This window comes from Streptomyces mutomycini (assembly GCF_001700505.1).
Classification (GTDB): Bacteria; Actinomycetota; Actinomycetes; order Streptomycetales; family Streptomycetaceae; genus Streptomyces; species Streptomyces mutomycini.
Map to the genome: position 1 here is coordinate 1 of NZ_MAPV01000155.1, position 42,988 is coordinate 42,988.

Genomic DNA, 42,988 nt, shown 5'->3' on the forward strand with positions numbered 1-42,988 from the left:
TGTGCCGGGGTGACATCCCCTGGGGGATGTCCTCGAAGTGCCGGCGTACGCCCGGAAGGCGTGGCCCGCGGCGTCTGGTGCGTGCAATCGCAAGGCGGAGTACCGGCCTCGTACTGGACGTACTCGGCTGATGCGACAACGCAGCGAGTGTGCGTGCCAGACGTCGAGGGCCAGGCGGGACTTCGCGGACATCCCCTAGGCCGCGCAGCAACATGATCGGCCGACCGCCGTCTTGTGCCTGGTGCTCATCTTCCTCTGCCTCTCGTCGGTGGCCCGAAACGGACCCGCGCCGTCATGATGGCCCACCCATATCGCCGACGCGACCACATTTACGGCGCACCGGCCGGCCGGTGGCCAGGACGGTGCCTCAGCGCGCACCGAAGAGTTCCAGCAGGTCGTCCTTGCCGAACATGCGTGCCGTGTCCACGGCGGAGGGTGTTCCGGCGGCCGGATCGGCCCCTGCGGCGAGCAGGGCGTCGATCACTTCGCGCTCGCCCTTGAAGACGGCACCCGCCAAGGGTGTCTGGCCCCGGTCGTTGGCCCGGTCCGGGTCGGCGCCACGGCCCGCGAGGGCGACGACGGCGGGGGCGTGCCCGTGGTAGGCGGCAAGCATGAGCAGGGAGTCGCCCCGGTCGTTGGTGAGGTTCGCGGGGACGCCCGCGTCGACGTAGGCGGCGAGCGCGTCGCTCTCGCCCCGGCGGGCCAGGTCGAAGACCTTGGTCGCCAGCTCGATCACCTCAGGATCAGGGGTTTCGCTCATCGGACGGACCGCCTTTCATTGCCTCTGTCGCCGTTGCCGACCTGGTGGGGAGTACGGCGGGGACCGTACGAATAAACCGACAGGGTACTGCTCCCGGACATTCGGCAGCCTGCCCCCGGAGCGGCAGAAGATCACGGTGCCGGCCTCATATTCCGGCGGAGGTCCGACTCGTGCGGCGCCCGCGGAGCGCCCGGGCAACCACTTTTCAGCCACCAGTCGAGTGAAATCAGTCGATATTCACTCATTTGCGCCTTTTATCGTATAGAAACATCTTGTGATCCTGGAAGTACTCATGGTGACTGTCCCCTCAACCAGGAGAACCGCTCATGATCCTCTCCATCTCGGGCGTGGTACTGCTCGGCATCATCGTCTTCCTGTTCTTCAAGAAGGACGGGCTCAAGGCGTCCCACGCCCTCATCTGCGCCCTGTTCGGCTTCTACCTGGCCGGCACGGCCATCGCCCCGAGCATCACCGCCGGCGGGGCGAGCCTCGCCAGCATGCTGGGCGGGATCAAGTTCTGACGCCCCGAAACCGCTCCCACCTCTTCAGGAGGCCGACGTGGCCAGGCGACCACTCCCCCGCATCCTTGAGCGCGGCAGCGCTTCGATCACACGCAGCCGCGAGATCGCGCGCACGGCCGCCGACGGCGCCACCGATGTCCTCCATCCGCTGATCACGGTCACCCGTGGGCTTCGGCTGCTGGCGGGAGCGGGGCGGCAGAAGTGGGCCGCGACGCCCAAGGACCGGCGCGGACACGTGCTGTTCCTCGTCGCGGCCTGCGTGCTGGTGGTGGCGCTCATCCCCTACGGGCCCCTGCTGGGCCTCATCTCGGTGATGGGCGCTGCCGCATGGCGGGGGCGCGACCGCACCCCCGCGAAGACCGGTCCCGACGAGGACGGAACCGCACGGCTCCAGGCGCTCTACGAGGCGCTGGTGCCGCACTTCTCCGCGGCCGACGACCCCGGTCCGCTGTTCTCCCACGGCGGCGACTGGGAGAAGGCCTTCGGCACGTCGTACGCGTTCGACGGCAACGGTCGGCTCACCCGGCTCCAGGTGCAGTACCCGGCGTACTTCACCGACGGCGACCCCGCGTCCCGCGCACGGGTCGAACAGGTGCTCCACGCCAAGTCGGGCCGGGGCCGCGAATACCACTTCACCTGGGACGAGGAGAACAACCACCTCCTCATGACAGTGCTCGCCGCACTCCCCACCACGATCGCCGCCCAGCGGTTCGTCACCGCCCCCGGTGAGACCGTTCTGGGCTTCACCGACACCGACGCGGTCCCGCGCACCATCCCGGTCGAGGACGGCGACGGGATGCGGGACGCCTCTCCGGTGATCTGGCGGACCGGCGCCCGCTCGACGGAACCCCACCTGCTGATCGCCGGGCACCCCGGCAGCGGCTGCACGACCCTGATGCGTTCTCTCGCCCTGCAGGCCCTCCAGTACGGCGACGTCCTCGTCGTCGAGGGCGGCGGCACCGGCGAGTACGGCTTCCTGACCGGCCGGGACGGCGTACTGGCGGTGGAGTGCGGCCTGGCAGGCGCCCTCGCGACACTCGAGTGGGCGGCGCACGAGACCGAGCGGCGGCTCATCGCCGCCAACCGGGCCCGCCAGGCCGGACACCCCGAGCCCGAGGACATCAAGCGCCCCCTCTGGATCCTGCTGGACCGTCCGAGCACGCTGGGGCACCTGGCGGCCGCCGACGGGAGGCAGGATCCGCAGGAGCTCCTGCGGATTCCCCTGCGGCACGGCCGTGCCGCAGGGGTGGCGGTGGTCGTCGCGGACCAGTTCGACAGCCTGGACTCGCTCACCGAGACCGTATGGACCCACACCAGGGCTCGCGCCGTCCTCGGCCCGGCGGACCGCGAACAGGTCGAGGCGGTCCTGGGCACCCAGCCGCACACCACGCCCACCCCGGACGTCCCACCGGGCCGCGGCTACGCCAGGCTGGGCACCGGGCCGGTCATGCGTCTCCAGGTACCGGCCACCCCGGACCCGTACGACGAAGCCACGACCGAGGCGCACCGGCTGGCGGTGCTCGGCCTGCTGCCCGGCGGAGCGCCGGTGGTGGAGCAGGCCGCTCCGGAGGCGGCCACTCCGGAGGCGGCCGCCGCGCCCGTCTCCGTACACACGGATCAGCTGATCGGGGCGCCGGCCGTCGCGGAGGGGTGATGCCTGAGGCGCTTGGGCCACCCAGGGCGCCTCAGGCCACGAAGGTCCGGGGCGCCTCTCCCGCGCCCGCACCGGATCCGACCAGTCCGGCGGCCGCGGCGAGCCGGAGAGCCGCCTCGTCGGCCAGTGGGCCACCCACGGTGAACGGCAGCCGCACATAGCCTTCGAAGGCCCCGTCGACCCCGAATCTGGGCCCCGACGGGACGCGGACGCCGACCCGCTCACCCGCCACGGCCAGCCTGGAGCCGGAGAGCCCGCCGGTGCGCACCCACAGGGTGAGCCCGCCGGCCGGCACCTCGAACTCCCACTCCGGGAGCTCCCGGCGCAGCGCCCGCACCAGGTCGTCCCTGTTCTCCCGCGCCTGTTCACGCCGGACGGCCACGGCCTGCTCCCAGCCGCCCGTCCGCAGCAGCCAGTTGATGGCGAGCTGTTCCAGCACCGGCGTGCCCATGTCCGCGTAGGCGCGCGCCGCGACCAGGCTGCGGATGACGTCCGGGGCCGCCCGTACCCAGCCGATCCGCATACCGGCCCAGAATGCCTTGCTGGCGGAGCCGACGGTCAGGACCGTGCTGCCCGCGGGGTCGAACGCGCAGACCCTGCGCGGCATCTCGACGTCCGCGTCCAGGCGCAGCTCGTGCATGGTCTCGTCGACCACCAGGACCGTGCCCGCCGAACGGGCGGCCTCGACCAGGGCGCGGCGCTGCTGCTCGTCGGCCAGGGCTCCGGTGGGGTTGTGGAAGTCGGCGACGACGTAGGCCAGCCTCGGTGCGGCATCCCTCAGGACCTGACGCCAGCGGTTCATGTCCCAGCCGCCGAGCCCCTCCTCCATCGCCACGGGCACCAGCCTGGCGCCCGCCTCCCGCATCAGCTGAAGGATGTTCGCGTAGCTCGGGGACTCCACGGCGATCCGCTCGCCGCGTCCCGCGAAGAGATGGCAGATGGCGTCGATGGCACCCATCGCCCCTGTGGTGACCATGATCTGTTCGGGCATCGTGGGGATGCCGCATCCGGTGTAGCGGTCCGCGATCATCTGCCGCAGTGCGGGAAGGCCGGCCGGGTAGTCGCCGTGCGTGTGTGCGTAGGGCGGCAGTTCCTCCAAGGCGCCCTGGACGGCCCGCGTCAGCCACGGCTCCGGGGCGGGCAGCGAGGCGCATCCCAGGTCGATCATCGAGCCGAGCGATTCCGGGGGCAGCGGTTCGAGGCCCCGGGCCGGCAGCGGGTTGCCGGCCGGTACGGCGGTCCAGCTGCCCGCTCCACGGCGCGACTCCAGGAAGCCCTCCGCCCGCAGCGCCTCGTAGGCGGCCGCGACGGTGGTCCTGCTGAGGGACAGGGCCAGCGCGAGTTCCCGCTCGGCGGGGAGCCGCGCGGCGACCGGGACCCGGCCCTCCAGGACGAGCAGACGCACGCCGTCGGCGAGGGCGCGGTAGGCGGGCGGCTTGCGGGCACCGGGCGCCAGGGGACGAGCCTGCTGGCCCTGGAGCTGGCGGGCGAGCTGTGCCGCACCGACGGTCGAAGTCCACTGCGCCATGGGAATCAGTCCACCTTCCTCGGATTGGCCATAGTTGGCGGCCAATCCCCTGCCACAGAGTGACATGCAGCAGTCCACCATCACCACACAGGGGGCACCACTTGTCTGATTCCACCGCCCGGAACGACATCCGGCTCATCCGGCGGCTGTCCCATCTGTACGTGGGCCTGGCGCTGTACGGGGCGAGTTCGGCACTCCTGGTCCGCGCCGGACTCGGACTCGAACCGTGGGGGGTGCTTCACCAGGGGCTCGCCGAACGGACCGGCATCTCGATCGGGGTCGTCTCGATCATCGTCGGAGCGGTCGTCCTCCTCCTGTGGATCCCGATCAGACAGCGCCCCGGGCTCGGGACCGTCTCCAACGTCTTCGCCGTCGGGATCGCCATGGACGGCACGCTCGCCCTGGTGCCGGACGTGCACGGTCTCGAAGCGCAGATCCCGGTGATGGCCGCGGGCATCGTACTCAACGGCGTCGCCACCGGCCTGTACATCTCCGCGCGCTTCGGCCCGGGGCCGCGCGACGGTCTGATGACGGGGCTGCACCGGCTCACGGGCCGGTCGATCAGGCTGGTGCGCACGGCTATCGAGGTGGCCGTGGTCGTGACCGGGTTCCTGCTCGGCGGGTCGCTCGGCGCGGGCACGGTGCTGTACGCCCTGGCCATCGGCCCGCTCGCCCAGCTCTTCCTGCGCCTGTTCGACCTCCCGGCGCCGGACGCACGCACCGCGGCCGTTGCGGGACGGACACCGGGAGAGGCGATACTTCCGCGGTGACCGCAGCGACTTCGGGGTGCCACCCCTACCTGGACCATCCTTCGACGATTCCCTTCGCCCACCGCGGCGGGGCGGCGGACGGCGTGGAGAACACCGCGGCCGCCTTCCGGCGCGCGGCCGGCGCCGGCTACCGCTACTTCGAGACCGATGTGCACGCCACGGCGGACGGCCGTCTGGTCGCCTTCCACGACGCGACCCTGGACCGGGTGACGGACTCCCGCGGGCGGATAGCCGGGCTGCCCTGGAGCGAGGTGCGGCGGGCGAGGGTTGCGGGCAGTGAGCCGCTGCCGCTCTTCGAGGAGCTGCTGGAGGAGTTCCCGGACGCACGCTGGAACGTGGACCTCAAGGCGGAGCCCGCTCTCGCCCCGCTCGTCGACCTGATCCGCAGGACCGACGCCTGGGACCGGGTCTGCGTGGGGTCGTTCTCCGAGGCGCGCGTGGCCAGGGCGCACCGCCTGGCGGGCCCCCGCCTGGCCACCTCGTACGGGGTGCGCGGCGTGCTCGGCCTGCGGTTGCGCTCGTACGGCATACCGGCGGCGCTCAGGGCGGGAGCGGTCTGCGCGCAGGTCCCGGAGAGCCAGAACGGCGTCCGCGTCGTCGACCGGCGCTTCGTCCGTACGGCGCACGCGCACGGACTGCAGGTCCATGTGTGGACGGTCAACGAACCGGAACGGATGGCGGCGCTCCTCGACCTCGGGGTGGATGGCATCATGACCGATCACATCGAGACGCTGCGCACGGTGCTGAGCGAGCGGGGAGCCTGGGCCTGACGCCGGGGCCCGCCGCGTCCGCACGGGACGAACGAGGGGGCGCGGCGTGAGCACCGGTACCGCAGGAACGACGGATCCGTCCGGACAGCCGGCCGAGGCCGCCGAACGCAGGCGAGAGCAACACGGCTGGTACTTCTACGACTTCGCCTGCTCCGTGTACTCCACCAGCGTCGTGACGGTTTTCCTCGGCCCCTATCTGACATCGATAGCCAAGGCCGCTGCCGACGCCGACGGGTACGTGCACCCGCTGGGCATACCCGTGCGGGCCGGTTCACTCTTCGCGTACACCGTGTCGGTGTCCATCGTCGTGGCCGTACTCGTGATGCCGGTCGTAGGTGCGGCGGCGGACCGCACGGGGCGCAAGAAGCCCCTGCTGGCGGCGGCCGCGTACACCGGCGCGACGGCGACGGCCTGCATGTTCTTCCTGGAGGGCCACCGCTATCTGCTGGGCGCCTTCCTGCTGATCGTGGCGAACGCTTCGATCTCCGTGTCGATGGCCCTGTACAACGCGTACCTGCCCCAGATCGCGACCCCCGAGGAGCGTGACGCGGTCTCTTCGCGGGGCTGGGCCTTCGGGTACACCTCGGGCGCACTCGTCCTCGTCCTGAACCTGGTCCTCTACACGGGGCACGACTCCTTCGGGCTGTCCGAGTCCGACGCGGTCCGGATCTGCATCGCCTCCGCCGGCGTGTGGTGGGGGGCCTTCGCCCTCGTGCCGCTGCGGCGGCTGCGCGACCGCCGGGTCGCGCCCGGCGGCGACGGAGCGGTCGGCTCGGGCTGGCGGCAACTGAGGGCGACGCTGCGCGACATGCGCCGCCACCCGCTCACCCTGTCCTTCCTGCTCGCCTATCTGGTCTACAACGACGGCGTCCAGACGGTGATCTCACAGGCGTCGCTGTACGGCTCCGAGGAGCTCGGCCTCGACCAGACGACCCTCATCACCGCCGTACTGCTCGTGCAGGTGCTCGCGGTCGCGGGAGCACTGGGGATGGCGCGACTCGCCCGGCTGTACGGCGCGAAGCGCACGATTCTCGCCTCGCTCGCGGTCTGGACGCTGATCCTCGCCTCGGCGTACGTGCTGCCCGCCGGCGCGCCGGTGTTCTTCTACACCCTGGCGGCGGCGATCGGCCTTGTGATGGGCGGCAGCCAGGCCCTTTCACGGTCGCTGTTCTCGCACCTCGTACCGCGCGGGAAGGAGGCGGAGTACTTCTCCGCCTACGAGATGAGCGACCGGGGACTCAGCTGGCTGGGGCCCCTGGTCTTCGGTATCGGCTACCAACTGACCGGCAGTTACCGGGATGCGATCCTGTCCCTGGTGCTCTTCTTCGCGCTCGGTGCGCTGCTGCTCGCGAGGGTGCCCGTACGGGCCGCCGTTGCCGCCGCGGGCAATCCCGTTCCGGAGCGGATTTAGACGTTGAACTCAAAGGCCGGTAGTATACGTCTTTGGCCTGCCCGGAGGAGCGTTACTGCGAGTGGAAGAAGTCAAACCCTCGGGTGACAACTTCGACCAGAGGTGACAAACCGGGCACCGGTGGGTAATCAACCCAGACCAAGCAGCGACACGACGGGCGACGCATGACCGGCAACGGGAATCTTTGCCGCCGACCGGACGTTGACCGGATGACGACGACAGCGACACCTGTCCTGTGGGCGACAAGCCCGGGAGGCACGATTCATGAGTGAGCGAGCTCTCCGCGGCACGCGACTCGTGGTTACCAGCTACGAGACGGACCGCGGCATCGATCTGGCCCCGCGCCAGGCGGTGGAGTACGCATGCCCGAACGGACATCGATTTGAGATGCCGTTCTCGGTAGAGGCGGAGATTCCGCCGGAGTGGGAGTGCAAGGCGTGCGGCGCCACGGCACTCCTGGTGGACGGGGATGGCCCCGAAGAGAAGAAGGGCAAGCCTGCGCGTACGCACTGGGACATGCTCATGGAGCGGCGCACCCGCGAGGAGCTGGAGGAAGTGCTGGCCGAGAGACTGGCGGTCCTGCGCTCCGGCGCCATGAACATCGCCGTGCACCCGCGTGACAGCAGGAAGTCTGCCTGACCGCAGATCACCGCATCGAACAAGAGCCGCGGGCCGCGACACATGTGTCGCGGCCCGCGGCTCTTCGTGCGTGCGTCCGGGAAGAGGAATCAGGGGATCAGCGGCGGACGGTCCGCGCCCGGACCGTCGTCGGGGCGGGGGCGTGCGGGCGCGCCGCCGTCCTCGCGGATCACCTCGCCCTGGACCACCTTGCCGTCCGGCCGGTGGATTCGGGCCTGCTGGAAGGCGTCCGAGATGCCTCCCGGCGCCGCCGCCCTCATCCGGCGGTCAAGGGAGCGTTCCGCGTAGCGTCCGAGCACGGAGCGGACCGGGGGCAGCAGGAGCAGGAGCCCCGCCGCGTCGGAGATCAGGCCGGGGATCATCAGCAGCAGCCCGCCCAGCATCAGGAGGCCGTTGCCCTTGCCCGCTGCCGGGGTCTCTGCCGGGTGGGTCGGAGCTCCGGGCTGTCCCGGCATCCGCTGGAGGGTCTCGGTGAGGTTGCGGAAGGCCCGCCGGCCCGCTCGCTTGATCACCGCGGCGCCGAGCACGGCGCCGGCGACCAGGATCAGCAGCACGGTGAAGCCGTTCGCCGCACCGGCCACCACGGTCAGCAGCCAGATCTCCAGCACCAGCCAGGCGGCGATGCCCAGCGGCAGGAGGGTACGGGCGCGTGAGCGCCGTGGACGGGTCGGAGGCGGTGTGCCGGTCGTCATGCCCCCAGTGTGCCTGTACCGGCGTGCAGGCGGCGTAAGGGGGTGATCATGAGGCCGCGGACGGGGCGGTCAGTGGTCCTTGCGTCCCAGCACCTTGTTGGCCCGGCCGGTGATGCCCCAGCCGGTGACGCGCCACAGCGCCTCGACGAGGATGTCACGGCTCATCTTGGAGTCGCCGATCTCCCGCTCCATGAAGGTGATCGGCACCTCGACCACGTGATAGCCCGCCTCTACGGCCCGCCGGGCGAGGTCGACCTGGAAGCAGTACCCCTGCGAAGCGACCCCGTCGAGACCGAGACCGTCCAGCGTCCCGGTACGGAAGGCCCGGTAACCGCCGGTGACGTCACGCACCGAGAGGCCCAGCAGCATCCGGGAGTAGAGGCTGCCGCCGCGCGAGATCATCTCGCGGTGCCTGGGCCAGTTGACCACCCGGCCGCCGGGGACCCAGCGCGAGCCCAGGACCAGGTCGGCGCCCTTCAGGGCGGTGAGGAGGCGGGGCAGCTCCTCGGGCTGGTGCGAGCCGTCCGCGTCCATCTCGACCAGGACGCCGTAGCCGTGTTCGGAGCCCCAGCGGAAACCGGCCAGATAGGCGGCGCCGAGCCCTTCCTTGCCCTTGCGGTGCAGGACGTGCACCTGGCTGTCACCGGCCGAGAGCTCGTCGGCGACCTTGCCGGTGCCGTCGGGGCTGTTGTCGTCGGCGACGAGGATGTCCGCTTCCGGAACGGCGGCGCGCACCCGGGCGACGATCAGCGTGACGTTCTCGGCCTCGTTGTAGGTCGGAATGATCACCAAGACTCTGCCGAGCGGGCCGAACTGCCTCTGACCGCCGTCGTTCACTACTGCCCCTTAAAGTCCGTACGCAGGTGCACACCATATCCAGCGGGCCGTACCCGGACTCCTACGCGGTCACGGGTGGCGTGTGCCGCGCGGACAGAAGCGTGGAACTGCGGACAGATGGGCAGCACTGCGGGATGGGGGCCCGGCGTCCTTCGGGCCGACCTGGGATCCGCTGGCTGCGGGTCGACCGAGAGCCGTTGTCTACTGAACCTCCGGGCCCCACCCGGGTCACACCTGCCGTCCGGACGAAACCTTCCCCCGTCACCGAGGCGCCGGCGCTGAACCTGGCTGTCAGTGACGGTGCGCCGGTGCGGCACACCACCCCATGACCCAGCGGCGTTCGACGACTGCGTGGAAGTTTGACCGGTCGGACGTCCAGTGGTGGACCCGGCAGAACCTACCGGCCCGCAGGCGCTTTCTGTCAATAGCCGTCCTACCTGCTGTTTTTCCCGAAAACACCTGGTCAGTACCGAGGACTCGCAGGTCGTGGCAGAGCACTCGCGCCTTCGATCGGCGGTACGAAATGTGCCGACGTCACTCGTTCGGTCGCACGTAGACGGTTTGTCCGAAGACCACCGTGCGCAGACAGACCGGAAGCTCCGCACCCGGCGAGAGATCGGGCAGGCCAGGCGTGCCGGATCGGGGGTCTGTCGACCATCTCGCCACCCTGTCGTCGGGTGTCTGGACCAGCAGTTCGCCGGTACGCCAGACTGCGTAGTCGGCCGGCGCTCCCGGTACGAGTACGCCCCCGTCGTCCCGGCCCACGGCCCGCCAGCCGCCACGCGTGTGCGCGGTGAACCCGGCGCGCACGGAGACCCGGTGCTCAGGCGTGCGGTGATGGGCCGCGGCCCGCACCGTCCCCCAGGGGTCCAGCGGGGTGACCGGACTGTCCGAGCCGAAGGCGAGGGGCACACCTGCGCGCAGCAGGGCGGCGTACGGGTTGAGGGTCGCGGCGCGCTCCGCGCCCAGACGCCTGGCGTACATGCCGTCGGGCCCGCCCCAGGCCGCGTCGAAGGCGGGCTGGACGGAGGCGGTGAGGCCGAGTTCGGCGAAGGCGGCGACGGTCTCCGGGGTGAGCATCTCTGCGTGTTCCACCCGGTGCCTGGCGGCCCGGATCCGGGCCAGCCCGAGAGTCTCGGAGGCGGCCCGGACGCCCGCCACCACGGCGGACACCGCCGCGTCGCCGATGGCGTGGAAACCGGCCTGGAGTCCTGCCTCGGTGCACGCCGTCACGTGTGCGGCGATCCGCGCCGCGTCGAACCGGCCGCTTCCGGTGTGCGGGGCGTCGGCGTACGGCTCGTGCAGGAGGGCGGTGTGCGAACCCAGGGACCCGTCGACGAAGAGGTCACCGGCCGCGCCCAGGGCGCCGAGCTCACGGATCCGGCGGGCCCCCTTCGCGTCCTCGACGGGCTCGGCCCAGTAGCCGAAGACCCGGGGGCCCGGCTGCTCGGAGGCGAGCTCCAGAAGCCCCGTGAAGTCCTCCTCGTCCGAGATCTCGGGGCCTGCGCACTCGTGCACGGTCCCGATCCCGAGCGAGGCGGCGTGTGCCAGGGCGGCGCGCTGGGCGGCGGCCCGCTGCCGGGGCGTCACGGCTCCGTGGGCCGCCGCACGCACCGCGTGGTGGGCGTCGCCGGTCAGAGGTGCGTCGCCGAGGTAGCCGGGCAGCGCGGTGACGCCCGGGACGAGGTCGAGCAGCGCGGTGGTCACGACAGCGGAGTGGACGTCCACACGGGGCAGGTAGACGGCCCTGCCGCCGGCCGCCTCGTCGAGCTCCCGGCGCGACGGAGGCCGCTGCTCGGGCCATCGGGCCGCGTCCCATCCGTGACCGAGGATCACCCCGCCCTCGGCCTGACCGTTCGCGGACGCACGGACGAGCCCGAGGGCTTCGGCGAGCGTGCGCGCACCGGAGAGGTCCAGCCCCGTGAGGGCGAGTCCGGTCGATGTGGTGTGGACGTGGGAGTCGGTGAACGCGGGGGTGACCAGGGCCCCTTCCAGGTCGATCACCTCGTCGACGCCGCTCGCGAAGGCGTCGGCCGCCCCCTCGGATCCCACCCAGGCGACATGGCCGCGTTCGACGACCATCGCGGTGGCGAACGGATCGGCGGGGCTGTGGACGTCTCCACCGCGCAGCAGCACGGTGCGGTGTTCGCTCTGGGGGGCGGTGCTCTCGGTCATGGGACCAGTCTCGCGCCTGCCGGGACCGGCCCCTCCCCCGGCCCCACCGCAAGGACGCGGGGAGGGCCTCAGACGCGCGGTGGCCGTGCCTCGTAGGGCGTGGAGAGTACGACGGTCGTCCGGGTGGACACGCCGGCCAGTGTGCGGATCCGGGTGAGCAGGTGCTCGAGCTCGAGCGGGCTGGAGACCCGCACCTTGAGGATGTAGTTCTCGTCGCCCGCGACGCTGTGGCACGCCTCCAGTTCCGGGACGCCGGCGAGCCGTTCGGCGATGTCGTCGGGTGCGCTCGGGTCGAAGGGTTTCACCGAGATGAACGCGGTGAGGGGCAGGCCGACGGCCTCGGGGTCGACCACGGCGGCGTAGCCCCGGATCACCCCGCGCTGCTCCAGCCGGCGGACACGCTGATGAACGGCCGAGGTGGACAGGCCGGTGGCCTTGCCCAGGTCGGTGTAGCTCATACGCCCGTCCTTGACGAGCAACTCCACAATCTGACGGTCCAGCTCCTCCATGCGGATCAACCTATGCCCCGGGTCCCTCCAGGCACAGCCGTGGGAGCCCCGGAAGGGCACGTTCGAGGGGCATGTGACGAATGCCACAGGTTTACGGGTGGGTAGCCGACGACCTCGCGGTTACGGCCGACTTCCGACGGGAAGTGCTTGCTGTGGCCGAGGCCGTGGCGCCATGCCGGCCCACCCGAGGGGGGAAAGACCCATGCAGAGCAGCCTGAAGCTCACTGGACGTACCGAACCGGAACCCGACGCGGACACCGCGTACGCCGCTCCGGACGACGACACCGTCCTGGACGCGTACGACACGTTCGAGATGTACCGGGTGATCTGCCCGGACTGCGCACAGCCGATCGCCCTGCTCGCGGACGAGGACGTGCTTCCCGAGCACGCGCTGTGCCCCTCGCCGTGGAATCCGTTCGTGCTCACCGTCTGCCCCGGTACGAATCGCGACGCATCACGGGCCCGCCCCGCCGACGAGTCGCTGGAGGCCCAGGAGCAGGAGACGGCGCTGCTGCTGACGCTCCCTCAGGGGCTCGACTGGCGGATGCAGCCCTTCTCGCACGCGGGCGGTCCGGGTTCACGCCCCTTGCGGTACGCCTCGCAGACGCGGCGTACCGCCGCCTGACGTTCCCGCGCCCCCAGGGCGTGTCCCTGCGCGCACCACGACGGCCGGGCCGGCGTGGTGCGGACAGTTCACCGGACGGCCGGTGGCCGCGGCGCCCGAGGAACGGGCGCGCGAATCGGCCGGACAGTGACCACGGACCCCGTAGCGGCGTTGGTCCTGTATGACCACGCTGCATTCCACGGCCGGCCCCGCCCGCCGCCGTCTCGCCGCACCGACGCCCGGAGAATCGGTTTCCCAGCCGTCCGGACCGTCGCCCCGGGAGTCCGCGCGGCAGTCCGTGCCGCACACCACCGACCCGCCCATCTACCGCACCAAGCTGCGTCACTGGGAGAGCGCGGGCCGGACCCTGCCGGGCCGTCACGACCAGGAGTGGAACCGGATCATGACGACACCGGTCTGGTCGGACCGGCCCGTCCGGGTCAGCGCGTCTCGGGACCCGCGAGGTGACGGGCGATGACCATGCGCTGGATCTGATTGGTGCCCTCGACGATCTGGAGCACCTTGGCCTCGCGCATCAGCCGCTCGACGGGGAAGTCGAGGGTGTAGCCGTAGCCCCCGAGCACCTGGACCGCGTCGGTGGTCACCCGCATGGCCGCGTCGGTGCAGAAGAGCTTCGCCATTGCCGCCTGCCGCGAGAAGGGCAGACCCGCGTCGCGGAGCCGGGCCGCATCCAGATAGAGCGCCCGGCCGGCCTCGATCTGGGTCGCCATGTCGGCGAGCATGAAGCGCAGGCCCTGGAAGTCCGCGACCGGCCGGCCGAACTGACGCCGGTCGGTGGCGTACCGGACGGCCTCGTCCAGGGCCGCCTGTGCGACGCCGACGGCGCAGGCGGCGATGCCCAGCCGGCCCGAGTCGAGGGCGGACAGGGCGATGGCGAAGCCCTGCCCCTCGTCCCCGATGCGGCGGTCGCCGGAGATCCGTACGCCGTCGAAGTGCAGCTGCGCGGTGGGCGAGCCCTTCATGCCCATCTTCTTCTCGGGCAGGGCCGCGTGGAGGCCCTCGGCGTCGCCGGGGACGAGGAAGGCGGTGATCCCCCGGGGGCCGTCCTCCCCGCTGCGGGCCAGCACCGTGTAGAAGTCGGCGATCCCGCCGTGCGTGATCCACGCCTTGGTCCCGGTGAGGACCCAGTCCTCACCGTCCCTGACGGCCTTCGTGCGGAGCGAGGCGGCGTCGGAGCCGGAGGAGGGCTCGGAGAGGCAGTAGGCGCCGAGCAGGCCGCCCGAGAGCATCGCGGGGAGATGGGCGGCCCGTTGCTCCTCGGTGCCGTATCCGGCGAGCGCGTGGCAGGCCAGCGAGTGGACGCTGACGCCGAGGCCGACGGTGAGCCGTGCGGCCGCGAGCTCTTCGAGGACCTGGAGATAGACCTCGTACGGCTGGTCGCCGCCGCCTTGCGCGGAGTCGTACGGCAGTCCCAGCAGCCCGGCTTCGGAGAGGAGGGTGAAGACCGGGCGCGGGAAGAGGCCCGCTTCCTCCTCCTCTGCGGCCCGGGGGGCGATTTCCTTCGACACGATGTCGCGTACGAGCTCGACGAGCTGCCGGGACTCCTCGGTGGGCAGACGGCGTTCCACCGGCTGCGGTGCACGGTCGGACATGACGGCGCTCTCCTCCCTGTCGGGCGTGACGACGGTCGCGCGCGGGGTGTGCGGCACCGCCGGGTGGTCCCGGGCTGTGCCCGGAGATCTACGGCTCCCCAGCCGATCCTGCCTTCCCGGATCACGGGAGGCGCTGGCCAGCGGCTGTGGCGCGTTGAGTATGCCCGATCGGAGCCCATGCGTCACCGGGCGGCCGGGGCCTTGATCGGGGAAATTGGTCCGAACCATTGACCCAACTGGTCTAGTCCTTCTACGGTCTCCCCCAATGCTCATCGCGTCCATGCCAATTCCGGCCGGTCGCAGGGCACGCACCCCCACGCCCAAGCCCTCCCCCACGAGGAGCCACAATGACCGGACTTCACCGTCCTCGCGCCCGCCTCCGGGCGCTCGCCGCCACCGTCTGCACCGCCGCGCTCGGAGCCGCTCTGCTCGGCGTCGCGGGCACGTCCTCGGCGGACGCGACCCCCGCCGCCGCCACCACCGCGGCCGCACCTGCCGCCCCCACCGCAGCCGGTGACAAGGTGGTCGGATACTTCACCAACTGGGGTGTCTACGACCGCGATTACCATGTCAAGAACATCGAGACGTCGGGCTCGGCCGACAAGCTGACGCACATCAACTACGCCTTCGGCAACGTCCAGGGCGGCAAGTGCACCATCGGGGACAGCTACGCCGACTACGAGAAGGCCTACACGGCCGACCAGTCCGTGGACGGTGTCGCGGACACCTGGGACCAGGAACTGCGCGGCAACTTCAACCAGTTGCGCAAACTGAAGAAGCTGCACCCCGATCTGAAGGTCCTCTGGTCCTTCGGCGGCTGGAGCTGGTCCGGCGGCTTCGCCGAGGCGGCGCAGAACCCCGCCGCCTTCGCCGAGTCCTGCCACAGCCTGGTCGAGGACCCGCGCTGGGCCGATGTCTTCGACGGCATCGACATCGACTGGGAGTACCCGAACGCCTGCGGCCTGACCTGCGACACCAGCGGCCGCGATGCGTACGGCGGTCTCCTGTCGGCGCTGCGGTCGAAGTTCGGCACGGATGCTCTGATCACCTCGGCGATCACGGCGGACGGCTCCGAGGGCGGCAAGATCGACGCGGTCGACTACGCGGGCGCGGCGCAGTACCTGGACTGGTACAACCCGATGACGTACGACTTCTTCGGCGCTTTCGCGGCACAGGGGCCGACGGCTCCGCACTCACCTCTGACCTCCTACCCGGGCATCCCGACGGAGGGCTTCAACAGCGACGCGGCGATCTCCAAGCTCAAGGGGATGGGCATCCCGGCGGAGAAGCTACTGCTGGGCATCGGCTTCTACGGCCGCGGCTGGACCGGCGTCACCCAGGCCGAACCGGGCGGAACGGCGACGGGGGCGGCCGCCGGGAAGTACGAGGCGGGCATCGAGGACTACAAGGTCCTGAAGAGCAGCTGCCCGGCCACGGGCACGGTCGCCGGCACGGCGTACGCCCACTGCGGCACCGACTGGTGGAGCTACGACACTCCGGCCACCATCGCCACGAAGATGGACTACAAGAACGAGCAGGGCCTGGGCGGCACCTTCTTCTGGGAGCTCAGCGGCGACACGACGGACGGTGAGCTCATCAGGGCCATCAACTAGTTCCGGCGGGGTACACGCACCGCAGGGCGGGTCAGGGGTGGGGTGCCGGGCGGGCGCCCCACCCCACCGCCTCGCGGGGATGACGGCAGGTCACATGAGTCCCGCCTGGGTGACGAACATGGCGAGGACGACGACGAGCGTCCAGCCCAGAACGTGCTCCAGGATCTTCGGCCCGTCCTTCGGGCCGCCGGTGCGGGCGTGAGTGCGGTTCGCGGCTGCGGTGGCGGTCATGGCATCTCGCTCGGTCGTTCGGCAGTGGTCGTCCCCCGTGACCCGACCGCAGTGCCGGAGGATGCGGGCGGCACGGTAGAGATCCGGGTCACAGCGGCCCGGCTGCCCGGCACCCGGGCGCCCCGCTTCTCCCCTCTGCCACACGGGCGCCACCAAGGCGCGGCCTCGCGGCGGGCGACGCCGGCTGTGTGGGACGCCACACCGCTGCGCGACGGCAGGGACGGGTGGCCCCGGGGGACGCGGGTCCGGTCGACGGCGCAGGTGTACGGCAGCGGACCGGCCGAGACGTATCCGACGGGCGATGGGCCATGCGGCGCCCGTCGGCCCGGGCACCGGCAGCCGGTGCGGCACAGCGGGCCGAGGCGACGGCTCGCTCTGCGGCCCGGACCACGCGGCCCCGGGCTCAGCCGCCGCGCAACGGCGGGTACGCCGTGCGTACCGGCCGGGACCAGGCAACTTCTGCAATCCGCGCACCGCCCGGAGGCGGCACGTCACCGACCCGGGCTCAGCCGTCCGTGCGGCGGTGGCGTAGCGACTCGATCGTGCGGGACATGCCGGCCCTGCCGTGTCCCTGGGCGATCTGCTCCGCGAAGAGCTCCTGGAGCGGCGTCAGCAGATCGACGGGGACCCCCTGCGCCCGGGTGGCGATCAGGATGTTGGCCAGGCCCACCGCGTTGATCTCGAGATTGGACGTCTCGGTGGTGTAGTCGCCGGTCTCGATCTCCTGGGCGAAGCCGGGCAGCGCCGCAGCGGCCTCGTGCAGCCAGCGCACCAACAGCGTGGTGAGCTCGGTAGGTCTGATCCCCGCCGAGTCGCCGATGGCCAGCGCCTGGAAGAAGCCCGCGAACATCCCGTACATCCCGCTCAGCAGCGCCACGTCGTGGAGCGAGGTCGAGCCGGCATCCGTGCCGACGAACACCGCGTCACCGAGGATGCCTAGCTCCTGCCGGTGCGCTTCGAAGGCGTCCGCCGCGCCGCTGTAGAGGACGAACGCCTCACGGGTGCCGATGGTCTGCGGCACCGCGTAGACCGCTCCGTCGAGGTAGGCGGCGCCCAGCCCTGCGACACGGGCGGCCAGTTCGCGGGCCGGGCCGGGGGTGCCGCTGGTGAGGTTGACCAGGACCCGGCCGCGCAAGGCCTCCGCCGCCGGGTCCAGCAGCTGTCGCACGGCGTCGTAGTCCAGTACGCAGACGATCACCAGCTCACCTGCGGCGACGGCCTCGGTGACCGTGGCCGCCCTGCGGGCCCCGTCGGCCACCAGTGGGTCGGCCTTGGCCGCCGAGCGGTTCCACACGGTGGTGGGGTGGCCGTTGTCGAGGAAGGTCCGTGCCAGTGCACGGCCGAGGTTGCCCAGGCCGATGACGGTCACGGAAACCTTGGTGGTTGCCGCCGCAGGCGTCGGTCCGGTGCTCATGTCAGCGGTCACGGCTGCGTCGTGGGGTGTGTTCACGGTGTCCTCCCGGTGCGGTGGTCCCGGCTGTTCACGCCGGTTCTCCCTTACAGCCCCCACTCTTGGGGACATCGCTTCCGGTCCACTGCCGGTTCACTGCCGGTGCGGTGCGGGGCCGGGTGGGGCCGCCTGCCGGACGAGGCTGCCCCGGGCGCGCCAGACCACGCGGCGGGGTGCGGTGTCAGGCACGCGAGCCCTGCATGATCCGAGGGCACGCGAGCCCTGCATGATCCGAACGAGAGGCCGTAGGGTGAACGCCATGCGCTTCGGAGTGCTGGGCCCCCTCGCGGTGTGGACCGCGGACGGCGAACGGGTCCACATCCCCGAGGCGAAGGTCCGCGCGCTCCTCGCACACCTCCTGGTCCACCCCGGGCACCCGGTCTCCGCCGGCCGGCTGGTGGACGATCTGTGGTCGGGCGAGGAACTGCCCGCCCATCCGGTCAACGCGCTCCAGGGCAAGGTGTCCCAGCTGCGCCGGGTGCTGGGAGCAGCGGAGCAGGGCGGCCGGGAGCTGGTGGTCTCGCATTCCCGTGGGTACCTGCTGAGGACGGACGACGGGAAGACGGAGGTGGATGCCACCGTATTCGCATCGTCGGTGTCCGCTGCCAGGACCACCGAGGAACTCCGCGACCGGGAAGGCGCGCTGAGGGCGGCGCTCGGGCTGTGGCGGGGACCGGCGTTCGCGGGCCACGCCGACGAGCCGTTCGCCCGGGCCGCCGCCGTCCGGCTGGAGGAGGACCGGCTGGTGGCACTGGAGGAGCACGCGGAGGTACGGCTCGCACTGGGGGAACACCGGTCTCTGACCGGTGAACTCGGCGACCTCGTGGCCGGCCACCCGCTGCGTGAACGGCTCCGCGCGGCCCAACTGCTGGCGCTCTACCGGTCCGGTGGGCAGAGCGCCGCACTGGACAGCTACCGGGACCTCCGCGAACGGCTGGCCGCGGAGCTGGGGCTGGACCCCAGCCGTGGACTCACCGAGCTGCACAGGGCGATCCTGCGGCAGGATCGCTCCCTGGACGCCGGCCCGGATCCGTCTCCGGCTCCAGTACGCGCCCTTCCCCCGGCGCTCGCCCCTCCGCGCTCCGTCAGCACCGCGGCCGGCCCCGTGCCGCCGCCCGGTGGTGGTTCCCCCCGGCCCCGTACGAATCTCCCCGCCCCCGTGGGCGGACTCATCGGCCGGTCCGACGCCGTCGGCCGGGTCCGCGAGCTGCTGGAACGGGGCCGGCTGGTGACGCTCACCGGCCCCGGCGGGGTGGGCAAGACCCGGCTGGCGGTGGAGGTCGCCGGCCAGGTCCTGGCCGCCTTCCCCGACGGCGTACGACTGGTCGAGCTGGCCGGGCTGGAGCGCACGGAGGTCTCCGACGATGTGTGCACCCTGGCCGAGACGTTGCTCAAAGCCCTGGGCCTGGACCTCCGCGAGGACACGGCGGGCGGCCCCGCCCCGGCGTCCCTGGCCGACCGGCTCGCCGCCGCATTGCGGGACAGACGGATGCTGCTGGTCCTGGACAACTGCGAGCACCTGGTGGAGGCCGTCGCCGCCTGGGTGGAACCGCTGCTGCGCGCGGCCCCGCAGATGCGGGTGCTGGCCACCGGCCGGGAGCCGATCGGGCTGTCCGGCGAAGTGATGTGGTCCGTACCCCCGTTGGAGCTGCCGTCGCCCTCGGAGACGGATCCCGGGGCTCTGCTCGCGTCCAGTGCGGTACGGCTGTTCCTGGAGCGTGCCTCCAGCGCTCCAGGGTTCGCGCTGACCGGGGAGAACGCGGCGGCCGTGGCCACGTTGTGCCGCCGCCTGGACGGCATTCCACTGGCGCTGGAGCTGGCGGCCGCCAAGGTCCGCACGCTGGGGGTGCACGGCCTGGTGGCCCGGCTGGACGACCGGTTCGGCTTGCTGGCCGGCGGGTACCGGGGCGCACCCGCGCGGCAGCGGACGCTGCGGGCGATGATCGACTGGAGCTGGGAACTGCTGGCTCCGGCCGAACAAGTGGTCCTGCGCAGACTCTCGGTGCACGCCGAGGGCTGCACGCTGGAGGCCGCCGAGGCGGTGACGGCATACCTCCCGCGGAGGTGCTGGATCTGCTGGGCCGGCTGGTGGACCGGTCCCTGGTGGTACTGACCGACCTCTCCGACGGACCCCGCTACCGGCTTCTCGAATCGGTGCGGGAGTACAGCTCGGACCGGCTGCGCGCGGCCGGGGAGCTGGACGCCGTGCTCCGGCGGCACAGCGATCACTACCTCGCGTCGGCGGAGCACGCGGCGCGGCTGCTGCGCGGCCCGGAGCAGCGCCGTTGGCTGGAGCGACTCGACGCCGACAGCGCCGATCTACGCCGCTCGCTGGACCACGCGGTACGCGAGGGCCTCGCCGACCGGGCCCTGCGTATGGCTGACGCGCTGGCCTGGTACTGGGTGCTGCGCTGCCGCTTCGCCGAGGCACAGCGCTCGCTGACGGCGGTCCTGGAGGTGGCGGAAGCAGCGGCCGCGGTGGACGGCGCCGGCCCGGCGGATCCGTCGGCAGGACGGGCGGCCGCGTCACGCGCACGGCTCACGGCTCGCGCCCTCGCCTGGCGGACGGGTGTCGCGCTGCTGCAGGGCGACACAGCCGACGGCCCGGCGCGGATTGCCGCCGCTCTCACGGCGTACGCGTCCGTCGACGACCCGGAGGGCCACGCCATGGCGCTCTGGTTCCTCGGCTGGGCCCAGCTCGGCGTCGGGGACGTGACCTCCGGCGAGGACCTGGCGGACGAGGCGCTGTCGCGGTTCCGTGCCCTGGGCGACTCCTGGGGCAGCGCCGCCGCACTGAGCCTGCGGGCCCGGCACGCGCTGGCGCGCGGCGACCTGCCGGCGCTGCGGAGCGACGGCGAGCTCAGCGCCGAGCTGTTCGCCGGGCTCGGGGACGGCTGGGGGCGGCTGCAGGCGGTCTTCCCACTGGCCTCACTGGCCGAGATCACCGGTGACTACGCGGCGGCTGCCCGGCTGCACCAGCAAGGGCTGGAGCTGGCCGAGGAACTCGGCCTGTGGACCGAGGCCGTCAAACGGCTGACAGGACTGGGGCGGATCGCCCTCCTCACCGGTGCGTTTCCCGATGCCCGCGCCTACCACCGGCGCGCCCACGACCTGGCCTCGGAACAGAGTTACGAACCTGGCCGGATGAGCGCCCGGATCGGCCTGGCGCTCGGCGCCCGCCGGGAGGGCGACCTCGGCACGGCCGAGGGGCTGATGGGCCGCCTGCTCGCCTGGTACCGATCGGTGGACTACGGGCCCGGAATCACGCTGGCGCTGGCCGAGTTGGGTTTCGTCGCGGAGCTCCGGGGTGATGCGCGGACGTCCGTGGCCCGCCACCGCGAGGGTCTCGAAGCCGCCGCGAAGCTGGGCGATCCCCGGGCGATGGCGCTGGCTCTGGAAGGGCTCGCGGGCGCGCACGCGCTGGAGGGACGGCCACGGGACGCCGCGCTGCTGCTGAGTGCGGCGGCTGCCGCCCGGCAGCGGGTGGCGGCGCCGCTCCCGCCCGCCGAGCGCGGTGACGTGGACCGGATCACGGCGGCGGCCCGGGCGGCGCTGGGACCGGAGGCGTTCCGCGCCGCGTACGAGGAGGGGGCGGTGCTGGGCCCCGAGGAGGCGTACCTCCTCACGGGCGCCCCCTCCCCTGCACGGCGGCCGGACCGTGCCATGACAGCTCCCCCGGCCTGCTGAGAAGGCCGGTGAACGGGAGCGCCGTGTTCCGGGGCCGGGCCTTGCGTCCCGCGCGCTTCGTCCCTGCCCGCCTCCTGCCGACCGGGGCGACGGTCTTCCGGAGCCGGATGTGGGGCCTGCGCGGCAGGTGACCGCCCGTCCGCGGAAGGAGCTGCCGCGCTCCCGCGGGGAGCTGATGAAGGCCGGAGGGGTGCGGGTGAGGTGGCAGGCGTTTCCGTCGCACGGCATGGCACTCACTGTGGCGCCATCCTGGCACCATCCGGCACCACCTTCCATTCTCCGGCGGGCACCAGAGAACACATGGCACCACCTCCATCCAGACATGCGCCATCATGTTTATGCAGGTCAAAGCGGCAGGACCAGCGAGTCGGGCCCGGAATGCCGCACGACTGCCACATCACCGCTTGCATATGGCGCCACGATGGTGCCATGATGGCGTCATGGACCTCACGCCGTATGTCGACACCCTCCGCCGCGAACTCGCGGTGGCCGCCGAAGCCGGCGGCGAAGAAGCCCGCGCGCTGGCAGAGAGGCTCACCGCTCCCCTGGAGTCGGCGACCCGGCTGACCATGCTCAACGTGCTCTCCGCCGCGACGGACGAGATCACCCGCGAACTCGCCCCCGGCTCGGTCGACGTACGGCTGCGCGGGCTCGACCCCGACTTCGTGGTGACACTGCCGCCCACCGACACGGGCGCACCCTCGGAGCCGGCCGCACCACTCGACCCGCCGGCGAGCCCGGCCCCGGCCGAAGGTGACGAGGGCGGCACCGCACGCGTCAACCTGCGTCTGCCCGCCCACCTCAAGGCCCGCGCCGAGGAGGCCGCCACCCGCGAGGGCCTGTCGGTCAACGCATGGCTGGTGCGGGCCGTGTCGGCAGCGGTCGACGGCGGGACGCGACCGCGTGCGGCGGAGAGGGCCCAGACCGTCGGACAGAGCTTCACGGGCTGGGTGCGCTAGCCGCACCTCCGCCCGCTCCACTTCACCCACACCACGTCCCACCAGCAGGGACGCCCTGAAGACCCAAGAGGACGGGACAGCCATGCCTTCTTTCGACACTCCCGAAACGATCTCGGCCACAGTGCATGTGGAGGCCGGTTCCATCCAGTTCACCGCGGGTGACCGCCTCGACACGGTGGTCGGGGTGCGCCCCCGCGACCCTAAGAAGGACCTGGACGTGCGGACCGCCGACCAGACCGAGGTCACGTACGCAAGTGGCGTGCTGAACGTCAGGACACCCAAGTCCGGTCTGTTCGGGCGCACCGGCACCGTCGACGTGACGGTCGAACTGCCCGCGGGTTCACGCATCGACATGACCGGCGCCTGGGCCCAGGTGCTCGGCGAGGGCCGGCTCGGCGAGGTCCGGGTGAAGGTCTCGTCCGGTGACGTCCGCTTCGACACCACCGGTCCGCTGCACCTGAAGGCCTCCCACGGATCGATCACCGTGGACCGGGTCGAGGGCATGGCCGAGATCACCACCAGCTCCGGCAGCCTGCGCGTCGGGCTCGTCGACGGCCCCGCCGTCCTGAAGAACTCGCACGGCACCACGACCGTCGGCGCGGCGACCGGCGAGCTGAGGGTGAGTGGCGCCAACGGCGACATCGAGATCCGGCGCGCCGAGGGCCCGGTCACCGCCACCACCGCCCACGGCACCCTGCGCGTGGACGAAGTAGCACGCGGCACGGTGCAGTTGGAGACCGCCTACGGCGCCATCGACGTCAGCGTCCGTGAGGGCACGGCCGCCTGGCTCGACGTCCACGCGGGCTCCGGGCAGGTGCGTAACTCACTCACCGCATCCGAAGCCCCGGAGCGGTCCGAGGACACCGTCAAGATCCGCGCCCGCACCCGGCACGGCAACATCGACATCCGGCGCGCCAAGAGCTGACCCGGCAGACCCTGCCTCGACTCCAGCGCTCGTCAATCCACTCAAGCCTTCTATGGGAGGGCCACATGCCTTCTTCTGTCATGTCCACATCCAGTCGGGGTGGCGTTCCGCAGCCGCCCGCCGCCGTCTCCGCCGTCGGCCTGCGCAAGTCGTACGGCGACAAGACCGTCCTCGACGGCATCGATCTGCACATCCCGGCCGGGTCCGTGTTCGCGCTGCTCGGGCCGAACGGCGCCGGCAAGACCACCGCCGTGAAGATCCTGTCCACGCTCATCTCCTCCGACGGCGGGCAGGCTCAGGTCGGCGGCCACGACATCGCCACCGCCCCGCAGTCCGTGCGTGCCGCGATCGGTGTCACCGGGCAGTTCTCCGCCGTCGACGGCCTGATCACCGGCGAGGAGAACATGCTCCTCATGGCCGACCTGCACCACCTGTCCAGGAGCGAGGGGCGGCGGGTCACCGCCGAACTCCTGGAGCGCTTCGACCTGGTGGACGCCGCGAAGAAGCCCGCCCAGAGCTACTCCGGCGGCATGAAACGCCGCCTCGACATCGCCATGACGCTCGTAGGAAGCCCGAGGATCATCTTCCTCGACGAACCGACCACCGGCCTCGACCCCCGCTCCCGCCACACCATGTGGGGGATCATCCGCGAACTTGTATCCGACGGCGTCACCGTCCTCCTCACCACGCAGTACCTGGAAGAAGCCGACGAACTCGCCGACCGCATCGCAGTCCTGAACAACGGCAGGATCGCCGCCCACGGCACCGCCGACGAACTGAAGCGGCTCGTCCCCGGCGGCCACGTCCGCCTCCGCTTCACCGACCCGGCCGCCTACCGGACCGCCGCCACCGTGCTGCGACAGGTCACCAGGGACGACGAGGCACTCGCCCTCCAGATCGCCAGCGGGGGCAGCCAGCGCGAACTGCGCTCCGTCCTGGAACGGCTGGACTCGGCCGGCATCGAGGCCGACGAACTCACCGTGCACACACCCGACCTCGACGACGTGTTCTTCGCCCTGACCGGCGACACCGGCCTCCCCCACCAGACCGGCCGCACCAGCCGGACCAGCCAGACCCAGGAGGATGTCCGATGAGCTCCCTCTCCCTCGCCGTACGCAACTCGACCACCATGCTGCGCCGCAATCTCCTGCACGCCCGGCGCTATCCGTCCATGACCCTGAACCTGCTGCTCACCCCCGTCATGCTGCTCCTGCTCTTCGTCTACGTCTTCGGCGATGTGATGAGCGCGGGCATCGGGGGCGGCGGGGCGGACCGGTCCGAATACATCGCGTATCTCATCCCGGGGATCCTGCTGATGACCATCGGCGGCACCACGATCGGCACCGCGGTGTCCGTCTCCATGGATATGACCGAGGGCATCATGGCCCGCTTCCGCACCATGGCCATCAGCCGCGGCTCGGTCCTCGTCGGGCACGTGGTCGGCAGCGTGATGCAGTGCGTGGCGAGCGTGCTCCTCGTCGGGGCCGTCGGGGTGGCCATCGGGTTCCGTTCCACGGACGCCACGGCCCTGGAGTGGCTGGCGGCGTTCGGGCTGCTCGTGCTCTTCTCCCTGGCACTCACCTGGATCGCGGTCGGCATGGGGCTGTCCAGCCCGAACCCCGAGGCCGCCAGCAACAACGCGACGCCGCTGATCTTCCTGCCGCTCATCTCCAGCGCCTTCGTCCCGGTCGACGCGATGCCGGGATGGTTCCAGCCGGTCGCCGAGTACCAGCCGTTCACCCCGGCCATCGAGACCCTGCGGGGGCTGCTGCTGGGCAGCGAGATCGGGCACAACGGCTGGCTGGCCGTCGCCTGGTGCCTGGGGCTCGTCGCCCTCGGCTACTTCTGGTCCCGCTCGCTGTTCGGCCGCGACCCCAAGTAGCGGGAGGACCGGCCGGCATCCCGCCCCGCTCCAGGGCGGCGTACTCCGACACCACGTCGGCGTACGCCGCCCTGTCGCGCTCGGGGCTCCCGCGGTCGGTGCGGCTCGGACGCCGGCAGCCACCGGGCCCTCGACAGCGGGTGGCGTGTCGGCGCTCTCCCGGACTCTCGGCGCGATCTCCTGGTAAGCCACTCGACCGGCTGTCCGGAGGTTTCTGTCTCCCAGCGGTCGGACCAGGCCGGATCCGGCGACGACAAGGCCCCGGAAGGGACGGCGCGTCGCCTTCGTACCCAGGGATCTGCCGCCGCGCCAGGCTCTCCGTCCGTGCCGTGGGGCCGACCGGCCCCTGCGGTTGCCCTTCCGGCACCCCTGCCGTCCGGTCGGAGTGGGTGAGGCTTGGAGCAAGGCGTCGTCCTCATGAAGAGCGGATCATGTCCCGCGTCGTCACTGTGTGTGGAAGGACGCTGGCGAGTATGTGCGGCTGGAGCACCCACTGGAGGAGTTCGGCAGTGAAAGCAGCCTCTCGGAGCTCACGGTCCTGGGCCTCCGTGGCCTCGGCGGGTTTGCGGGATTCGATGCCGGGTCCGTCTCACTCGCGGTTCTGGCCCACGTGTGGTGTCCTCTGGTTCTGGTCCGCACCCGATCTGCGGGGAAAGCGGCCCGGCGCCCTCCGGGAGTGACGTCGGCCTCGGGCTGGACCTCCGAGGGCGAGCACGGAAGCTCTGTTCCGTGATCCCCGGAGGGCGAACGGAGCGTTTGACCCGAGACGGGAACCCGGAACCGGACGGAGAAGGGTGAAGAATCATGGCCGACCGATCGAAGAGTGACGCCGAAGGACCCGGGGCGCCGGCGACAGGCGACTTCGGCAGGCGTGTGGCGGCGCGACGTGCATATCTCGGACTGTCCCGACGAGACGTCGCGCTACGCACCGCCTCGGCTCCGGGATACATCGAGTATGTCGAGACGCATCCGGGCAGCCACGGGATGGGATTCATGCTGCGTCTGGCCCACGCCCTCGAGACGACCGTCGACGAACTCACGGGCGGCACTGTCGACCTTCCTCCCGGGGTGGGCCGTGCGGCCGGCCACCCCCAGCTGGTGGAGCTCAGCCAGAAGGAGTGCTGGATGCTGGTCGGCGACCATGGGATCGGCCGAGTCGTTGTGAGCAACCAGCGCGGCCCGGCCGTCTACCCGGTCAACTACGTGTGCGCAGAGAACCAGATCGCCTACAGAACCTCACAGGGATCCGGTCCCGCTGACGCGGCCGGGAAGGAGACCGCTTTTGAGGTGGATCACATCGATGACGCCTTCAGCCGGGGATGGAGCGTGCTGATCGTCGGCGAAGCCACAGCGGTTGTCGAGGCTCAGGCAATCGAGCGCCTGGAGCAGGAATCGGGATCGGTGACCCCCTGGGCCGGCGGAGAAAAGGATCTGTGGATCGCGCTGACAGCCAACAGGGTGACCGGACGACGCATTGTGACCGGCGAGCCGTAGAACCGTCGGAACTCCCCGCAGAGAATTGTTCTGCCGCGCCCTGTTCCTCACAACGAGAATTCACCTTCTCAGGTGCCTCTGGTCCCGGCCTGGCCGGAGAACTCCACCGCTCCCTCAAAGAAGCCGCCCCGGTTCCGCTGCCGTCCGCCCGTGATGCCTTGACGGCCATAGGAACGTTTTCGACTGAAGGTAAGTTGTTCAAAGGGAGCGTGTCCTGTCCCGAGGTCGAGGAAAGCATGACTCACCCACGCTGACGGTCATGCCCAGTAGGGGTCTAACGATGGGACATCTCACCGTCGCCGACCTGATGACACCATTGGTCATCAGCGTTCAAGGCGGCACCACATTCAAGGAAATCGCCCGCCTGCTCACCGAGTCCGGGGTCACCGCTGTGCCAGTCGTGGACGAGGCGGGACGTCCGATCGGCGTCGTCTCCGAAGCCGACCTCCTGCGCGACAGCACCGGCGGCGCAGCACGGAACGCCGCCGCGCTGATGAGCCACCCTGTCGTCACGGCTGAGCCCCGGTGGAACGTCGTGCACGCCGCTCGGGTGATGGAGGAGAACAGGGTCAAGCGGCTGCCCGTCATAGACGACGAGGGCTGCCTGGTCGGAGTCCTGAGCCGCAGTGATCTCGTTCAGGTCTTCCTGCGCCGGGATCGCGCGATCCAGGAGGAGATCGTGGAAGAGGTGGTGACCCAGACCCTTCGGCTCAGTCCCTCGTCACTGAACGTGGAGGTGTCCGAGGGGCTTGTGACTCTCAGTGGCACCGTGCAGGAACGCGACACCGTGCCGGTGCTCCTGCGCCTTTGCCAGAGCGTCGACGGTGTGGTGGATGTGATCGACCGTCTCACCTGTGAGGACGGTGTCCCGCCGCGCCCTGCCCCGGTTCCTGCCGACGAGGAGTAGACCCGATTCGCCCGGGAGACCTTGATGCCACACCCGGACGGGTGCAACCGGTCTTGCCCACCAGCCGTAGGCGGCCGGTGGTGTCGTACCGGCCCGGGAGCAGGACCTGGGGGCGGCGCAGAGGGCCCGTGACGCCCCCGATGAGTGCTTCGGTGGAGTTCCTGCCGCGGACCTTCGACCAGCCACGCACACCTGGCCGGTAGCGGCCCGTCAGGCTCCTCGGCCCCAGCGTGGTGCCCGGGTTCCGGGCCTGGCCGTAGGCATCTGCGGGAGGCGTCGCCCACCTGCGCGTCGGGCGGCTGGGCGTGGAATGGGTGTCCGTCAGCAGCGGGTCACTTCTTCTCGGGCCCCCCAGATACGGCGCGTGGCCCGCACTGACTGACCGGGTGCGGGCCTCGTTCATTGCTGCCGGCCAGCTCACGCTGGGGGCTCGCTCGGTGTGGTTGCAGCGTGCTTTCAGGTGGTGGCCTGCGGGTGTGCGGGGTTGAGGTAGTGGACGGTGGTCTGGGTGGAGTGCTCGGTGAGCAGGTTCTGGAGTTCGCTGGCGGCGGTTTTGAGAAGGTGGCCGTCGCGGGCGGCGTGGAGGGTTTCGAGGACGAAGGCGACGTGGGTGGAGTCTTCGGTTACGCGGGTGCGGTGGGCGTCGCGGTGGTTCCAGTGGCGGGTGAGGACGTCGGTGGTGTCGGTGTAGATGATCTCCCCGGCCTTGGGGTTCTCGGTCGTGTCGGGTTCGCCGAGCGGGGTGAAGGTCTCGCTGCTGTCGGCGTAGCGGATCTCGACATCGCCGGTGACGCGGTCAAGGTCGAATGCTCCGGCGGGCAGGCCGTGGCGGACGGAGACGGCATTGTAGGAATCGACGGCCGGGTTGATCCGGGGCAGAGAGCCCTTCTTGGCCAGGCGGCGGCCGAGGGCGTCGACACTGGGGCGGATGCGGCGGGGGTTGGTGCCGAAGGAGCGGTAGGCGGTGTGCCATGCCTCGATACGCGGGTCGCTCTCGACGGCGGGGGTCCAGGTGCCGGCGGCGAGCTGCTGCTCCAGGTCTTCCTGGGCTGCGGTGGTGGCGGGCCAGGCTTCCCGGCCGCGCAGGCCGGTGGCGGTGACGACGGCGATGAGGGTGTCGGGGAAGGCGTCGGCGACGGCGGGGCTGAGGCGGAAGCTGGTCATCGCGAGGGATTCCGTTCCGGGAGAAGGGGGTTGGGCGACAGGTCACGGCTTCCAGGTGCCGACGCGGTTCAGGCGGCGTATCTGCTGGGCCGCGGTGGGTGCGTCCAGGGCTCTGCCGCGTTCGGTGAGCCGGCGGGCGGTGTCGGTGCGCTGCTCGGCGGGCTTGTGGTCGTCGTACTTGAACTTCGCGCGGACCTCGGTGATGTCCAGGTGCAGGCCGCGGATGCCGGGCAGCATCCGCCCATAGGGGGCTTGGTCGGGGTCGATGGGGGCGTGGTCGCCGTCGGGCTGGAAGTGGGCCATCTGCCGGCGCAGCAGCTCGGCTTTGTCCTGTGGGTCGTCGATGATCGTGGCCTGGCAGGTGAACTGGACGGCCGCGTAGTAGCTGGTGGGGACGCCCTCGGTGGGCGGGATGCCGGGTTTGGCGCGCCAGGGGCCGGGGATGAAGGCGTAGTCGCTGGTGACGGTGAAGATGACGTTCGGGTCGACCTCGATCGTCTTCCAGACGGGGTTGGGGCGGGCGAGGTGGATCAGCAGAGTGCTGCCGTCGACGGTGAAGTGCGTGGGCACGACGATCGGCGCGTGTCCGAGCAGGCCGTTGACGCTGAGGATGCCGAAGTCGTGTCCGTCGGCGATCCAGGTCTGCCATTCGGCGTCGTCGAGGGCGGCGTCCCAGGGCTGGATGAACATCCGGGGTCCTTTCCGGGGTGCAGGGTCAGGCGAGGGCGAGGAGGCTGACGGCAGCGGCGGCGGTGCCCAGACCGATCAGCTGGGTGCGGTGGATGCGCTCGGCAAGGACGCTGCGGGCGAGTAGGACGGTGCCGGCCGGGTAGAGGGCGGTGATCACGGCGACGACGGCCAAGTCGCCGCTGCGGGCGGCGAGCAGGAACAGCAGGTTGGCCACAGAGTCCAGCACACCGGCCGCGGCCGACATCGCGTACGCGGGTTTGTCCGGGCCCAGCCGCCGGAACATCACACCGGCGGCGGCGAGCGTGACGGCGGAGGACACGGTGCGGCCGACGATCAACGGGCCGACACCGCTGTCGGAGGGCGCCTGGTGCAGGAAGACCAGTTGCAGGGCGATGGCGGCTCCGGCGCCGAGGGCCAGCAGCAGCGCGGTGCGTGGCGGGCGCACACTGCCGGCACCGTGCCCGGCGCTGACCAGCACCACCGCTGCCAGCGCCAGGGGCAGGCCGATCAGCCCGGCCAGCCCCAGGTGCTCGCCCTGCACCAGCCCCACGCCTACCGGCAGCATCGCCGAGACCAGCGCGGTCACCGGTGACAGAACGTTCATCGGGCCGATCGCGAGCGTGCGGTAGAGCAGCGCGAACGCGGCGGCCGACGCGACACCGGAGGCGGCGCCCCACGCGAGGGTGGCGGGAGCGAAGGAAGCGCCGAGGAAGGGCCACAGCAGCAACTCGACGGTGAGCGAGGCCGGAGCGGCGATCATCACGGTGCGCAGGACATGGGCCTTGCGGGCACCGAGACCGCCGAGGAAGTCGGCGCATCCGTAGGCCAGGGAGCTGCCTAGAGCCAGCAGCAGAGCAATCACAGCGGTACATCCCTTACTATCAATGGAACGACTACACCGTACAACGCACCGACCGAAAGTAGTCAACCGAACGACCGCGCGGTGCAGTGCACTGACCCTCTGACCCGAAAGGGTGGCAGCGATGGCCGAGACCGAAGCTGCGCTGCGGACGCTCGCGCACAATGTCCGCGCGGCCCGCACCCGCGCCGGCCTGTCTCTGGACGAACTCGGCCGACGCGCCAAGGTCAGCAAGGGCGCCCTGGTCGCACTGGAGAAGGCGCAGGGCAATCCGAACTTCGCCACCCTGGTCCGCCTCGCCGACACCCTCGGCGTCTCCGTCTCCGCGCTGATGGAGGGCAGTCCCGAACAGCATGTCCGGGTGGTGAGCGCCGATGCCGTCATGCCCCTGTGGAAGGGTGAGCGCGGCAGCGAGGCCCGGCTGATGCTGACCACCAGCGGCCTTGCGGCCGCCGAGGTCTGGCGATGGACACTGGAACCCGGCGAGGAGTACCCCAGCCACCCCCACCAGGCCGGTGTCGTGGAGACCGTCAGCGTCACCGCCGGACGAATGGTGCTCGTCGTGGACGGCGCCGAGCACTCCGTCGAGGCCGGGCAGACCGCCACCTTCGACGCCGACCGCGCGCACACCTACCGCGGCTCAGGAGCCGAACCCTGCCACCTGATCATGACCGTCCACCTCCCCCCAGGCCCCGCGTAGCGCCTCAACGGCCCCAGACGACTTGGCAGTCAACAAGACCAGCAGGTCACCCGTGATCTCCATCAGACCGACGTCCTCAGCGACGGCGAAGCACTCGCCCGCCATCACGCGCGAGGCATCAGAACCCATCTCGCGCGGCTGCCTTGCTCCCGGCGCTCTGAACAACGAACGTTGCTGAAACTCGGGTTCTGGCACAGATCTTGGGGAACCGTCGCCAGAGCGTGACATCGGTGTTCGATTGCGAGAGGCTGGCTCGTGCGAGACGGCGTACGCCTTGACGTCTGACAGCCGGAAATGACGCTCCATCAGGTTTCTGCTGGCCGCTGCTGCGGTCGCTTGTGGACGGTGATGGTGCTGGTCATGCAGACCGATGCACCGTTCTGGGATTCGCTGGTGTTCGCCGGGATCGACGAGGTGGATGTCGAGGCGGTCACGGCCGCGTTCGGCACGGTCGAAGTGGTGGCGAGAGGTCGCACGGCCGGGGCGGCGTGTCCGGACTGCGGCCGCTTCTCGGACCGGGTCCACGACCGATACCAGCGCAGGCTGAGGGACCTTCCGCTCGCTGACCAGGGCTCCGTGATCCGGCTGACGGTCCGACGCTTCATCTGCGGGTTTGCGGACTGCCCGCGCCGGACGTTCGCCGAGCCGTTCTCCCGGCTGACTGTCCCGCACGCGCGGTTTACCACGCGGCTCAACCACACCCTTGGGCAAGTGGGGCTTGCCCTGGCGGGGCGGGCCGGCGCTCGGCTGGCCACCCAGCTGGGTTTCGGCGTGGGACGGATGACCTTGCTGCGCAGGGTCATGGCACTGCCCGATCCACGGTTCCGCACGCCGCGGGTGCTGGGCGTGGACGACTTCGCGCTCCGCCGCGGCCAGACCTACTCCACCGTTCTGACCAGCGTCGAAGACCACCGGGTGGTCGATGTGCTCCCGACCCGCGAGGCCGGGCCGCTGGCCGCCTGGCTGGTCCGCCACCCCGGCGTGGAGATCATCTGCCGCGACCGGGCGGGCGCCTACGCCGAGGGCGCCCGGCGCGGTGCACCCGATGCTCTGCAGATCGCCGACCGGTTCCATCTGTGGCAGGGCCTCGGCAGGCCGTGGAAACCTGTGTCGCATCCCACCGCGACTGCCTGCGCACCCCGACGTCCAGCGGCACGCTGCCGGAGGCCACCCGACCGACTTCAGGGCGATCGCAGGACGACGCGGAGCCCGCCGGCCGGCGGGCCGCGCGGAAGAAGGCCGCACACGCCCTGGTCCACGAGATGCTCGCCCAGGGCCACTCACGCCGGGCGATCGCCCGGCACCTGGGCTGCGGCCTGAACACCGTGCTTCGGTACGCGAACGCCGCACGCTGGCAGGACACCATCCGCGACAACCGCCCCCGGCCCAGCAGGCTGGACCCCCACAAGCCCTACCTGGAACGGCGATTCGCCGAGGGATGCACCAGCGTCACCCAACTGCACGGCGAGCTGGTCGCCGAGCAAGCTCCCGTCACCTAGGGCATGGTCCGAGCGCACATCGCCACCTTGCGCGGGACTCCGTCCGCAGCACCACCGAGGCCGCCGACGGACGGCAGGTGACCGGCTGGATCACCCGCCACCCTGCCGCCCTGAGAGAGGAAGACCGCGCCAGCCTCAAGGATGTCCTGACCCGCTGTCCCGAACTGGACACGGCGGCCGGACACGTCCGCGATTTCGGCGAGATGCTCACCGGCCGCCTCGGCGCCACGCTCCCCACCTGGATCGAAGCCGTCGACGCCAGCCAGCTGCCCGGGCTCACAGGATTCGCACTCCACCTGCGCCGTGACCTCGACGCCGTGACCGCCGGCCTCACTCTGGACTGGAGCTCGGGCAGCATCGAAGGCGCCGTGAACCGCATCAAGAAGATCAAGAGACAGCTCTACGGACGAGCCGGTTTCCACCTTCTCCGGAAGATGATCCTGCTGCAGTAGCCCGGAAGCAGGCATCTTGCGATGCGGGTTCGGCGGGCCAGAACTTCGTGTGATCACCCTTGTGTGTGCCGCCTGCGCCCGCCCTCCGACGGGTATCGCCGGCCCCTCACCCGTTCACGCCCGCTGATTGACCTGGTGTGTTCGGGCGAGCAGACGGCATGGCAGGGCTTGTTCTGAAACCCCGCTGTCTGTGTCTGGTTCCACCCGATACAGCAGAGCCTCAGGTGTGAGTGTCACGCAGTCCGTCAGATGGCCGTTGGTGAATAGCGCGCCGACTCCGTCTTCTACTGCCCAGCCGGCCGGAAGCGCGCGGCTTGCCACAGCCGCCTGATAGGACGCTCGTCGGCCCGGTTCACTGTCGTAGTGCGGGCAGACCGAGCCGGACAGCAGGCTCAGCCCATCGGAGAGGTGGGTCAGTGGCCCAAATGAGTCGGTGTGCGAGCCCTCGGCCCAGCAGTTGGCACCAGCGCTGATGCCGCACAGCAAGGTCCCTCGGTCGAAGGCCTCGCGAAGTAGCTGGTCCACGCCGTGCGCGCGCCAGACCGCCAGCATGTTCGCGGTGTTGCCCCCACCCACATAGACCACGTCCTGAGAGAGCAGGAACGTGCGCAGTTCGTCGTCATCGAGCTCCCGCCGGAACAGCTGCAAGACGCTGGGCTCGCACGAACGTGACCGGTACGCCTCGAAGAACTGCTCGATGTAGGCGGGCGCGTCGCCGCTGGCTGTAGGGACGAAGCACACCTTTGGGCGACGAACGGGCACCTGACCGAGCACCCAGTCATCCAGTAGACCGTCGTCGTCGGTGGAGAAGCCGCCTCCAAGAAGAGCCAAACGACGTTCCGAAACGACAGTCATGAGGGGGTGCCTCCTCAGATCACGATGCAGATGCGCATGACGCCTGAACCGTGTCAAGCCATCGGCCAGGTCCGCAATCGAATAGCCGCCTCCGCGGCCCGAGGATTTGTCCATCCAGGACAGGCTCAAATGCGGACGCGGAACGACGGCCAGTCCGCCACCCCCACGCCGTAGTCCGCAAAAGTCGGACCACCATCAAAGTTCGGTGAGGCAGAACATTCTGCATGGAGTCGAGGGCTCAGCCTCCCGCATCATCGAACACCACGATGACTCTCCGTGATCACTCCCCAAGATTTGTGCCAGAACCGAAACTCGCCTACGTCCCACCCTGCGTTGGAGTCGGCGTCGCAATGGTCAAACGGTCAGCTCCAAACCGTGGCTACAAGACGCCTTCGACGGTCAAGGCATACGTGCGTCCGTGGTGGCCGGGCTCGGTCAGCGCCACCTGTGCGACCGATGCGATGTCCGCGGGGTGGATGGTCGGCAGCGCGGTCTCGGCGTACGGCGCGCGGACGGTCTCGCGGCCACGGATGGACGCAGCCCACATCAGGGCGTTCGAAGCGAACTGCGTCGGCCGCAGGATCGTCCAGGCCATGCCGGTTCCCTTGAGTAGTTGCTCCACCGCCAGGTTCTCGTCGGCAGGGCCGAGGTGCGGGTGGGTCTGGACGGTGATGGACGACACCAGCACGACGTGCTCCACTCCCGCCTGCCGGGCGGCTTCGAGGATGTCGGCGTCCGAGCCCAGACGCGACACAAGAAACAGCGAGCGCACCCCCTTCAGCACGGACTTCAACGACGTCGGCTCTGCGAAGTCGCCCTCCACGGCTTCGACCCCTTGGGGGAAGACGGCCCGTGCGGCATCATGGGTGAGCCCTCTCAGCGGCCCGACACCGCGTGCGTGCAGCTCCTTCAGCAGGGCACTGCCTATGTTTCCAGTGGCTCCGGTCACGAGGATCACGAGCGTGTTTCCCGTCGTCAGATGATCGAGTAGGCGACACGCCCGCCCTGGACCCCCTCCACCACGAGACGGCATGAGGCACCGTTCACCGACCACCGGCTGGCGCCACCGTGGACGCTCTGCCCGTGTCGACGTACAAAGCTCGGGAGATTCCTGTCATCGACGGGGATGACAGGGCACGCTGCATCACCCACCGCATCGCCCGCAAGGGAGTACGTGAACGTGCACAGTCGAGTACGGATGAACGTGCCTACCCGCGGGCGTGGCCAGGCGTCTTCTTGACCTGAAGCGTGATGGCGCCGACCACTTGGAAGTCATCTCATTGGGCGAGCCTGCGGTCGCAGATGAGGGTGCAGGCGATGCTGGTGAAGGCGAGGAAATGGTCGGCCTTGCGTTCGTAGGTCGGTGGAGGCGGCGGCAGCCGGCGAGCCAGGCCATGGTGCGTTCCACGGTCCAGCGGTCGGACGTCGCTCGATCAAGGTCACTGTGGACCGGTACGGCCACCTCGCACAGAACGGTCAGGAGCGCTGCCGTCAGGTCGTCGAGGCGGCCGTAGGTCCCTACGTGCTCAGGTCAGGCCGAGCGAGCGCAGAACGCGGTGCTGACCCGGTGCTGGATTGGCGGGCCAGTAGACGTAGCAGACCCCGCCCGTACCCCCTCTGACCTTGCCGGTCGCGTCGTAGCGCTTCGTCCGGAGCCAGATGTTCTCCCACTCGCGCCGCTGGTAGACGCGGCGCACCGCGTCGTTGGACGGGGATGCCGGGTCGTTGGCGATCACGTCGCCTTCGGCCGTGAAGCCGATGACTGTCATCAGGTGGCCTGATGTTCCGTAACCCGCCCCCGTCAGCTCGCCCTTCAGGAACGACTGGGACGTTATGACCGGGATGCCCGCGGCGATCAGCTTCTCGAGGTCGTCGAGCGAACCGAGCCTGGTGACCACCGCGTTCATGTCCTTGTACGTCGAGGCATAGGCGGCGTTGAAGGGCCAGTTGCCGCATCCCTCGTACTGGTAGTCGAAGGTGTAGCGGGCCGCGTGGCAGACCTGTGGGTCGGCGAGTTCCGGCTTGACCCAGGCCAGGTCCTCGGCGGTCGGCGTGCGGCCCCAGTACTCCACGATCATCTGCGAGGAGGTGGGGCTGCACCACGCCTCACCACCGTTGTCGTACTCCGGGTACTCCCCCACGTGGACGTTCTGCGAGTAGCGGGGAACCGCCAGCTCCCGGGTGATGCCGGGAGCGGTCGCGGGGACGGTGAAGCGGTCGGGGACGTCCGAGGCCATGGCGCCGATCCGGTGGACCGTGGGCGTGAGGCCGGTGCCGGGGGTGCGGTGGAGGGTGAGCCTGAGGCGGTAGGACACGAGCCGCAGTCCGCTCGCCGCGTCGTCCAGGGAGAAGGTGTCGGTCCAGACCGTGCTCCTGCCGTCGGTCTGGTCGTCCACGGAGGTACGGCGGATGTCCGTGTCACCGGCGGCCCATCGGCCCATCACGTACCAGGGCGTGTCCGTCCCGTCCGAGTAGCTGCCGCGCAGCTCGATCTGGATCCAGGTACCCGTCGGGGTGTGGGCGTTCCAGGAGGCGATCACCTCGGTGGCGGGGACGGACGAGCGGTGGACCGGGGAGGTCCAGGTCGCGTAGTCCCAGGTACTGGTCGTGCCGGTGTGCGGGTCGGTGTAGTCGGTGCTTCCGGCGGGCTTGGCGATCACCAGACCCGGGCGGCGGCCGGCGACGGCGCGGGTCCCCACCGAGGTGCCGCAGCGCCAGTCGGTGTAGGTGGTCCAGAAACGGTTGTCCACGAGCGAGGCCGCCGCCGGGGATGAGGAGGTGCGGGAGGGTGCGGCGCTCGCCGGGCCGGCGGAGGCCGCGGCACCCGCGCCGGCCGCTGCCGCGAGCGCGGCGGTGAGCACGGTTCTGCGTGAAGTCGGTCTTGTCATGGGCGTGACCCCCGGTCGTTGAGCGGATTGGGGCTGCGGATGCCGAACGTGCGCCAACTATCGCGGGTCGGGGCCGGATCCTGCCAGTGATTCGTCCCGCGCCGCAGCACCAATATTGGTCTGGTCCACTGGCGTGACCTGCACAGAAGTGAGAAAGGGGCCCTCAGAACCTCGTAAAGTGGAGACATGGACGACCTCGCGGACCACGCGCGCAGGCTGCGCTCCCTGCCCCCGTCGTGCGGGCCGGTGCGGCTGATCGCGGTCGACGGCCACGCGGGGTCGGGCAAGAGCACCTTTTCCGGCCGTCTGGCCTCGGTCCTCGGCGACGCCCCCGTGCTCCGCCTGGACGACCTGGCCACGCACGAGGAGCTCTTCTCCTGGACGGACAGACTCCGGGCGCAGGTCCTGGACCCGTTCTCGCGAGGGGAGACCGCGAGATACGCCCCGTACGACTGGACGGCCCGGCGCTTCGGGCCGCCGCGGACGCTGGAGCCGGCTCCCGTAGTGCTGATCGAGGGGGTGGGGGCGGGCCGCACCGCGGTGCGGCCGTTTCTCGCGGGGCTGCTGTGGATCGAGGGGGACAGCGAGGCGTCCTGGGAGCGGGGCAGACACCGCGACGGCCCCGGACTTGCGGAGTTCTGGGACGGCTGGACCGCAGCGGAGCAGCGGCATTTCGACGCCGACCCCTCCTACCCCTTCGCCGATGCGGTGATACGGCGGACACCCGAGGGGTACGTGTGGCTGGAAGGACCTCGCACGACAGCGGTGGCGAGTCAAATCATCACGGACAGTGAAGCGTGAGGGATGCCAGGGCGCCCGGTGGGTAAAAGCCCGGCAGGCGCCCCAACTCGGCTTGACCGAGGGGCGGTACAGGTCTTACGTTCTCAATGTGCGGCTTTTCGAAGCCCCCGCAGACACGAAGCCCCCGGTTGTTCCCCCGTGACCGGGGGCTTCGTTCTGCCCTCCCGCCCGAGTGCGGCAAGCCTTTCGATCACCCTCGGTCACCGCCCCTGAAGCGCCGGTATCGCACTTAACCGCTCACTCCCTGTACAGGTACGATGCCTCTCGGGTGCGGTCAATTCCCTTCCCCAGCACGGTGATTAGGTGCGCCGCGATGGGCATGCTGTGCGGGCGGGACATTCCGGGGGCACGCTTTGTGGGGGACCTGATGGACATCGGCACGCCGGGCATGCAGGCCCCGGCCGACCTTGCCTGGCTGCGCGGAGTGGACGCCTACACCATGGGCGCGTACCCGCAGGCCGAGGAGGAGTTCAGAAACGCGGTCCGGCTGGATCCCGGCATGGCGGACGGCTGGCTCGGTCTGCACGCGCTGCGGATCGACACCACCACGGCACTGTTACGCATGTACCGCCATCGCGACCGCTTCGGTGAGCAGCGCACCCGTCATCGCCGCACGCTCAACTCGTGGTACTGGCTCGGTTGGTGGGTGCAGCCGGTGCTGGAGAGCCCGCGCGATCTGCTCCTCGCGCACGCCTCGCACTGGCTGGACGGCCGCCATGTCCCGGAACTGGACCGGGCGTTGGCGGGCCTGCCGCCCGTCGACACCGATGCCCAGGTGCGGTTCCTGCACGCCTGCCGCTCCTATCTGGTCAAGGACTGGGAGCAGTTGGTGCGCACCACCGAGCAGCTCATCGAGGATCCGCTGCTCGGCATCGAGGCGGGTCTCTTCGGTGGCATGGCACGGGTGCGTCTGGAGATGTACGGGCAGGCGGAGCCCCTGCTGTCCGCCGCGCTGATGCGCTGCCGCAGCGAGCAGCCGCAGCGCAAGGAGCTGCGCTACTGGCTGGCGCGGGCCCACGAGGGCACCGGCCGCAGCGCGGCGGCGCTGCCGCTGTACCGGGCGGTGCACCGTGTGGACCCGGCGTTCATGGATACCTCGGCCAGACTCGCGGCGATTTCCGAGGGGGACGGCTACGACGAGGCCGCCGATCTCGCCCCGGTGTCGCTGGCGGGCTTCGGTTCGGACGGCACGGGCGTGGAGACCCGGACCGACGGGGAAACGGCGCTCGGCACTGACCTGGTGGACGGCCCCGAGCCCTGGCTCGGCGGCGCCCCGCAGGGCCTGTCCACAGGTGTGGTGCCACCGTCCGGGCCCGGCGGTGACGGCGCGCGGCGGAAGCCGGGTGCGCCGCGGGCAGCCGCTTTCCCGGCGGGGCCGAGCGACCCTGTGATGCTCGCGGAGGCCTTGGCCAAGCTGGAGCGCATGGTCGGGCTCGACCCCGTGAAACGTCAGGTCAAAGCCCTGTCCGCCCAGCTGAACATGGCGCGGCTGCGGGCGGAGCAGGGGCTGCCGGTGCAGCCGCCGAAGCGCCATTTCGTCTTCTCGGGCCCGTCCGGGACGGGCAAGACCACGGTCGCCCGCATCCTGGGCCGGGTGTTCTACGCACTCGGGCTGCTGGGCGGCGACCACCTGGTGGAGGCCCAACGCTCCGACCTGGTAGGCGAGTTCCTCGGACAGACTGCGGTGAAGGCCAACGAGCTGATTGATTCGGCGCTCGGCGGGGTGCTGTTCGTGGACGAGGCGTACAGCCTCTCCAACTCCGGTTACAGCAAGGGCGACGCGTACGGCGACGAGGCCCTGCAGGTGCTCCTCAAACGGGCCGAGGACAACAGGGACCACCTGGTCGTCATCCTCGCCGGCTACCCGGAGGGCATGGACCGGCTGCTCTCCACCAATCCGGGGCTCTCCTCACGCTTCACCACGCGCGTCGACTTCCCGAGCTACCGCCCCCTCGAGCTCACCGCGATAGGCAGGGTGCTGGCCTCCGACAACGGCGACGTGTGGGACGAGGAGTCCCACGACGAACTGCGCAGCATCAGCGGACACGTGGTCGAGCAGGGCTGGATCGACGAGCTGGGCAACGGCCGTTTCCTGCGCACCCTGTACGAGAAGAGCTGCGCCTACCGCGATCTTCGGCTGTCCGGTTACGCCGCCGCGCCGACCCGGGACGATCTGGCCACCCTGCGGCTGCCGGATCTGATGCAGGCGTACGGCGAGGTGCTGTCGGGGCGCGGTCCGGTGGGCCGGGGGAAGCAGGACCCCGGGGCCCTGTGAACCCGGGTCTTGCCGAAAGGCCGCCGGACGGTCCGGTGGGACCGCCCGGCGGCGGGGATCAGCTGGGCGCAGTCACCCCGCGGGTGCCATCGCCTTCGGCGCCTCCACAGTGCGGCGGGGCACAAAGACGCGGTGGGCCGGGTCGCGGACCTCGCCCACGAGCATCTCAAGGACGTCCTCCATGGCGACCAAGCCGAGCACCTTGCCCGAGGCGTCGGCGACCTGCGCGAGATGCGTGGCCGCACGTCGCATGACCGTCAGGGCGTCGTCCAGGGGGAGTTCCGCCCGCACGGTGGCCATCGGACGCCAGATCTGCTGGGGAACGGCACGCTCGCCGTCCTCCAGCTCCAGGACGTCCTTGACGTGCAGATAGCCCATGAACGGGCCGCCGCCCTCCGCACAGACGGGAAAGCGCGAGTAGCCGGTCCTCACGGTCAGCTCCTCCACACGGCGCGGGGTGACTGACGGGTCCACCGTCACCAGGGACGCCCGGTCGAGCAGAACATCGGTGACGGGCCTGCTGCCCAGCTCGAGGGCGTCCCCGAGCCGTTCCTGTGCCTCCGGTTCCAGCAGGCCGGCCATGCCCGCGTCCTCCACCAGGCGGTTGAGCTGCTCACTGGTGAAGACGGCCTCGACCTCGTCCTTGGGCTCGACCTTGAAGAGCCTCAGCACGAGATTGGCGCACGCCCCGAGCGCGGAGGTGACGGGCCTGCAGAGCCGGGCGAACCCGACCAGGCCGGGGCTGAGCCACATCGCGGTCTTCTCGGGAGCGGCCATCGCCAGGTTCTTCGGGACCATCTCGCCGATGACGAGATGGAGGAAGACCACGGAGACGAGGGCGACCGCGAAGCCGAGCGGGTGGACGAGCCCCTCGGGCACGTGCGCGGCGTGGAAGACCGGTTCCAGGAGATGCGCGACGGTCGGCTCGGCGACCGCGCCGAGCGTGAGGGAGCAGATGGTGATGCCGAACTGTGCGGCGGCCATCATCTGCGGCAGGTTCTCCAGGCCGTACAGGACCTGTCTGGCCCGGCTCGACCCGCCTGCCGCGAGCGGTTCGACCTGGCTGCGCCGTACGGAGACGAGCGCGAATTCGGCGCCGACGAAGAAGCCGTTCGCCAGCACGAGGAGACCGGCGAGGACCAGCTGTACGAGGCTCATCGCACGGCCTCCAGCAGATCCTGGGTCAGCCGCTCCGGCCGCTCCGGCTTCTCCGGCCGTTCAGCCGGGGGTGCCGGTACGTCGTTCAGCCGGACGAAGCGGACCTGCTCGGCACGGTAGTGGCCGACCTGGCGGACGGAGACCCGCCAGCCTGGCAGTTCGGCGCGGTCACCCGGTGCGGGGATGCGCCCCAGCAGATCGGCGACCAGCCCCGCCACGGTCTCGTACGGCCCTTCGGGTACGTCAAGGCCTATCCGCAGCAGGGTGAGCACCCGGGTGCTGCCCTCCACGTCCCATCCGGCCCGTCCGTCGTCGGCGACGACGGACGTCAGCTCGGGTCGGTCGGCGCCTTCGGCGTCGTGCTCGTCCCTGACCTCGCCGACGAGTTCCTCGATGATGTCCTCGAGGGTGACGACACCGGCGGTGCCGCCGTACTCGTCGACCACGACGGCGATCGGCTGCTCGCTGCGCAGCCGCTTGAGCAGCTGTTCGACGGGCAGGGTCTCCGGCACCAGGAGCGGCGCAACGGCGATCCGGCTCACCGGGGTCCGCAGCCGGTCCTGGGAGGGGACGGCCAGCGCGTTCTTGAGGTGGACCATGCCGACGACCTCGTCGATGCGGTCCCGGTAGACGGGAAAGCGGGACAGGCCAGTGGCCCGCGTGAGGTTGAGGACGTCCGCCGCGGTCGCCGACGACTGCAGGGCGCTGACCTTCACCCGCGGGGTCATGACGTGCTGCGCGGTGAGTCCGGCGAGGGACAGGGTCCGCACGAAGAGATCGGCGGTGTCCTGCTCCAGGGTGCCGGCCTCGGCGGAGTGCCGGGCCAGGGAGACGAGTTCACCGGGCGTCCTGGCGGAGGCGAGTTCGGCGGTGGGTTCGACACCCAGGAGCCTCACCAGCCGGTTCGCCACGGCGTTCAGTGCGGTGATCACCGGTCGGAAGAGGGCGGAGAAGCGGTGCTGGGGCCCGGCGACGAAACGGGCGACCTGGAGCGGCCGGGAGACCGCCCAGTTCTTCGGCACCAGCTCGCCGACCACCATCTGCACGGCGGAGGCGAAGAGCATGCCGATCACGACGCTCACCCCGGGAACGGCCCCTGAGGGCAGTCCGGTGGCGGTGAGCGGTCCGGCGAGCAGCTGGGCGAGCGCCGGTTCGGCGAGCATGCCGACGACCAGCGAGGTGATGGTGATGCCGAGCTGGGTTCCGGAGAGCTGGAAGGAGAGTTCTCGCAGGGCGGCGACGACGGTGCGCGCCCGGTGGTCGCCTTCGGCGGCGGCGCGTTCGGCGTCCGGCCGTTCCACTGTGACGAGCCCGAATTCGGCTGCCACGAAGAATCCGTTGGCGAGGATGAGAAGGAATGCCGCGAGGAGCAGCAACAGGGGGGTGGTCATGCCGCCGCCTCCGGAGAGAGGGCGGCGCAGGTACTACCGGACGATCCGTCCATTGCTGGAGGGAGTCACTCCTTGAGTCGCAGGAATGTGCCCCGCGGGCCTCGAAGGCCTTCTGGTGCGGGGCGGGGCGCACACCCGGTGCGCCACCGGTCCCAGAATAATCGGGATCGGGCCGTACTGGGCAGGGGGCTCAGCTGTTCTCCGTGACGTCGTTCACTCCGCTGCCGTGGAACTCGGCGAGGGCGCGGAGTGTCCGCGCGTCCCTGATGGCCCGTTCCCTGGCGAGTCCGGGCTGGATGCCGAGGGCGGGCATGCTGGTGCCGTCGCTGAGATCGAGGAAGACCCAGGGGTCACCGGCGCGCAGATTGACGCGGAGGATCTCCGCCCAGGCGAGGCGGCGGGTGCGGGTGATGTTGACCACCGTGATCCCCGCCTCGTCGGCGGTGATGCGGGGCCGGCTGAGCAGGGCGAGGACGCCGAAGAAGAGCAGGGCGACGAAGACGAAGCTGGTCCGCTCCCCCGCGCTGAGGTTCTCCAGGATCATCGCGACCGCGGTGATGACGACGAACATCGCCGCCCCGACGGCCAGCAGGACCACCCGGGTGAGGGTGGGGCGGAAGGTGGC

At 70.7% G+C, this 42,988-nt stretch carries 41 protein-coding genes and 1 pseudogene; 24 read left to right on the top strand and 18 right to left on the bottom strand.

Features of this window, described 5'->3' with window-relative positions; all coding sequences use genetic code 11:
• Nucleotides 1–367: 367 nt before the first annotated feature.
• On the bottom strand, nt 368–760 hold the full coding sequence (locus tag BFF76_RS21935) for an ankyrin repeat domain-containing protein (protein WP_031097895.1): 393 nt from the start codon (nt 758–760) through the stop codon (nt 368–370).
• Between the two features lie 326 nt (nt 761–1,086).
• Between BFF76_RS21935 and BFF76_RS21940 the strand changes: the two genes are divergently transcribed.
• Together BFF76_RS21940 and BFF76_RS21945 are read left to right on the top strand one after the other, a co-directional pair.
• Entirely contained in the window at nt 1,087–1,281 is a 195-nt protein-coding gene (locus BFF76_RS21940) for a hypothetical protein (protein ID WP_014044751.1), read from the top strand.
• 37 nt (nt 1,282–1,318) lie between these two features.
• On the top strand, nt 1,319–2,935 hold the full coding sequence (locus BFF76_RS21945) for a hypothetical protein (RefSeq protein WP_065848891.1): 1,617 nt from the start codon (nt 1,319–1,321) through the stop codon (nt 2,933–2,935).
• A gap of 31 nt (nt 2,936–2,966) precedes the next feature.
• Here BFF76_RS21945 and BFF76_RS21950 read toward each other — a convergent pair whose 3' ends face one another.
• Nucleotides 2,967–4,463 carry an SCO1417 family PLP biosynthesis transcription factor gene (locus BFF76_RS21950; protein ID WP_053929070.1) on the bottom strand — a complete coding sequence of 499 codons (1,497 nt, stop codon included), beginning with the start codon at nt 4,461–4,463 and terminating at the stop codon, nt 2,967–2,969.
• Between the two features lie 101 nt (nt 4,464–4,564).
• On the opposite strand from BFF76_RS21950, the gene yczE reads away from it, so the two are divergent.
• From yczE to BFF76_RS21970, 4 genes are all read left to right on the top strand, one after another.
• Nucleotides 4,565–5,233, top strand: a complete 669-nt coding sequence (gene yczE, locus BFF76_RS21955; protein WP_031097890.1) for a membrane protein YczE — start codon at nt 4,565–4,567, stop codon at nt 5,231–5,233.
• Complete coding sequence (locus BFF76_RS21960) at nt 5,230–6,003, top strand: glycerophosphodiester phosphodiesterase family protein (RefSeq protein ID WP_031097888.1); 774 nt, start codon at nt 5,230–5,232, stop codon at nt 6,001–6,003. The genes yczE and BFF76_RS21960 overlap by 4 nt, the downstream gene beginning before the upstream one ends.
• Nucleotides 6,004–6,049: 46 nt before the next feature.
• Entirely contained in the window at nt 6,050–7,414 is a 1,365-nt protein-coding gene (locus BFF76_RS21965) for an MFS transporter (RefSeq protein ID WP_053929072.1), read from the top strand.
• Nucleotides 7,415–7,678: 264 nt separating this feature from the next.
• Nucleotides 7,679–8,053, top strand: coding sequence for an RNA polymerase-binding protein RbpA (locus tag BFF76_RS21970; protein WP_014044757.1), 375 nt, complete (start codon nt 7,679–7,681; stop codon nt 8,051–8,053).
• Nucleotides 8,054–8,142: 89 nt separating this feature from the next.
• Here the strand turns inward: BFF76_RS21970 and fxsA are convergent, their stop codons facing one another.
• From fxsA to BFF76_RS21990, 4 genes are all read right to left on the bottom strand, one after another.
• On the bottom strand, nt 8,143–8,745 hold the full coding sequence (gene fxsA, locus BFF76_RS21975) for an FxsA family membrane protein (RefSeq protein ID WP_065848892.1): 603 nt from the start codon (nt 8,743–8,745) through the stop codon (nt 8,143–8,145).
• 69 nt (nt 8,746–8,814) lie between these two features.
• On the bottom strand, nt 8,815–9,582 hold the full coding sequence (locus BFF76_RS21980; RefSeq protein ID WP_031097882.1) for a polyprenol monophosphomannose synthase: 768 nt from the start codon (nt 9,580–9,582) through the stop codon (nt 8,815–8,817).
• 534 nt (nt 9,583–10,116) lie between these two features.
• The gene (locus tag BFF76_RS21985) at nt 10,117–11,757 is read right to left on the bottom strand and encodes an amidohydrolase (protein WP_031097880.1); all 1,641 of its coding nucleotides are present in this window, start codon (nt 11,755–11,757) and stop codon (nt 10,117–10,119) included.
• Between the two features lie 68 nt (nt 11,758–11,825).
• The gene (locus BFF76_RS21990) at nt 11,826–12,266 is read right to left on the bottom strand and encodes an Lrp/AsnC family transcriptional regulator (protein ID WP_014157449.1); all 441 of its coding nucleotides are present in this window, start codon (nt 12,264–12,266) and stop codon (nt 11,826–11,828) included.
• A 202-nt stretch (nt 12,267–12,468) separates the two neighbouring features.
• Here BFF76_RS21990 and BFF76_RS21995 point away from each other — a divergent pair, with 202 nt between their 5' ends.
• Both BFF76_RS21995 and BFF76_RS33960 read left to right on the top strand, forming a co-directional pair.
• Nucleotides 12,469–12,891, top strand: a complete 423-nt coding sequence (locus tag BFF76_RS21995; RefSeq protein WP_031097877.1) for a hypothetical protein — start codon at nt 12,469–12,471, stop codon at nt 12,889–12,891.
• Nucleotides 12,892–13,051: 160 nt separating this feature from the next.
• Nucleotides 13,052–13,348, top strand: a complete 297-nt coding sequence (locus BFF76_RS33960) for a hypothetical protein (protein ID WP_065848893.1) — start codon at nt 13,052–13,054, stop codon at nt 13,346–13,348.
• On the opposite strand, the gene BFF76_RS22005 is transcribed toward BFF76_RS33960, so the two are convergent.
• A complete protein-coding gene (locus tag BFF76_RS22005) occupies nt 13,311–14,483 on the bottom strand; it encodes an acyl-CoA dehydrogenase family protein (protein ID WP_031097873.1) in 1,173 nt (390 codons plus the stop codon). The genes BFF76_RS33960 and BFF76_RS22005 overlap by 38 nt on opposite strands.
• Before the next feature lie 347 nt (nt 14,484–14,830).
• Between BFF76_RS22005 and BFF76_RS22010 the strand changes: the two genes are divergently transcribed.
• The gene (locus BFF76_RS22010; protein WP_065848894.1) at nt 14,831–16,096 is read left to right on the top strand and encodes a glycoside hydrolase family 18 protein; all 1,266 of its coding nucleotides are present in this window, start codon (nt 14,831–14,833) and stop codon (nt 16,094–16,096) included.
• A gap of 90 nt (nt 16,097–16,186) precedes the next feature.
• Here the strand turns inward: BFF76_RS22010 and BFF76_RS32450 are convergent, their stop codons facing one another.
• Together BFF76_RS32450 and BFF76_RS22015 are read right to left on the bottom strand one after the other, a co-directional pair.
• Nucleotides 16,187–16,327: an SCO1431 family membrane protein gene (locus BFF76_RS32450; RefSeq protein WP_107418469.1), complete on the bottom strand. Its 141-nt coding sequence runs from the start codon at nt 16,325–16,327 to the stop codon at nt 16,187–16,189.
• Nucleotides 16,328–16,832: 505 nt separating this feature from the next.
• Nucleotides 16,833–17,777 (bottom strand): NAD(P)-dependent oxidoreductase, encoded by a 945-nt coding sequence (locus BFF76_RS22015; protein WP_234316858.1) that lies wholly within the window; start codon nt 17,775–17,777, stop codon nt 16,833–16,835.
• A 259-nt stretch (nt 17,778–18,036) separates the two neighbouring features.
• On the opposite strand from BFF76_RS22015, the gene BFF76_RS34820 reads away from it, so the two are divergent.
• From BFF76_RS34820 to BFF76_RS22050, 9 genes are all read left to right on the top strand, one after another.
• Entirely contained in the window at nt 18,037–19,890 is a 1,854-nt protein-coding gene (locus BFF76_RS34820; protein WP_338058042.1) for an AfsR/SARP family transcriptional regulator, read from the top strand.
• Complete coding sequence (locus BFF76_RS34825; protein ID WP_338058043.1) at nt 19,842–21,464, top strand: ATP-binding protein; 1,623 nt, start codon at nt 19,842–19,844, stop codon at nt 21,462–21,464. The genes BFF76_RS34820 and BFF76_RS34825 overlap by 49 nt, the downstream gene beginning before the upstream one ends.
• Nucleotides 21,465–21,904: 440 nt before the next feature.
• Complete coding sequence (locus BFF76_RS22025) at nt 21,905–22,423, top strand: toxin-antitoxin system HicB family antitoxin (protein WP_065848895.1); 519 nt, start codon at nt 21,905–21,907, stop codon at nt 22,421–22,423.
• 82 nt (nt 22,424–22,505) lie between these two features.
• The gene (locus BFF76_RS22030; RefSeq protein ID WP_065848896.1) at nt 22,506–23,348 is read left to right on the top strand and encodes a DUF4097 family beta strand repeat-containing protein; all 843 of its coding nucleotides are present in this window, start codon (nt 22,506–22,508) and stop codon (nt 23,346–23,348) included.
• Between the two features lie 65 nt (nt 23,349–23,413).
• A complete protein-coding gene (locus tag BFF76_RS22035; RefSeq protein WP_107418470.1) occupies nt 23,414–24,442 on the top strand; it encodes an ATP-binding cassette domain-containing protein in 1,029 nt (342 codons plus the stop codon).
• The gene (locus tag BFF76_RS22040) at nt 24,439–25,230 is read left to right on the top strand and encodes an ABC transporter permease (protein WP_065848897.1); all 792 of its coding nucleotides are present in this window, start codon (nt 24,439–24,441) and stop codon (nt 25,228–25,230) included. The genes BFF76_RS22035 and BFF76_RS22040 overlap by 4 nt, the downstream gene beginning before the upstream one ends.
• Before the next feature lie 475 nt (nt 25,231–25,705).
• Nucleotides 25,706–25,963, top strand: coding sequence for a universal stress protein (locus BFF76_RS34595; protein WP_338058044.1), 258 nt, complete (start codon nt 25,706–25,708; stop codon nt 25,961–25,963).
• Nucleotides 25,964–26,034: 71 nt separating this feature from the next.
• Nucleotides 26,035–26,724 carry a helix-turn-helix domain-containing protein gene (locus tag BFF76_RS22045; RefSeq protein ID WP_065848898.1) on the top strand — a complete coding sequence of 230 codons (690 nt, stop codon included), beginning with the start codon at nt 26,035–26,037 and terminating at the stop codon, nt 26,722–26,724.
• A 280-nt stretch (nt 26,725–27,004) separates the two neighbouring features.
• Entirely contained in the window at nt 27,005–27,631 is a 627-nt protein-coding gene (locus BFF76_RS22050; protein WP_031097864.1) for a CBS domain-containing protein, read from the top strand.
• 456 nt (nt 27,632–28,087) lie between these two features.
• Here the strand turns inward: BFF76_RS22050 and BFF76_RS22055 are convergent, their stop codons facing one another.
• Genes BFF76_RS22055 through BFF76_RS22065 form a run of 3 tightly spaced genes read right to left on the bottom strand, consistent with a single transcriptional unit; the run spans nt 28,088 to nt 30,347 of the window.
• On the bottom strand, nt 28,088–28,795 hold the full coding sequence (locus tag BFF76_RS22055; protein WP_053929079.1) for a B3/B4 domain-containing protein: 708 nt from the start codon (nt 28,793–28,795) through the stop codon (nt 28,088–28,090).
• A gap of 42 nt (nt 28,796–28,837) precedes the next feature.
• Entirely contained in the window at nt 28,838–29,485 is a 648-nt protein-coding gene (locus BFF76_RS22060; RefSeq protein ID WP_031097862.1) for an FMN-binding negative transcriptional regulator, read from the bottom strand.
• Nucleotides 29,486–29,510: 25 nt separating this feature from the next.
• Entirely contained in the window at nt 29,511–30,347 is an 837-nt protein-coding gene (locus BFF76_RS22065) for an EamA family transporter (RefSeq protein WP_065848899.1), read from the bottom strand.
• Between the two features lie 121 nt (nt 30,348–30,468).
• Here BFF76_RS22065 and BFF76_RS22070 point away from each other — a divergent pair, with 121 nt between their 5' ends.
• The 4 genes from BFF76_RS22070 to BFF76_RS33975 all read left to right on the top strand — a co-directional run bounded on the left by BFF76_RS22070 (nt 30,469) and on the right by BFF76_RS33975 (nt 32,995).
• Nucleotides 30,469–31,044: a helix-turn-helix domain-containing protein gene (locus tag BFF76_RS22070; protein ID WP_031097860.1), complete on the top strand. Its 576-nt coding sequence runs from the start codon at nt 30,469–30,471 to the stop codon at nt 31,042–31,044.
• A 360-nt stretch (nt 31,045–31,404) separates the two neighbouring features.
• Nucleotides 31,405–32,364 (top strand): ISL3 family transposase, encoded by a 960-nt coding sequence (locus BFF76_RS33965; protein WP_244167320.1) that lies wholly within the window; start codon nt 31,405–31,407, stop codon nt 32,362–32,364.
• Nucleotides 32,307–32,543 (top strand): helix-turn-helix domain-containing protein, encoded by a 237-nt coding sequence (locus tag BFF76_RS33970; protein WP_244167321.1) that lies wholly within the window; start codon nt 32,307–32,309, stop codon nt 32,541–32,543. Before BFF76_RS33965 ends, BFF76_RS33970 begins: the two co-directional genes overlap by 58 nt.
• A 77-nt stretch (nt 32,544–32,620) precedes the next feature.
• Nucleotides 32,621–32,995, top strand: coding sequence for a transposase (locus BFF76_RS33975; RefSeq protein ID WP_244167322.1), 375 nt, complete (start codon nt 32,621–32,623; stop codon nt 32,993–32,995).
• Nucleotides 32,996–33,109: 114 nt separating this feature from the next.
• Here the strand turns inward: BFF76_RS33975 and BFF76_RS22085 are convergent, their stop codons facing one another.
• The 3 genes and pseudogenes from BFF76_RS22085 to BFF76_RS22095 all read right to left on the bottom strand — a co-directional run bounded on the left by BFF76_RS22085 (nt 33,110) and on the right by BFF76_RS22095 (nt 36,738).
• Nucleotides 33,110–33,850 carry a Type 1 glutamine amidotransferase-like domain-containing protein gene (locus BFF76_RS22085; RefSeq protein ID WP_065848900.1) on the bottom strand — a complete coding sequence of 247 codons (741 nt, stop codon included), beginning with the start codon at nt 33,848–33,850 and terminating at the stop codon, nt 33,110–33,112.
• Between the two features lie 397 nt (nt 33,851–34,247).
• A pseudogene (locus BFF76_RS22090) lies at nt 34,248–34,808 on the bottom strand (SDR family oxidoreductase); the annotation flags it as partial.
• A gap of 568 nt (nt 34,809–35,376) precedes the next feature.
• Nucleotides 35,377–36,738, bottom strand: coding sequence for a peptidase C39 family protein (locus BFF76_RS22095; protein WP_065848901.1), 1,362 nt, complete (start codon nt 36,736–36,738; stop codon nt 35,377–35,379).
• A gap of 186 nt (nt 36,739–36,924) precedes the next feature.
• On the opposite strand from BFF76_RS22095, the gene BFF76_RS22100 reads away from it, so the two are divergent.
• Both BFF76_RS22100 and BFF76_RS22105 read left to right on the top strand, forming a co-directional pair.
• Nucleotides 36,925–37,539: a uridine kinase family protein gene (locus BFF76_RS22100; protein WP_031097858.1), complete on the top strand. Its 615-nt coding sequence runs from the start codon at nt 36,925–36,927 to the stop codon at nt 37,537–37,539.
• A 367-nt stretch (nt 37,540–37,906) separates the two neighbouring features.
• Entirely contained in the window at nt 37,907–39,814 is a 1,908-nt protein-coding gene (locus tag BFF76_RS22105) for an AAA family ATPase (RefSeq protein ID WP_234351794.1), read from the top strand.
• Between the two features lie 72 nt (nt 39,815–39,886).
• Here BFF76_RS22105 and BFF76_RS22110 read toward each other — a convergent pair whose 3' ends face one another.
• The 3 genes from BFF76_RS22110 to BFF76_RS22120 form a co-directional block, all read right to left on the bottom strand.
• Nucleotides 39,887–40,972 (bottom strand): hemolysin family protein, encoded by a 1,086-nt coding sequence (locus tag BFF76_RS22110; protein WP_031097857.1) that lies wholly within the window; start codon nt 40,970–40,972, stop codon nt 39,887–39,889.
• Complete coding sequence (locus BFF76_RS22115; protein WP_053929082.1) at nt 40,969–42,363, bottom strand: hemolysin family protein; 1,395 nt, start codon at nt 42,361–42,363, stop codon at nt 40,969–40,971. The genes BFF76_RS22110 and BFF76_RS22115 overlap by 4 nt, the downstream gene beginning before the upstream one ends.
• A gap of 190 nt (nt 42,364–42,553) precedes the next feature.
• The coding region (locus BFF76_RS22120; protein WP_065848902.1) for a PH domain-containing protein at nt 42,554–42,988 on the bottom strand (435 nt) is incomplete at its 5' end.

Bases quoted from the DNA above. Each gene is read 5' to 3' on its own strand.
- BFF76_RS21935 (WP_031097895.1), bottom strand. From the start codon at position 760: ATGAGCGAAACCCCTGATCCTGAGGTGATCGAGCTGGCGACCAAGGTC.
- BFF76_RS22100 (WP_031097858.1), top strand. From the start codon at position 36,925: ATGGACGACCTCGCGGACCACGCGCGCAGGCTGCGCTCCCTGCCCCCG.
- BFF76_RS21990 (WP_014157449.1), bottom strand. From the start codon at position 12,266: ATGGAGGAGCTGGACCGTCAGATTGTGGAGTTGCTCGTCAAGGACGGG.
- BFF76_RS22055 (WP_053929079.1), bottom strand. From the start codon at position 28,795: ATGACCAGCTTCCGCCTCAGCCCCGCCGTCGCCGACGCCTTCCCCGAC.
- BFF76_RS33960 (WP_065848893.1), top strand. From the start codon at position 13,052: ATGACCACGCTGCATTCCACGGCCGGCCCCGCCCGCCGCCGTCTCGCC.
- BFF76_RS22025 (WP_065848895.1), top strand. From the start codon at position 21,905: ATGGACCTCACGCCGTATGTCGACACCCTCCGCCGCGAACTCGCGGTG.
- BFF76_RS21985 (WP_031097880.1), bottom strand. From the start codon at position 11,757: ATGACCGAGAGCACCGCCCCCCAGAGCGAACACCGCACCGTGCTGCTG.
- BFF76_RS22040 (WP_065848897.1), top strand. From the start codon at position 24,439: ATGAGCTCCCTCTCCCTCGCCGTACGCAACTCGACCACCATGCTGCGC.
- BFF76_RS34820 (WP_338058042.1), top strand. From the start codon at position 18,037: ATGCGCTTCGGAGTGCTGGGCCCCCTCGCGGTGTGGACCGCGGACGGC.
- BFF76_RS21995 (WP_031097877.1), top strand. From the start codon at position 12,469: ATGCAGAGCAGCCTGAAGCTCACTGGACGTACCGAACCGGAACCCGAC.
- BFF76_RS22060 (WP_031097862.1), bottom strand. From the start codon at position 29,485: ATGTTCATCCAGCCCTGGGACGCCGCCCTCGACGACGCCGAATGGCAG.
- BFF76_RS32450 (WP_107418469.1), bottom strand. From the start codon at position 16,327: ATGACCGCCACCGCAGCCGCGAACCGCACTCACGCCCGCACCGGCGGC.
- BFF76_RS33965 (WP_244167320.1), top strand. From the start codon at position 31,405: ATGCAGACCGATGCACCGTTCTGGGATTCGCTGGTGTTCGCCGGGATC.
- BFF76_RS22050 (WP_031097864.1), top strand. From the start codon at position 27,005: ATGGGACATCTCACCGTCGCCGACCTGATGACACCATTGGTCATCAGC.
- BFF76_RS21970 (WP_014044757.1), top strand. From the start codon at position 7,679: ATGAGTGAGCGAGCTCTCCGCGGCACGCGACTCGTGGTTACCAGCTAC.
- BFF76_RS22095 (WP_065848901.1), bottom strand. From the start codon at position 36,738: ATGACAAGACCGACTTCACGCAGAACCGTGCTCACCGCCGCGCTCGCG.
- BFF76_RS22005 (WP_031097873.1), bottom strand. From the start codon at position 14,483: ATGTCCGACCGTGCACCGCAGCCGGTGGAACGCCGTCTGCCCACCGAG.
- BFF76_RS22115 (WP_053929082.1), bottom strand. From the start codon at position 42,363: ATGACCACCCCCCTGTTGCTGCTCCTCGCGGCATTCCTTCTCATCCTC.
- fxsA (WP_065848892.1), bottom strand. From the start codon at position 8,745: ATGACGACCGGCACACCGCCTCCGACCCGTCCACGGCGCTCACGCGCC.
- BFF76_RS22030 (WP_065848896.1), top strand. From the start codon at position 22,506: ATGCCTTCTTTCGACACTCCCGAAACGATCTCGGCCACAGTGCATGTG.
- BFF76_RS33970 (WP_244167321.1), top strand. From the start codon at position 32,307: ATGCTCGCCCAGGGCCACTCACGCCGGGCGATCGCCCGGCACCTGGGC.
- BFF76_RS21940 (WP_014044751.1), top strand. From the start codon at position 1,087: ATGATCCTCTCCATCTCGGGCGTGGTACTGCTCGGCATCATCGTCTTC.
- BFF76_RS22045 (WP_065848898.1), top strand. From the start codon at position 26,035: ATGGCCGACCGATCGAAGAGTGACGCCGAAGGACCCGGGGCGCCGGCG.
- BFF76_RS22085 (WP_065848900.1), bottom strand. From the start codon at position 33,850: ATGACTGTCGTTTCGGAACGTCGTTTGGCTCTTCTTGGAGGCGGCTTC.
- BFF76_RS21950 (WP_053929070.1), bottom strand. From the start codon at position 4,463: ATGGCGCAGTGGACTTCGACCGTCGGTGCGGCACAGCTCGCCCGCCAG.
- BFF76_RS22110 (WP_031097857.1), bottom strand. From the start codon at position 40,972: ATGAGCCTCGTACAGCTGGTCCTCGCCGGTCTCCTCGTGCTGGCGAAC.
- BFF76_RS22070 (WP_031097860.1), top strand. From the start codon at position 30,469: ATGGCCGAGACCGAAGCTGCGCTGCGGACGCTCGCGCACAATGTCCGC.
- BFF76_RS22035 (WP_107418470.1), top strand. From the start codon at position 23,414: ATGCCTTCTTCTGTCATGTCCACATCCAGTCGGGGTGGCGTTCCGCAG.
- BFF76_RS22010 (WP_065848894.1), top strand. From the start codon at position 14,831: ATGACCGGACTTCACCGTCCTCGCGCCCGCCTCCGGGCGCTCGCCGCC.
- BFF76_RS22105 (WP_234351794.1), top strand. From the start codon at position 37,907: ATGGACATCGGCACGCCGGGCATGCAGGCCCCGGCCGACCTTGCCTGG.